The organism is Paenibacillus sp. FSL F4-0087 (assembly GCF_038020215.1).
In the GTDB taxonomy this organism is placed as follows: Bacteria; Bacillota; Bacilli; order Paenibacillales; family Paenibacillaceae; genus Paenibacillus; species Paenibacillus taichungensis.
Genome location: NZ_JBBODJ010000001.1, coordinates 5,536,466 through 5,594,136, shown reverse-complemented (window position 1 = coordinate 5,594,136; position 57,671 = coordinate 5,536,466). Strand labels below are relative to the sequence as shown.

The window sequence follows — 57,671 nt, the reverse complement described above, 5'->3', positions numbered from 1 at the left end:
CAATTTGTAGAGTAAATGTGCCTTGATTCCATGAAAGCAACGGATCTTGCAAAGTAAAGGTCCACTCTCTATCCATCGCTGCGGGTTTGAACGGATATTTCGAGATAAATTGCTCAATGTCCACGATCCGTGCCATAAAGTAAGGCGAAATGGTTTCCTTAATATCAGCATCTTCCAGCAAAAAGGCAAGCTGTTCATCGGTATGAATATTGCCTACCACTTTAGATATCATTGAAAAATGCGCACTAATGAAATTCCACAGCCCACTTCGTGCCTCTTCATGAATGAAGATCATATCTTTGACGTGGAACACTTCTTCTTCAATCCAATATAAAATATATCCATCCGGTTGACCGTCTTCTCCATAATAGACAGCTGCAGTTAAATCATCTGAATCCCACCGCCAATACTCACTCCACGCCAGTTCTTTCCGCAGCATCGCTCCATGGGTTTGCATCGAAAAGCGTTCATAAGCCACCTTCACATCTTCGCTGTCGGGTTCTACACGTGCCACATCGCCAGGAACAGGTTTGTTTTTGGGTAATTGGAAGTCTTGAACCTCAAACACGATTTTATCAGATATAATCTCCCATCCTTTACGGCGATAATACGGTATGGAGTAAGGATACAAGTAAGAAATGGATTGTTTCTGTTCACGCATATTGGTGAGAGCTTGCAGCAGGAGTTTATTCATTAAACCTTGACCCGAATATTCAGGGAAAGTTCCCACACCAGTAACGCCACCCATAGCATAAGTTTGGTTAAAAATCCGAACCTCAAATGGATATATGGATACCTGAGAAATCAGTTTTTCTCCATCGAACCATCCAAGTACATCTGCTTGTTGTAAGACAGGTGATTTTTCATGGAGAATTTCGCTTTCTTTCCAGCCATGTTTGTGAAGATCATTATGAGTAACCTGAAATACATAGCGTAACAGCTGACTATATTGTTCTAAATGTGACAAATCTACTTTTTTCATTTTTAAATTTTGCTTACGATGCATGCCAGTTATTCTCCCTTGGTTTTAAATTATATTATTTACCAATTGCTTCAGAATCATGCTGGCGCTGATCTAGGTTAGCAGATCGAAGTGCGACGGAAGGGATAGCGGCTGTCGGGCCAGCAACAGAACCAATTTGAATCCAAAACAATTTTCGAAGCCGATCTGATCGTTAGTGGTCGGTGTTGAGATTGAGCGCCAGATTGAGGCATTATTAGCAGGTCTTAGCGAGACGGAGCGGTCACAGCTTATAGCTATTTCATCTAAAATCTTGAGTACTCCAATCGTTAAATGACGGGACTTTCGCTTCCCTCTTTTATTTATCCTTTAACTTCAATTGAACAAAACAGGTACGAGGCGCAGTAAAAAAAGCCAGCCGAAAGCGGCTCGCTCCAATATTCTATATAGGTTTTTCCCTGAATTGAATGAATTGAAATGAATTGCATCCAACTCATCTATTGATTTCATATTCTTGTATCACTTCAGCCTCATTCGATAAAACAAAAAGCCGCTAAAATAGCGACTATTGATGGGTCCATCTTCTTGCCCTGCAGAAGGAAATTATTTAATTAACTCCAGTGTAAATCCTTCCATTTCTTCTTCCGCTTCATGCATCAGGTCCAGCAATTGATCTGCATACTCTCCAAGAGACTTTCGGCTTGCATCGAAATCAATCCACTGAATGGTAAGTGGCATAGGGAGAAATCCAGTCAGGCAATCCCATAACGCGTCCAAATTCCGCCCATAGGTTTGACCTAATCCAAGACTGGATTGAAGGACGTCATGTAATCCTTCTTTTCCATGAATGTCCTTTCCATTGATGACTACTGTATTCATATGATCACCTTTTCCCTATTCGATTTGCTCAAACGTACGGTAATGATCCGTTGTTTTATAGATTAATCCATCATTGGAGTATAAAATCCGATCACTCCCCCGCGTTCCTCCCGAATAGTTAATATCTGCTTCGTACCAAGTTCTTCCCTTTTTCTTGGGCAACAGCCCTTCTCGATTTTGAAAAACGTCCCCGCCGATGCTTTTGCCTGGAGCCACTTTTTCCAAATTACCTTTACTAGGCTCCCATCCTAATTCTCTAGCTTCTTTCTTGGTTATATAATTTTCCGGAAGTTCATTATGCTCCGAAATATACTTGGCTACTTCATCAAATTGCGTTAGAGCTGCATTCTCTTGAGATGAGCCATTTAATGAAACCGTTTCGAGTGAGCAGCCTGTAAACAGGATGGTCACCAGAATAAAAAGTAAAACACCTAACCATTTTTTTACAACCATTGATTTTGATCTCCTTCTGAAAAATTAGCATCATCCCTATCATAACATGTTCCTTTCGTATACTCCTCTTTATATTCGTTTCTCGCGGCAATCATCCATCCCAACAGAAAAAGGCTGGAACAGGGATATCCCCGCTCCAACCTTTATTATGATTGCATTCTTACGGCTCAATCCCCCACGCCAGTTGACCATTGATATACCCGGTAACCTGTTCATGGTTTGCGAACTGCGTACTGGACGCCTTAAACGAGTAATCGTTAGCCTGGTTGTAATTGGACCAGTTATTTTTGGAGAACCGTGCTTGAATTTCAGCGCTTTGTCCGGCATTAAGCGTTCCGGCAGAATTCGTAAAACCAACTTCCAAAACATAATCCGCTCCCGCAACCGGCGATGCCAATTTAACGAATTTGCTGGTTACATTTGCACTCCCGATACTGGCCCAGTCAGACCAGAAACTCTGCGCTTCTTCACCGTCAATTGTATAGTAATACCGGACCTTTACATCACTTAATTGAATCGCCGAATTACCGGTATTGACCACTTTGAATTTAGGTGAGATTCCGTTGGTGGACGCACTTGTATTACCGTTAAAAGCTTGGATTGTCAAAGCCCCAGAGGGTGCAGTAACACTGCTGTCCACCACGTTGATTGTAAGAACAGCGTTATCTCCTCCGTTAAAATGAAACGTTATCGTATTTTGGCTTAGCGGCAGCGTGGAAAGGTAAGATTTGCGCAGAACGATGGCAGCGCTTGATGCCGTATAATCCTGACCCGATACAAGTGTATAATTTCCATTCGTTATGCTTGTAAGCTGTTTTCCGTTTAAGGTAAGGGTCAAGGAAACATCCTGCGCTAGATTCGCTGCTTTATCAAAAGCTGTATTCACGGGCGAAATTACAGCACTTGTGCTAGGTGTTGAATCAACAATTTTAACTTTTAATACAGGATCTTGCCCTTGATTAAAATCAAAAACGATGGAATGTTCGCCAACTGACAGTCCGGCCAAAAATTCTTTTTTCAGCAGCAACGTACTTCCGCTTAACGTGTAATCCTGATTTGCAGTCAATGCAGAGGTACCTATCCGTAGACCGGTTAACCTATTACCGTTAAAGTTCACGGTAATGGCCTTGTCGCTTGGATTGGGCGTGTGTTTGTCAAACTCAACGGTTGTAGGTGTGAGAGACGCGTTTGATGTTGGATTGTTAACCTTCAAATTAGGCAGTTCATCCAGCGTAATGACATAATCACTTTGATAAAGCGTTTTCAGAGTTGCCGGATAATTAAAGGCTGAACTCATGAGATGCTCTCCATACCACGGGCAGAAGTAGAGCCATCCCGATTTTTCCTCTGTCAGATTCTGTACACTTGGGACGGTATCGTTCTCCGTCATGGCCACCATTTTCTTGCCGTCCGTTAGATCAACCAGTTGATAAAAGATCGAGGTAATGGCATCCTCATTTGGTACGCCGGACAAACCGTCATTCCGGTTGTAGATTGTATTGTATTTATCATAACCGACAATATCTACCTGATCGTCACCAGGGTACCATGCAGGAGAAGTGTTATACACGTAACTATTGTAAGTCCAAATCAAGTTGTGCAAACCGTATGTTTCTGTAAGTTCAGTGTAGAGCATATCCCACAGTTGTTTGTACACATCTGCACCTGCGGAAGCCCACCAGAACCAGGCGCCTTCCCCATTCAACCCACCATTGCCCTCCGCCTCATGATAAGGACGGAAAAGAATGGGCACATTGTTATCTTGCAGAATCAGCAGTTGTTCCGCCAGATCATCAATCGTACTCATTACGTATTGATATTCCTTCGTACCAGGAATTACGGCGTTGGCTGTATTAAAATTGGTTTCTGTTGGTTTGTAAGTAGCCTCTTTCCAATCCACCTGATCCCCAAGCTGGTAGGTCGTGAAATTTCGGGGCACATTGATATGCCAGGAAGCTGTCGCAATTCCTTCCCGGTTATTCACCCAATCGATCATACGATCGGTTGTACCGTCTTCCCATCCGTAGAGCGGATTATAGTTCATAAAATCAAATCCACGGATAGCCGGATACTTTCCGGTTAAATTATGAATCCAATCAAACTCCAACTCCGTATCGCCATCGTTTCCACCACCGTATATCTCCTGTTGACCTGAGATAATATGATTGCCATAAACCTCCGTTAAATAATTCATCAGAAGTTGTGTTTCCGGTGTGGCTTGAGAATCAGTAAGGACAGGCTGAACATCCAGGGGATCAAGATTGGCATAGTCCACAGTGAAGGTGTCGAAATAAGCGAAGCCCCAACCAGCCTTCAATTGAATCGTGTTGCTTCCCTGATTCAGCTTCTGATAACCAAAATTGAAATCAGACCATGTTGTTGTGTATGGCAGCATATATGAGCCCTTGGTAACACCATTAACGGATAGATATTGAAGTCGGCCGTCAGCACTTAGCTCCTGCATGTATCGAGTGGAAATTGCATACATGCCTGTTTCGGGGACAGTTACAGTGAAGGTTATCGTGCCGGAATTTTGCATCCAGACAAATCCACTTCCAGAAAATCCAGGCTTGGGTTGTCCGTAAATTTCTGTCGTCACTTGAAGATCGGAGGAAAGTAAAGCGTTTTCGCTTTCGATCGTGAAAAGTGGTGAATCTGCGTGAACGGGTACTGTCATCAATCCAAGAAGCAGAGTTAATGCCAGCATTAATACGCCTGTCTTTTTGAGCAAAATCTTCATCATCATCTTCCTTCCCATTTTAAAATATGATAAAGAATGATCCCTCTGTTTACTCATGATGGCGCTTTCATTGTAAACATAGCATATGTATCAATTTTTGCAAATATCTGGACGGAAAAAAGCCGCAATCTGCGGCTTTCAATATGTTCATCCATTCATTTTCTGAAAATTTAATCCTCTTATTGGGCGGTGTATCCTCCATCAACGATCAGGCTATTTCCTGTCATATAGGATGAATCGTCGCTAGCTAGGAACAGTACGGCTTTGGCCATTTCATCCGCTTGACCGAGCCGCTTCATTGGTGTTGCCGAAGAAAGAGCCTGTTTGCTCTCTTCTGGAATAATCGGTGTATCGATGAATCCTGGGCAAAGTGCGTTCACCCGAATATTTTTCTCAGCATACTCCAGCGCGAGCGAACGAGTCAGATTCACAACGCCACCTTTTGCTGCATTGTAGGCTGCAGAACCAGGTGAACCAACCCATCCGTACATGGAAGCCGTGTTGACGATAGTCCCACCGCCAATTTTGAGCATTTCTCGGATCGCTTCACGTGCGACCAAGAATACGCCATCCAGATCTACATTCACCGTATTGCGCCATTCAGCATATTCAAGCTCATGCGAAGGATGAACACGCCCGATTCCTGCATTGTTAAATACGATATCCACTTTACCGAAAACCTCTACGGTTTTTTTGAAAATCTCAGCAACCTCTTGTTCACTCGTGATGTTTGCTTTAAAAAACAGAGCATCAGCTTTAAGCGCTTTCAGTTCTTGCTCAAACGCCTGACCTTTTTCTTCATTCAGGTCCACCAAAACCACTTTGGCTCCTTCTGAAACGAATAAGCGTGCTGTCGCTGCGCCGATTCCGGATGCCCCTCCCGTAATAACTGCCACTTTGTCTTGAAGTTTGCCCATGATTAAATCCTCCAGTATACTATTTTGAATAGCACCTATTCGCATAAGTGCTATATGACGTTTACAAATATAATTGTATGCTTAAAATTGTAACAATCCAATCATTAAGATATGATGATATGTCTACTACATAGACACTTGGTGAAACAATGTCTATTTTTATAGGAGTTTTTATGTATGAATGATGAACAAATTTTGAAATCTCAACAGCGCAATCGAACAGAAGAACATCTTAAAAGCGCTCTGATCCAGCTCATTAAGAAAAAAGGTTATCATGCCATCTCTGTCAAAGACATCGTTGATCAGGCAGGTTATAATCGCAGTACTTTTTACTTACACTACCAAGATAAATTCGTGCTCGCCGAAGAATTGTTGAATACGAAGCTCGAAGGTCTGAGACTCGCCGTAGGCAAGCCATATTCGCATGGTCAAAAGGTCTACACCAACAAGCTTAATTTTGAATCCTTTCAAATCATCGATTATATCTATGAAAATCGAGACTTCTTCGAATTGATTCGATATGATGACACCTTACCAGGACTACATACAGGTTTTCCTCAGACAATCCTGAAAATCTATGAGGAGCAGTTTATCTTCGAGACGATCAACGATTCCCCTGTTAACATGGAGTATTTTAAGTACTATACGGCTTACGGCTTTTTTGGAATATTGAACAATTGGATATTAAGCAATTTTCGCGAATCACGTGATATGTTTATCAAGAACGTGATCGAACTATCCAAAACACATATTCATTCTTTTCATTATGTGGGGGACAATTTGGAATGATTATACCGATGAACTTTTAAATTTCAGGGGATCTGGAAAAAATAACACAAAAATAGCCGCTAAATTAGCGACTTTACAGGTTAATATTTGCGGCAGTTGTGGTGACGACTGCCCGCAAAATTCACAGGCAGTCATTCATTTAAATCGTAGTATGTTTCTCATCATATTCGCTTGATAATTGTTTAAGCGATTTGATTTTGCCATGAGGATGCTGTTCTTCCTTTCGTGACTTCCAAGCAGCTTCCTGCCTTTTCTTCTGGCGAGCCATAAAAGATCTCCTCCTCTGGAAAATTAGAGTTATACTACTTCTTTATGATGTCATTTATGGATTATTTTCATTCAAGATCAGCAAATGATTTATTGTTATTTATACCAACAGATTAGTTTAATTTCATTTAGAGACAAAGACGGGGAATCTTATCCTCCGTTCTTTGTCTTTTTTCTCTTTTTCTTATGGAATTTATTAGGTGGTTAATTTCTCAATCAACCCTATCAATAAATTTGCCTCTTGAGTAAATTTGCACAATGGGCAAATTAAAGTTATGATAATTTCGAGTAAATGCTAAGGAGTTGAGTGAATACCAAATGAAAACAATCTACTATCGAGAGAGTTATTTTCTCCAGAAGCATGCATGTGGAGGTGTACGCATCTGATGGCCAAGCAAACCCTGCGACATCTAAAAAAAGAAGCCACTGAAAAAGCGCTAGCGACTACAGCATTTGAACTAGCACTTGAACATGGGTTGGACGGTTTTGTTGTCGATGATATCGTGCAAAAAGCCGGTTATTCCAGAAGAACTTTCGCAAACTATTTCACTTGCAAGGAAGAAGCAGTAGCCATGGGAGCTACTTCAGTTAATAACACTAGTGAGTTTGAACAATTGCTCACCAGAATTCCATCAGATGCCTCCTTACTTGACGTTCTGTATCAACTTATCCAGATGCAACTTACAACAGATCTTATTGGAAGGTTGCGTGAACTTCTGTTGCTTTCCCAAAAATATCCTGTTCTCGAACCGCATTTCCTTGGAGTAGTACATCAAATGCAGACGACTGCTCAAGAGACATTATTAGACTTATCAAACGGGAAAAATGACGAGGTATATACTTATCTACTTATAAACGCAGTCTACGGAACCATTCTTCCATTAATTGACGGAAGACTTAATGTGCTGTTACCAGGACAAAACATAAGTGACCCCCAAAGAACAGGGGCTGTATTGTTCGATGAGTTTTTAGAAAACATGTTTGGTCATTTGCGCAAAGGATTCTAATACTGTAGCAATCCATATTCACCATAGAGGGAGTGTAAAAATAAAGATATGTCTACATTATTATATAGAGTGGGGAAAACCGCTTTTCGCAAACCGGGGTACTTTATACTCGGATGGATTTTAATTTTAGGAATTGTCGTCTCGATGATCAGTGTGAATGGTGTGCATATCAGTTCCGAAATGAAGATTGAAGGCACAGAATCTCAAAAAGTTCTGGACCAGTTAGCTAAAGAATTACCTGCGGCCTCAGGCGGTCAAGGAAGTGTTGTGTTTGAAGCACCTCCAAACGAGCGTCTAGATACGCCAGAACGATTGGCAGCGATCACAAAGGGTGTTAATGATGTTTACGGGATAAAAGATGTCATTAACCCAGCTGATTATGCTGCTGAAGCCAGCGGCGCAACTGCTGAGATGGCTCAGGCTGCCAGTACCGATCAGTCTGCAACAGTGGCTGCTCCCTCCTATGGTCCTCTGATGGTGGATGGTGTTCCAGTGCCTGGTGTCCTTCTCTCTCCCGACGGCAGAATTGCTTTATTCCAATTCCAGTTTACCATTGAGCAGTCTGCTATCACGCAGGATGTTTTTGACTCTGTTATAGATTCCGTCATGACTGTTGAGAAAGGAACCCATATTACGGTCCTCCCAGGCGAAACACTTAAAACCGTATCCATCGGTGTAGGATCCGCTGAAATCGTTGGACTTGTTATTGCCGCGATTGTTTTGCTGGCCACACTTGGATCCGTTGTAGCGGCAGGACTGCCTCTTGTAACTGCACTTCTTGGTGTCGGCATCGGAGTGGGCGGAGCATTCTCCATTTCGAAATTCATTGAAATGCCTAGTGTCACTTCGGTTTTGGCTCTTATGGTTGGACTAGCAGTTGGAATCGATTACGCTCTATTCATTGTAAATCGTCAACGCCGAATGATTATCGATCAACGTCTGAGTGCACAAGAAGCTGCTGCCAGAGCTATTGGTACATCGGGCAGTGCTGTATTTTTTGCAGGTTTGACGGTTATCGTAGCTCTATGCGGTATGCTAGTAATCGGTCTTACGTTTTTATCAACGATGGCATTGGTAGCTGCTGCAACCGTACTCATCAACGTATTTGTTGCCTTAACCCTTTTACCAGCGCTGCTCGGGTTGGTGGGTGAGCGTATCTGTTCGCCTAAAGCTCGTGAGAAAAGCGCTCAGTCTAACAAAGCGGGTGATCGTGGCGTAGCTGACAAATGGGTTAAATTCGTTATCAAATATCGTTGGGCCACAATTGTCACCATCATCGTACTTCTTGGTGTCGCAGCAATTCCGATTACGAAAATGGAGATGGGCATTCCTGGAGCTTCCTCAGCGAATCTGGACACGGCTGCAAGACAAAGTTATGATGCAATATCCGAAGGATTTGGAGAAGGCTTTAACGGACCACTTATTCTGGTCGCTGAGCCCAAGGATTCTTCAACGCCGGTCTCTCCAGAACTCTTAGGCAATCTTGTGAAAGAACTTCAAAGTCAAAAGAATGTTGCTCAGGTGTCACCTTTAGGCATGACTGAGGATATGGCTATTTTTAGTCTGATTCCTGAAACTGGCCCTAACGATAAAACAACCAAAAATCTGGTAAATGATTTACGTTCTTCTGAGTCGGGTATTGCACAGACGTATGACGTTAAACTTGGAGTTACCGGATTCACTGCCGTAAATATTGATATGTCGACTAAGCTGGCAGAGGTATTCCCTATATATGTAGGAATTATTATTCTGTTGTCCCTTATCATTCTACTCTTGGTATTCCGTTCAATTATCGTACCAATCAAAGCAACCATCGGCTTTCTTCTTAGTATTCTTGCTACGTTCGGGATCACGACAGCTGTGTTTCAGTGGGGCTGGCTCCACTCTCTCTTCGGCTTCGATACAGGTGGTCCGCTGCTAAGTTTTATGCCGATTATTGTCACGGGTATCCTTTATGGACTCGCAATGGATTATCAGGTTTTCCTTGTCAGCTCCATGCGGGAATCGTATGTTCATGGTCATCGTGGGACTGAATCCGTCGTTCACGGTTACAAACAGGTGAGTCGTGTCGTAGTAGGAGCCGCTGTAATTATGGTTTCTGTTTTTGCAGGGTTTATTTTCACGGATGATGTCATGATCAAACAAATTGGTTTTACATTAGCTGTAGGAATCTTGATCGATGCTTTCATTATTCGAATGGGATTGGTCCCAGCCATCATGGCTATTTTCGGTAATAAAGCGTGGGCGCTTCCGAAATGGCTCGACCGTATTCTGCCCAACCTTGATGTCGAAGGCGAGAAACTGATTGCTTCACTCAATGCAAAAGATAACGAACATCACAAGTCTTGATACAGCATAATATTTTGATTTGAATTCATTTGGATGGAAAATAAGAAACAGCGACCACGTCCGGCTGCTGTTTCTTATTTTTTGTCATATTGCTTTAGCTTAATGGACTTGGAGTCCCGCTCCCAACATGATGGAAGGTTAGTTCCTGAAGTGCTGCCTCTTGGTCACTTTCGGTGATTTCAACAATAACACCGCGGATTTTGATCGCCGGGATACGAATAATCGCCTTATGACCTATATGCTGCCCTTCATAAATGGTCACAGGTCGTCTTGACTTTTGAGTAATGATGACAATCTTGAAGCTTCGTATATTTTCACCAGCTGTAAGATCCTCTTGGATGATAACGTGGTCGAGCAACTGGGGCACCTCTGTCTCGTAAACCCACGATTTTTCAATTCTTCTGCATTGCTCGATTGTTGCAAATGGATGTTCGAAACGGCGAATTTCCGATCCGAATTCCAACAGTCTCTCTACGTCTTTCTGTGGAAGCAGACCGTTGCGATCCGGTCCAATATTCAGGAGCAAGTTTGCACCACGGCCAACGGAATGATAATAAATGCCCATAAGTTCTTCCGTACTTTTCAGGGTAAGTTCATTGCTATCGCTATAAAACCAATCTCCCCTAATTTGGACGTCACATTCCGCTGGCAGCCATAGGTGTTCAACCAATTGCTCTTTCTTTTCTGTCAAAATTGAAAACTCCGTTGAGTCCACTTCATTCCAGCATGGAATAGGTGCAATACCATCCTCGTTCCCAACCCACCGAAAGTCGGGGTCACCCATATTAAAAATTAAAATATGAGGCTGCAAGCGGCGAATTTCATCAATAATACGTTCCCAATCATATGAATGTCCCTCAGAGCCACAACCGTCAAACCATAGAATATCGATGTCACCATATTGCGTGAGCAACTCTGTGATTTGATTGACGAAATAATCGTCGTAGGCCTTCGCATCTTGGGTGTAATAATCAGCTGAACCATCATACGGTGAATAGTACAAGCCGGGTTTCATATCATATTTGCGGCAAGCATCAACAAATTCGCGTACGACATCCCCTTGCCCATACTTCCACTGAGAAGCCGCCACACTAAATCGACTATAGTCGGAAGGCCAATTGGAAAAGCCGTCATGGTGCTTCGCAGTTAACACAGCATAGTTCATTCCGGCTTCTTTGGCCGACCGGATCCACTGCTCACAGTCTAAGTCAACAGGATTGAAAGCAGCCGGATCCATCTGCCTTTCATCGAAATCGACATATCCTTCATAAAAAGTGCGAAGTCCGAAATGAAGAAACAATCCAAACTCCCATTTTTGAAAAGCAAGTTGTTTGGCTGATGGCGTTAATTTTTGAACAAGACTCATATGATCACACCTTTCTCATCCCATTGTTTAAAATACCGCTGTTCATTCTGTTTGTCCGTTCTCAATCTCATATAATCGATCGTAGTCCTCGATATTAAAACTGTATAACTGCATGGCCGTTTTGCCAGAGGAGGGTGCAAGGTCTCTCGGATGATCGAATCGAAATACTCGCTGGAGAATCTTTTCAACCTGCTCTTCCTGTCCATTCTGCTTTGCTATCTGCATATATTCGTAATCGCGGATGCCTCGCTGCAGCCACTTATAACGCAGTGAAAGCAGCGGTTTGCCCCTTTTTCCCGGGTAAACGAAATTCGTATCCCCAGCCTTCCATATCATAGGACGATAGGAAAGCCTCTCCAGTGGCTTGTCGGGCCACACGGTATAATTCCACCGTAGAAAGCCATCCAATTTCAGCTTTTCTGCGAGCCAAGGGATCACCCGAGACTCAATCGACGGCGAACTGAGGAACGTATTGGGTTTATCTGGCGAGCAGCAAACGTAAAACGTAAATGTCCCCTTCACGTCCTTTCTTAATTGCTCTAGCTGTTCAAATTCCTCTGCAGCACAGTCAAGGACAGGCACATAATCAACGATTCCTTCGATATGTTTACGAATAAACTCGGTATGATTGATTGCTGCTTTATAGCGGAATGATGGCGCCATCTCGCGTAAGCATGCTAAACTTTCCTCAAATAAGCTGATATCAGCCGGTTCATCCGCAACAACGCGAACGCGGTCCATCCACTTTTTCGAGATAAAGTGCTGCTCTAATGCCACAATATAAGCACTAAGATCTGATTTATTTCGGATAAACATATAGCTCCCGGTTTCTTCATCATAATAGCGGACGCGAATGGCATCGGGATAATCATCCACAACTCCCCCGAACCCTTCATCCTCATGCTTCCAAATATTGATCAAGCCGAATACTTCTATTTCTTTGCATATTCCGTGCTTCTCTCCTATCTCAACATACCGATCCAAGTTCGTAAAATCATAGTCAAATCGACCGTCGCTCCGTCTCACGATTTGAACGATACTATATTCATTCAAGTCGGATGGCTCAGCATCGATAAATGATCGTTGTCCGCTCCATGGCTCCTCTGAAACAACAAGCGTCAACGCCTTTTGTCCGAGCTGAGACAAGCTGTGAAGATACGAATCAAGAAGCAAGAAATGTTCATCGGACCAATAGGAAACATCATATTTTCTTGCAATATTACAGTTATGCTGCCACAAGTCCAAAACGAACGTATAATTTTGAGGCTCTGGCAGCACTTGTTCACTGATCGTTAAACGAAACGTCAGTTCTTTCTCCAAAACCTCATCCTCGAACATCGTATGCGTGTAGAATTTCAGCTTGCCTTCATATTGACCGCTTACAACGGAATCATCGGCATGAAGCTCCACCCACAAAGGTTGAATCTGACGCTTCCTAAGCCATTGATAGGGTTCATCCAGCAGAACATCTGAAGTCATAACGCGATTATCGTCCTCTATCAACCCGATAAGCTGAAGATCGATCTTGCAGGGAGCATCCGTTTCCACCTCGCAGCGCACGATTTTGATCGGCCCGCCCTTCCATAACAATGCATCCCGGTTAATCGTAACGAGCATATCCTCTTGATCTGAGCTGACCAATGCCTGAAAGGCGGCGCTGTCATTTTTACAGCAGCGAAGTTCCAAGTGTTTCACCTGCGTGTCTTCACGTCCCTGATTCCACCAATTGGACGACCACATATACTTATAGAACATGTTTTGCAAACCACAGTTCATTCCAATCTGCACCTCCGAGTCTAATCTGAAATCCTTCAGGTCCTCCTCCAGTTCAGACTTGAAGGTAGAATTATTTAGGGAAAATTTCGAATTATTTCGTATCAATTGCCTTCTGGTAAATTTCTATATACTGACCAAGCTGCAGACCATCCAGACCTTTTACATAAGAATCCCATTCTTTCTCGATGTCCTTGCTGCCCGTAATGAACTGAGCCATGTTCGACTTGACGTAATCTCGGATTGATGTTTTCAGTTGAGCCGCAACCTGAGTGTCTTCCAATGCTATGAATACGCTGGACGGATAATTCTCCTTCGATTGGAACGGCTCATATTTGGCTGATTCACGCTTCAGACGAACCTCGTACGCGCCTTCAGCAAGCGGATCCTGCAGAGCTGCCCATGAGTCACGATACTGGTATGTGCGGAGCGACGGTCCAAGCTGATCCCAGCGATCGTTATACGTAATTATGGTTTCACCATCAGAAATAATTGCATAAGTTGCCGGTTTGCCGTCCATACCCAGCTCGCCTTCCTCCGCTTTGCGCCATCCTTCGCCTTTCGGACCGCGCTCTTGATTCACAATGGCTTCTTCTGTATATAAGTAGTCGGCCAAACGGATTGCGGCGATTTTCTGTTCATCGGTCGCTTTGTTCGTAATAGCCATCTGCGACACACTTACTCCCGCAAAGTATCCTGCTTGCTGCACACCGTTCGGTCCTTTGAGGGGAGGCACAGTGACATACTCTTTATGACGTGGGTGTTTGTCATCTGGGCTGTGGGCGTAACTGATTAAAGCAGTTGTAATGCTGCCAATCACATTTGCGTCTTGACGGTTGCCCAACTGCTGGATGGCATCGGAGTTTTGTGTGAATGATGCTGGATCGATCAGGCCTTCCGTATAGAGCTTTTTCAGGTACAATAACCCCTGCTTCCATTCTTCCTTATTGGCAACGAAATCCACTTTGCCGTCCTTTACCTGGAGAAAAGTCCCGTTGTCTTTGTCCACCTGATCGTCGATGATGAACGAATTCATCAAAAAGGAAGCGACGTTCCCTGCCCACATGTCGTCAGCGCCGGTAAGCGGGATTTCGTCTTTTATCCCATTACCGTTCGGATCATTTTCTTTAAAAGCTTTTAGCACTTCATAAAACTCGTCCGTTGTTGACGGCATTTTCAACCCAAGCTTATCCAGCCAAGACTGATTGATCCATAGCTTCTGTGCATAGTTGCAGTGATAGCACTCGTTCACTTGCGGAAGTGCATAAATGTTGCCGTCCGGTGAAGTGATAGAACTTTCAAGGTACGGCAGTTCAGCCATTGCTTTTTTGAAGTTAGGCGCATATTTATCAATCAAGTCGTTCAGTGGAATAAACACACCCTCTTTGCCATACTTCATCTGCTCTTCTTTGGTTAAGCTCCCATGCAAAATGACTTCAGGATAATCACCGCTTGCCAGCATCAATTGTTTGCGGTCGTTTAGCGCTTTTTCGGGTACGAGATCCCATTTTATATGAATATTCGTCTTGTCCTGGAGGTATTTCGTGAATGTATTGGTTTCCATATTCTCTATGACGGCGTACTGCGGAGCAAACATTTTGATCGTCATGGGCGTTTTGACAATCGGATATTCTCCAACGGGCGTAAACACGTCGCTTGCTTCTGGTGCACTAGCAGAAGATGTATTCGTAGTTGTGCTCGAATCCCCGCTACAGGCGCTCAAGACGAATGATAAACAGAGTGCAGCCCCGAGGACGCAAGAGAATGACTTTTTCCATGTTTTCATAGTTATGACCCCTCCCATTTATCGAACATAAATTTCAATTACAGAAGCATTCTATCTGGTCTTCAACCCCTCACCTCCTTAAATGCAAATTGAGCTACCTGCCCGTCACTATCCTTTTAATGAACCAATCATGACACCTTTAACAAAGTGCTTCTGCACGAACGGATAAATGATCAGAACAGGTGCGCTTGCGACAACGATAAGCGAATATTTAAGCAAGTCCTTCAATCCTTGCTGCGCCAACATCTGATCAACATTGGTCACCATGGTCGGATCGATCGAGTTCAGAATAAGAATATTACGCAACACGATCTGTAACGGGAACAAATCTGGAGATTTCAGGAAAATCAATGCATCGAAGTAAGCGTTCCAGTGGCCCACAGCATACATCAGCGTCAGCACAGCCAAAATGGGTTTGGAGAGCGGAATTACCATACTGGTAATGAACCGGATGTCACTACAGCCATCGAGTTCGGCAGCTTCCGCAATTTCCTCGGAAATCGTGGTCTGAAAAAAGGTCCGAGCAACAATCACTTGAAACACCGCCATGGCTCCTGGCAAAATCATCGCCCAACGTGTATCGAGGATATGAAGGTTTTTTACTACGAGATATAAGGGGATAAGCCCTCCTTCGAACATCATCGTTATGACTAGAAGGACCATGATGAAATTACGGCCGTAGAACGTTTTTCTGGCGAGCGGATAAGCAAGCATAACAGTTAAAGCAACGTTAACTGCTGTACCTATGACAGTATAATAGAGCGAGTTCAAGTAACCGAAGATGATTTGTGGATTTCGAAACACCGCTTTATAACCTTCCAGCGTAAAGTCGACGGGCAACAGCCACACCTTGCCGGATACGACGGCTTGCGGTGAGCTAAACGATGATGAAATGATAAAGATGAGCGGAAAAAGGACGACAATCGTCACCACGATCAAAAAAGTATAGACACCGACTAGAAACAAACGGTCACCATACGATTCCCGAATCCTTGACGCTTTGAACATATTTGTTCCTCCTTTCTGCTGATTTGCTGTTACCATAAACTCGAATTGGATAACTTCTTGGCAATGTAGTTAACACTCACAAGAAGAATCAGATTGATGATCGAGTTGAAGAAACCGATTGCAGTCGAAAAGCTGAAGCTGGAGCTGAGCAGCCCTACCTTGTACACATAGGTAGAAATGACCTCTGAGGTGCTGATGTTTAGTGGATTTTGCATCAAATATACTTTTTCGAATCCAACCTTCATGAAATTCCCTAAATTCAATATGAGCAGAATGACGGATACTGGAATAAGGCTCGGTAAGTCAATATTGATTATTTTCTGCATCCGGGACGCACCATCCACTTTTGCCGATTCATACAGTTCAGGGTTGACTCCTGCCAAAGCTGCAATGTAGATAATGGCACCATAACCTGAAAATTGCCATACATCCGACCAGACATAAATCGATTTGAACAAGCTGGGAATTCCCATGAAATTTGTATTTTCAATCCCGAGTAGTTGTGTGAACTTGCTAATAATCCCTACACTTGGCGACAAAGTTACGATGAGAATGGAGACCATGATAACCGTTGAAATAAAGTAAGGCGCGTAGGTGATCATTTGTACACTGCTTTTGAAAAAACCGTTACGAATTTCATTTAATGCAAGTGCCAATAGAATCGGAGCAGGAAAACCAACAAGCAAACCGTACATATTAATGCCAAGCGTGTTCTTCAAATACAGCCAAAAGTTTGGTGATTCAAAAAATTGTTCGAAATATTTCAGTCCGACCCATGGGCTACCCCAAATACCTTGGATGACGTTGTACTCTTTGAAAGCAATGACAACGCCAGACATAGGTATATACTTGAAAATGACCAAATACAGCAACGGCAGAAATACGACCAAGTATAACTGCCAGTGACGCTTCATTTTTTTCCCAATGAAGTGTAATGACGATTTCCTGTCAGGCAATACTGGTCCATGTGGCTGGCCTTGCATTGAAGTTTCGGGTTTCCTGATTCTCTTTTGCATGCTTGACATATGCTCCTTCTCCTTTCGTTCGATCTAATTGTTTGCGCTTACATTCTACATAGTAAAGTAAGATAACGAGGTGCAGCAAGAAACAATAATCGTTAACTTAACCGTCTTCGCATGGCATGAAAATGCGCAGCAGCTCCGGTGTTTAGCCGGAGCTGCTGCATTGAAATACATTATGAAAATGCTGGGTAAGCAGGCGTAGCAAACCATTTTCAACCAGTTAACCAAATTCAACCGATCTGTCTGCGCGCTGCTTCTTCGCGGAATTCGCTTGGGGAGTAACCTACCACTTTCTTAAACACACGGCTGAATGAGATCGCGCTTGTATAACCTACCTTCTCAGCTACCTCCTGCATGGAAACTTGTGTTTCCGTGAGCAAGCGCTTTGCGGCCTGCAGGCGGATGTCAATCAAGAAGTCGACGAATTTCTGTCCGGTCTCTTCCCTGAACAGCTTGCTTACATATTTTCCATTAATGTTAAAGATTGAACTGAGATATTCAAGCGACATGTTCGGATTGGCATACTCCTCTTCGATCATTTTCCGCATATCTCGAATGGTAGCTGCATGCAGACGCCTGTTTTGCGCTCCCTTCAAATCTGTGTAAAAGCTGTTCAACACGGTCAAAGATTCTTCCCGCATTTGCTCGAGTGAATGGCACTCATCTATGATCTTACTGAGCCTCGGTAACCCGTCTCGCATCCATATTTCTTGGACCTCTTTTGTCATCCCGGAGATTTCCAGTCCCAAGTAGTAAATTAAATAATTCATCAGATTTGTAATTTCATCTTTCGTTAACAACCCTAGCTTCATTTCATTCATGAGCTTATCGTATTTCGTCTTCCATTCGTCCTCAAGTAGTCTGAACGACTGGATGATGGATCGAATTACATTTAATTGTGAGAACACCTCAACCTGACCGTGATTTGCGATGTGGTCGCTAGTAATGAGCCTGTTTTCTCCTAACACTATTTTATATTTAAGCGCCCTGAGTGCCTCTTTATAAGAATTTGCGACGCTTGAAAGCTCTGTAACCTGCTCACCGATACCTACCGTTACCGTAAACTTCAGATTTTCTTGCACCCACATACGAACGCTCTCGAAAAGTTTGTGTGTTATGGAAGTACCTGCTTCCTCTTCGCTGTCCACAAATACCATGACGCTTAGCTGAAATGGCGAAGTCCACTCGGACCAAAGCACGAGCCCATATTTTGGAGCAAGCTCCTGAATAACACTGCGTAGCGCGAATTTAAGAAGATTTTGGTCTCTGCGGGAGTATTGGCAGCAAAAATCACTGTATTTATCCATTTCGATCACAAGTACGACTTGTTTATTAAACGAGTATGGAAGCTGAAGACTGTTTGTTTCTCCTATCCATTCCTCATGGGTTAAACCCATGTCACCTTCAATGAGTTGGTGGAACAAGTACCTTTTTCGCAGATGCCGATCTTCATCGTGCTTTTGCTGATACTGATTTGATTGCTCAATAATATTGGACAAGGCCGATTCGATGAAGGAAAATTCATCTCCCAATTCCTTGGACAAAGGGAGACGGTAACCGCGGATTCGCGCCACAATCTGTTCTAGCGGTCTTGAATTGCGTCTGGTAACATAGAGCAGCCATACAAAACCACCCCCAATCGTCACAATCCCGATGATAAACCAGACATTATATAATGAAGAGATTACATGGAACAACTTGCCATTTATAAGTCCGCTTTGGTAGGACCATCCGGTATAGCTCGATACATAATTGGAGAAAATCTTTGATTGTTCTTTAGAATGCAAGTCACTAAACAAATCATTTCCCGCGGCGTCCCGAATACCGATAAAGCTTGTTTTTGAATCGTATAGGTCAGCAATACTGTTCTGCAACGAATCAGTTGCCACATTGACGACGATCATGCCTTTCTTGCCTGTAATAAATGGCGCTCCCCGTACCAAACTAACGACAGGCTTACTCCCTTTTGTAGAAAACTGCTCGAAGGTTCTTATGCCCGACCATTGCTTGGGTGCGAGCGGATCCATAGCCTTTTTAATAAATGGCTCGTCCCTGTAGTTGCTAAGTTGATCACTTGTCGCATTACTGAGCACGAAATTGTCTTCATAACGCACAAAATAGATCGAATCAATCATGGGGTAATAGGATATCATATCCTGCATTTTTTTAACTGCGCTTATGTTGATGAAAATGTTATTCTTCTCTTCATTATTGAAGAAATCAATCAACTGCTTATTATTTATTGTTTCGGACATTACCATATTGTCTATCGCCTTCAGGGAAGTATCGATCAGACGCATCGCCTGTAATGATAGCATTTTGTTGGCGTTAAGCGCCTCCTTACGGCTTTGTTCACTTAATATCTGAAAAAAAACAAAAAACGTAAACGTGACTACGACAATAAAAATCGGCATATAAGAAAACAGCAATCGATTAAATAACGTTTTCCTCATATCCAGCCCCCATTTTTTTAAACGGAATGATATTTATTTACACATTGTACACGCTTACATCTGAAGACGTCCATACAAACGGTAAGACCACCCCTCAACAATATGTAGACGAATTGCCTCTTTTTTAGACGTACAAAAAAACACCCCCTAGAATTTCATCGGCTAAACCCATGGGTTTTCCAATGTCCATTCTAAGGGGTGGTGCACTTCACTCAACAGTAGAGTCATTCTCTTAATTGTTTTATCAATATATTAATGCAATGCGCCTATGATTGGATAGATTGGGCTTCTCAGATTGAAATTGTAGTTCAGGTCTACAATCCCTACGACTTCGTTACTATTATATAGATCTAACATAAAGCCTGCCATTTCTTTGGCAGTGTGGTATTTAGACATGTTTGCTTTGTAATCAAAATTTTCTGTTTCTAATGATTTATTCACGAATTCCGTTTCCGTTATAGCTGGAGCTAGCACTTTTGCTTTTAGTTTTGCATCTTTTATTTCAAGTTCTTTGGCAAGCCCTTCTGTGAAGGCACTAACATAAAACTTCGTTGCCGAATACGCAACACTTCCAACAGCAATGGCATATCCAAGTGCGGATGCAACGTTAATTAACTGAGTTCCCTCTATGTCTGCATAATCTCGCACATACAGTGTGGAAAGGATCGTCAGGGACTCAATGTTCACACGCAGCATGGTTTCAACTTTCTCCAGATTCTGTTCTGCTACAAAAGAACCTTCACCAAGCCCCGCATTGTTAATCCAAGTCTCGATTTGGTATTCCTTCAGCGTGTTATAAAGTGTATATGCCTGAGCAGTATCCGATAGATCACTAGTTTGAACAATAACATGTACTGTAGCGTCAATATTCTGAATTGCTAATTTGAGTTCTTTTAATTTGTCCAATCTTCTTGCGACCAAAATTAAGTTTTTGCCTCGTGCAGCAAACGCCAATGCTGTCTCATATCCAATCCCTGAACTTGCACCTGTAATAACTGTATATTTCATCCTATTCTCTCCTTATCAACATATATTTTAGTATAAGTAAGCTATTAAAATAATTTTAGAACGATCGTTCTTAATATTGCAAAAAAAACAGTTAGATCTAACTTGCTATTTAGAATAGCATTTCTAGAACGAACAGTAAAGAATTATTTTCTGACTGCTATATAATGATGTTGGGACAGGGAACTATGAGTTATGCCAGACATGCGATACAAGTTCTTTATAACATTAACAGGACAAGAACCTGTATCACTAAAACAAATCAGCCTTCATGGAGACACCCCCCTCTTTGCCTGCCATGCCTTAACTCCATTTTCAATCTAAAACGGATAATGTCATATCCATAATATTTGTTAATTTTTGCGGATCCGTAGTGGTCTTAACCAACGTTCGTATCCCCACCCATGCATTCATCAAATAATGTGAAATAACTTCAGGGTCAACGTCAGCCTTGATTTCACCCTTTTGCTGGCCTTCCAGAACAAGGTTTCTCAAGAATTCCTCTGTTCGCAAGTAACTCTCATTAACCAAGGATGCAACTTCAGGATCCAATACGCCCAGTTCCACGCCTGAGTTTATAAGAAAACAGCCTATAGGTTGTCCTTCATTTCTTATAGTTGACTCAAACAATACCCTAATAATCTCTTTGATTGGTTTTTGGGTATCAATTAGAAAACTCATTTTGTTGGTCTGCTTCGTTTCATAACGTTCAAGAGCTTTCATAAACAGAGCATGCTTATCCCCAAAGGTATCATAGATACTTCTTCGATGAATGCCCATATATTCAACCAAATCCTGCATCGAAGTTTTCTCATATCCTTGGGCCCAGAACAGTTGTATTGCTTTATCTAATACTTCATTAACTTCAAATTCTTTGGATCTTGCCATCTTCATCACCTCGAATAATCATTATACATTGAAGCCCCCGATTGGGAAACTTACATGGTTCCAGAAGCTATAAGGTTAGTTCCACGAAAAAATCCTTACCAATTAGCTGATAACTCTTTGAAACTAGCTACATAAGATATAACAAAATAATAGATTGGAGGAATTGTTATGGTTCGTACGCTTGACGCTCGTACTTCACTTGGGTCTAACGGTGTTGCTCCGTTTAATGTTCCACTTACTCCAAATACGCCTACTTTGGTGGGTATCCTTGGTCTAAACATTGTCAATCCAGGAACAGTTATTCGCACTCAGTTTAACGGAACCTATCGGATTTCGGTAGCAAATTTGTCCTCACAACCATCTTCCGTTCGATTTGAAATTTTCAGAGGTTCGACCTATACAGGCACGCCGATTTATGTCGTTTCCCAGCCTATATTCCCTTCTGTGGGAAGCATACTGGCAAGCTTCGATGGTTCTGATTTCAATGTGCCTCCTCCTCCTACCGGGCAGCTTATCTATTCTTGTTTTGTGACATTTGTTCCGGCATCCCCATCAGAGCAAGCCAGCCGCGTTGGTCCAGAATGCTTCAATGCGGTTTCATACAGCGACGATTAACTCATGGCTAACAGGATTCTATGAAAATATGAAAGGAGGAAATTTCATGGTTAAAACGTTAGATGCACGGACTTCCCAAGGCTCCAATGGCCAGCAGATTTTAACTCCCAGCTTCACGAATGGTGTCCCGCTATTGTTTGCCCAGGTTGGATTGCAAATCAGTAACCCGGGTATGTCGATTCGGACTTTTTTTTCGGGGATCGTCGAAATTACAGCAAGTCAGTTGCCAGTTAACGGAAATCTTATTATCGAAGTATACCGAGGATTAGGCGGTTCGCAACAGCTTGTATATCGGGCCAATACAACTGTATTGTCCAACCCATTTTTCAGTCCTTGCATTTTAAGCTTTAGCGGTTCGGAGTACAATGTCCCAGCCCCAGGCAATGGGCAGCTTGTCTACTCAGCGTACGCTACATTCTCCTATAACCCCATTTATAATGTGAATAACGTACGTTTGGGTCCTGAAAGTTTCAATACAACTGTTTATTCTGATGATTGAGTCAATATGTTGAAACATATGAACAAAAATTAAACCATCTCAATAATTGAGATGGTTTTTTTTGGATCTTACTAAACCTTATTTACACGAACTATTGATGTTTCTTGAAGAAGTGCAAGTATGGCAAACACGATTTTTGTTCCAGCAATTTATTTTTCCACAACGTCATCCATGGCCTGAACAGCCAGTTCAAATGCTTTAATTCTTCTTCTTAAAAGCGTTTTTTGAGGGCTGCCCGTTTTTGACTTAGTATAACTGTTCTCAAGGGACGGGAATAAACCGATCAGAACATTGCGAGCTTCAGCTAACTCTTCCTTAGTGTAATGATGAGCTTTTTGATTCCAGGCCGTTTCAAGCATCGCCAAACCGATATATAAGGCGTTGAGTCGTTTATTTAATAAAGTAGTGTTATTCCCTTTCTGAGTCAAACTAGTCAATGCATTTTCGGATTTGCGTATGGTCGATTGGAAGGCTTGGATGGATTGCAATTTATCTTCCTCTGATACATTTTCCATGTAGTGTTAACCTCTCCTTTTCTCATGCATACAACTAATTTACATTCCCGGCGAGATGTGATCAATAATATAACAGGCAAAAACTACCGCAGGTTTCAATGTTAACTGTCTTTTTCACCGTAGCAGATGGATAAATTAAAAATCCCGCCCTGGACATTTTGTCCAGAACGGGAAGTACTTGTTGAATTAATCGTTTGCGTTTTCCTTGGTCACCAGCTTCAATTCAGCCGGAATTGATTTCTCTACCTGCTTGCCGCCCAGCACATCCAGAGCAGCTTGCACCGCCAGCTGGCCAATCAGTACTGGCTGCTGAGCGACTGTTGCTGTCAACTTTCCATCCTTAATGGATTTGATTGCATCATCGTTTCCGTCAAATCCAATCACGGGAATGTCTTTACCAGAACTTTGAATTGCTTCAATCGCGCCAAGCGCCATCTCGTCGTTATGGGCAAATACCGCCTGTACGTCAGGATTACCCTGCAGCAGATTCTCCATTACATTCAAACCTTTGGAGCGATCGAAATCCGCAGACTGCTTCGCAACCACATTCAGTTTTTGGTCGGCAATCTCGTGGAAACCTTTCCCCCGCTCTCTTGTTGCGGAAGCTCCGGGTACACCCTCAAGTTCAATCACTTTTGCTCCCTCGCCTAGCTGTTTCACGAAATATTCCGCCGCCATTTGTCCACCTTTGACGTTATCGGATGCGACCAATGCTGCCACGTCGCCTTTGTCTGCGGAACGGTCCAATGTAATCACTGGAATACCCACGCTATTGGCCGATTGAACAGCCGTAGAGATTGCAGCGGAATCCGCAGGATTAATCAGAAGGGCATCCACGCCCTGTTGAATCAGGTCGTCCACATCATTGGTTTGTTTGGCTGAATCATTTTGAGCATCCACAACAATGACCTGAATTCCTTGTTTTTTGGCTTCTGCAACAACCCCATCTTTGAGGGAAACAAAGAAGGGATTATTCAACGTGGAAACCGACAGTCCAATTTTTTTCTGTCCATTGCTACCGGCAGAGTCGGGCTTAGCCCAACCCGGAGGCTCCAGAGAGCATCCTGCCAGAACGATCATCATTACGCTTACAAGCAATATGGTTAGTTTTTTCATGTTCGCTTCTCTCCTTAAGCCGTTTTCTTGCGGTCCAACAGGACAGCGATGGCAATAACGACGCCTTTTACAACCATTTGATAAAACGAGTTCACTCCGAGCAGGTTCAAACCATTGTTCAGTACGCCGATAATCAGGACCCCAATCAGTGTGCCGACGATCCGTCCTCTACCACCTGATAGGCTTGTTCCACCCAGAACAACAGCTGCAATGGCGTCCAGTTCATATGAAGTACCTGCTGTTGGCTGCGCGGAATTCAGACGGGAGGTCAGAATCGCGCCTGCCAGCGCTGACAGCATACCTACCAGAGAGTAAATCATGATTTTCACGCGATGCACTTTAATACCTGAGATAATGGACGCTTTCTCATTGCCACCAAGCGCGTACGTTTTACGGCCAAAAGCCGTTTTATGCAAAATCGTCCACAGAATTACGAAAGTAATGAGCATTGTGATTGCTGGAACCGGTATTCCTAGCATATAACCACGACCGAACAGTTGGAACAGCAGGCTATCGCCCAATCCGGTAATCGGATTACCGTTTGTATATACCAGCGTCAATCCCCGGAACACCGTCATCGTTGCCAATGTAGCAATAAACGGAGCCATCTTACCCTTCGTAATCATCAACCCGTTCACCATACCCATGACACCACCGAGTGCAACCCCAATAATGATCGACAAAATCGGATCCAGGCCAGACAGCATCATATTGGCTACAAAGGCACTAGATAAAGCCAGAATGGAGCCAACCGACAAGTCGATACCACCTGTCAGAATGACAAATGTCATGCCAAAAGCAATCAGCGCGTTAATCGAAACCTGACGCAATAGATTCAAGATGTTAAGCGGTTCCAAAAAGCTTGGATTCAACACCGATACGATGATAATTAAGATGATCAGTCCGAGCAATGGACCTAATTTCTGTGTCACATTTGTCAAACGGAAACCGCTCTTGGCGGATTGGTTTTCCTGCAAAGTTGTCATATCATTGTCCCCCTGTAGCCAATGTCATAATGTTTTCCTGTGTTGCCTCTTCTTTTGCCAGTTCACCGCTAATACGTCCCTCATGTACAACCGCAATTCGATCGCTCATACCGAGTACTTCAGGCAGCTCAGAAGATACCATAATGATGGCAACTCCGCGATCAGTCAGCTCGTTCATCAACTGATAAATTTCCCGCTTCGCTCCAACGTCCACGCCACGTGTTGGCTCATCCAGGATGAGTACACTCGGACCGATACCGACCCATTTGGCGATAACCACCTTCTGTTGGTTACCCCCTGACAGGTTTCGTGCTGCCGTCTCAGAAGATTGTGTCTTGATTTGCAAACGTTTGATGAGCGTATCGACGAATTCCTGTTCTTTCTGAGTCGAGATGAATCCCTTACTTGAGAAGCTGAACAAATTGGGTAAGGCCATATTCTCACGAATAGAAAAATCGAGCACCAAGCCTTCATCCTTGCGGTCTTCCGTAATAAATCCGATTCCATGTTTAACCGCATCCGCTGGCTTCCGAATATGAGCCTTTTTGCCTCGAATCATGATTTCGCCACCGTCCAAAGGTTCCAAACCGAAGATCGCTCGCATGATCTCTGTCCGTCCAGAGCCCATCAGCCCGGAGAACCCGAGGATCTCACCTGCTCTCACCGTAAAGCTGATATTCTGGAACAATCCTTTGCTGCTTGCGTCCCGTACTTCAAGGACCACTTCTCCATACGAAGGATTTCGTGCCGGATATCGTTCCGTGAGTTCCCGTCCGACCATCTTCCGCACCACTTCATCAAAACTGGTCTCCGGGATCGTCTTGGTGTCTACCGTTTTGCCGTCACGCATGATCGTGATCCGGTCGCAAATGGTGAAAATCTCCTCCATCCGGTGCGAGATATATACGATGGAAACACCATTTTTCTTAAGCGAAGTGATCACGCCGAACAACTTCTGAATCTCCCGCTCCGTAAGCGCCGCCGTGGGCTCATCCATAATGATTACTTTGGCGTCGGTCATTAGTGCTTTGGCAATTTCAATCATTTGCTGCTGACCGACAGAACATTCCCCGGCAGGACGATCCAGCGGAATCTGTACGGAAAGCTTGGCAAATTGCTCAGTGGCAAGCGCTTTCATTTGTCTTGTGTTCAGCAATCCAAAAGACGAAGTTATTTCCTTACCTATGAAGAGATTATCAAGCACCGTCATTTCCGGCCAAACGTTCAACTCTTGGTGGATAAAAGCAAGCCCCATCTTCTCAGCTTCCTTCGGATTGGCAAAATAGGTTTCTTTCCCGTCAATGGAGATGGTTCCTTGATCCCGCCCATGAAGACCGATCAAAATGTTCATTAGCGTGGATTTGCCGGCCCCGTTCTCCCCCATCAGAGCATGAACCTCGCCTTCCTTTAGTTCAAAATCCACCCCGCTTAGCACTTGGTTGGTGCCAAAAGCTTTATATATGTCTTGCATCTGAATATGCATGATACCGTCCCCCTTTTAACCGAAAATGACGCCCGATTGTAAAATGCAATTAGCATACGGCGTAGCTTCGCCCGTACGAATGACCACTTTGGCATTCCGGGTCAACACCTTGAATTGTTCATGACTAATGGAAACGTCAATGGCTTCATCGCCAAATTTCTCGGTAATAAACTGCATAGCTTCTGGATTCCCTGCCTTGATCTCTGTTGCCAAAATCACTTTCTCAATGACCATATCGTCCGCTATAAGCTCCACGACATCTTGAAAACTTGGTGTCCCCAGTTTCAGGGACAAGTCGATTTTGGGTACCCCTTCTGGAACAGGGAGACCAGCATCCGCGATAACTATTGTGTCCGTATGACCCAGATCAGACAACACCTTGGAGATATGACTGTTCAATATACCCTGCTTCTTCATTTCAGGCTTTCCTCCACTTCATCCCGTGTCGGCATGCCTCCTTGTGCGCCGAATTTGGTCACGGATAGCGATGCAGCCCGGTTGGCAAATCTGATGCTCTCTTGTAGCGGTTTACCTTCCGCAAGGGCGACCGCAAATGCGGCGTTAAAGGTATCACCCGCTCCAGTCGTATCCACTGGTTCCACTTTGTAAGTAGGTACAACGATTTCCTGTTCGCCGTCAAAATATCGAACACCGTTACTGCCCTCCGTAATAAACAACTTGTTAGGATATTTGCGTAGCGCCTCAGCCGGAGTCATACCCTGAAACAATATCTCGGCCTCATGCTCGTTAGGCGTGATATAAGCAGCTTTGTCAATGACCTCATCCGGTACTTTTCTTGCTGGTGCAGGATTCAACAACAGGGGCGTTCCGCTTTGGGCGCAAATCTCGCTGACACGAACAACGGTTTCTTCTGGAATTTCTTGCTGAATCAATACAATATCGGCACATTGGATCACTTCTGTCGCTTCATCAACATAGGCTGGTGTAACTTCGCGATTTGCCGCTTCCACGACCACAATACTATTATCACCTTCAGCCAGCACGATATGAGCCGTACCGCTCTCTAGATGTGTAACCGGTTTCACATTCTGCGTATTTACACCATTTGCTTTAAAATTATTTAAAATGGCTGTACCAAAAGTGTCATCGCCCACCCGGCCGATCATGGAAACATCGGCCCCCAGCCTTGCGGCAGCGACTGCCTGATTTGCTCCTTTGCCGCCTGGAACTGTTTTGAAACTGTCGCCAAGGACGGTTTCACCCGCCCCCGGGCGCCTTGCAGAAGTAACAACCAAATCCATTGAGCTGCTGCCAATTACGCATATTTTAGCCATCTGAATTCACCTTTCTTGTTGTGCCCCGTTCAATGAAACTGACCGGAAGCTGTATGTGTTTGTTTTCGATTGGAGCTTGTTCCACCAGTTTGATAAGCAAGCCGGCAGCTTCTCTTCCCATCTCGTATGCCGGTTGGCGAATGGTCGACAATGCAGGAGATAGCAGGCTGCTCATCGGAATATCGTCGAAGCCGATAATTTGCATATCCTCCGGAACTTTTTTTCCGATGCGCAATGCCTCGTGCAATACCGCCATAGCTGCGATATCATTACTAGCAATGACTCCGTCGCTATCGCCATACTTGCTGAAAAGCTCATTCGCCCATAACCCAACATCGTTAAAGGAAAAGGATGTCGTTTGGATTACACGGTAGTCCAGGCCGGCCTGACGTATGCTCTCGATTGCGCCTTCAAAACGATCCTGCGCAGGTTTGATATGTGCTGGTCCCTGCATAACCGTAATTCGGCGGCTTCCACGCTTAATAATCTCCCGTGCAGCCAGACGTCCACCCTCTCTTCCATCCGCAAATACGGAGGGACTGTCCAGAGGTGTTCTGTCAAGAAACACCACGGGAATTTTCAAGTTCTCATATATTGAAGAATGAGGGTAATTCGTTGAAGAGATTACGCCGACAACATTATTCTGGACAAAAGTCTGGATGTAATCCTTTTCCTTCTGTTCATCCTCATCACTATTTCCGAAAATCAGTCTGAAGTCCTGCTCTTGCATCCGGTCCTCTACGCCGCGTGCAAGCTGCGGAAAGTAAGGGTTTGCAATATCGGGTAACAGCAGGCCAATCAATTTGGACTTACGCTTGTATAAAGAGCGGGCCACCTCATTGGGAGAGAAGTTAAGCTGCTTGACCGCTTCCTCCACTTTCTTACGAGTGTCCGCATGAACATAACCTCTTTCATTAATGACCCTTGATACGGTGGCTACTGAAACGTTAGCCAAATTAGCTACATCTTTTATTGTTGTCATGAACGTTCACTCCTATGTGTGTAACCGGTTACAGATATGAAATTATCATATTTTTTTAAGTTTGACAATCCTTTTGTTACTGGAAATTTATCCTAGTCATCTGATAAAGACCTAATAAACGCAGTAACATTATGCCATAGCGTCATCTTGACCAATCCATATATTGAAGCAAAATAGATGACTCTTATCGTTGCAAATCAGGCTATTAGCCAGATTATCCCCTATTTCGAGGGGGACTCCGATTGTCTTAAGGTACTCCGTTACCTCGGGGAGAAGTTGCTAAACTCGAATAAGCAAACGGATTGTAGGGGATTCTCTTTTTAGGGATCGTGGTTTTCGGAAAAAAAAGCCGCTAAATCAGCGACTTTTAAAGGGGGCATTGTTTTGTCAAATGCTAGTGCAAGCGATTGACCACTACTCTTTTGATGAAAAGGGAGAGCACAAACCCAACGAGGGAAATGATCATGCCAAATATGAACGCATCCTGTACACCGGCAGTCAAGGAAAGCGGGATAAGTGAAGGGTCATTTGGATTCGTGGCATGACTCATATATTTCGCTTGTCCATTACTCATCACGCTTACCGCAACAGCTGTACCAATCGCACCAAATACCTGCTGCATCGTATTAATGATTGCCGTTCCGTGCGGATATAGCTGCGGTGGAAGCTGGTTGAGGCCATTCGTTTGGGCAGGCATCATGATCATTGAAACGCCGATCATCATAATAACATGAACCGTGATAATAAAGGCCACCGAGGAAGCAAGTGTAATTCCAGAGAACAACCAGAGTGCCACTGCTATTAAGACAATCCCAGGAAGGACGATCCATTTGGGTCCATGTTTATCGAACAGCCTGCCCATAATTGGAGCCAAAAGTCCGTTCAATGCACTCGCGGGCAGCAGGATCAGACCTGCGCTAAGCGTGGAGAATGCAAGGCCTACTTGCAGGTACATGGGCAGTACGAGCATCGAAGACAATATAACCATCATGCAAAGTGCGACCATAAGGGCCCCGATTGCAAACATCGGGTACCTAAAAGCGCGCAGATCAAGCAATGGATTGGATATTTTCAACTGGCGAATCGTGAAAAGAATAAGAGCAACAAGACCGATTGCAAGAGATATTACGACAGTAGAACTGGTCCATCCCCCATCTCCTTCACCAGCGCTACTAAAACCATAAACGATACCTCCAAAGCCGAGGGTCGACAGTAGCATGGACAATAAATCAATACGTGGCTTGGTCGTTTCGGAAACGTTTTGCATCGTGAAAATCCCAATGATCAGAGCGATGACAAGAAAAACGAATGAAAGCCAAAAGATATAATGCCAGTTCAATGCTTCAATGAGCAGTCCGGCAATTGTCGGCCCAACCGCAGGGGCGAACATGATAACGAGTCCAACCAGTCCCATGGCTGCACCACGCTTTTCGACCGGGAAAATGAGCAGTATCGTATTAAACATAAGTGGTAGTAATAGCGAAGTACCTACTGCTTGAATAATGCGTGAAACCATTAACACACCGAAGCTTGAAGCAACGGCTCCAATCAAAGCACCGAGACATGAAAATAGAAGTGACGTTATGAACAGCTGTCTTGTTGTAAAACGCTGGATTAGCAGGCCTGATAGCGGAACGAGAATCCCCATGGTCAGCAAATAGCCTGTTGTCAGCCATTGAATGGTGGCCGACCCAATGTTGAAGATCTGCATCAAATCGGTAAGCGCTACGTTTAACGCCGTTTCGCCGAACAGACCGATGAACCCACTCATCAAAAAAGCGAGAACGATGGGAAATACTTTAATGTCTTTCTTGGCTGCTTTAAATTCAGCACCGGATGTGGCTGTAGAAGCTTGCATTATTTACACTCCTTTAGTTCTGTTATGTTGCGCTCAAACAACTAATAATGATTCTCATTATCAATATGCACAGTGTAGCAATTACTACAAAAAATGAAAATACACAAATTCCGAATACAATATGTATAATTATCTAATTCAATTTTGAAAAATGTTCTCATTAACGAAAAGTACGGGGGGATTTAGCACGGAGTATAAAAGTATATTCCCTTTACCTGCTATATCGATTTCTGACATAAATACTTAGAAATAAGCTTTGGGTTGTCCGTGGTAGTCCTGTTTTTTAGCAACGTGATATATGAATAATAATCAAATGTCTACCCAGTTGATCCATGTTAAAATACTTAATGTTCATTATCCACTAAAGAATTCATTAGTTTTGGTGCAACCCCTACATGGTTTTAATTGGACACTTTGAAGACTTATCCTTTAGAGTAGATATTGGAGGTGTACATCATTGAAATTTAACGAGTATGTTATAGGCGAGGCCTATAGAACAGAGTCTATTCAATTGTCAAAGAAGGATATTATTGATTTTGCAAAAATTTATGACCCTCAATATATGCATATAGATGAGGCAAAAGCCAAAAAAGGCCGCTTCGGCAGCCTCATTGCTTCGGGTATGCAGACGATGAGCACGTCTTTCAAGCTATGGGTGGAACTTGGTTTATATGGTGAAGAAGTTGTCGCAGGAACCGGTATGAATAACATAAAGTTTATCAAACCTGTGTTTCCAGATGATGAAATTAGTGTTCTATCAGAAGTGATTGAATTATCTCCAAGAAGGAGTAGTGGTGGAATAGTCACGGTGCGGCTCACTACGTTTAACCAAAATGATGAGAAGGTTTTTCAGGCAGAATTAAGTGCTTTGATTAGTAATTGATTTTTGTACAATTCGTTTCCGTTGTTGACTTTGAAAAAAAAACGATCGCACATCAGGTCTGATGCGCGATCATTGCTGTACACTCTCAATTCGTGTATCAATCATTTACAATATTTCGATATATCCTTCTGTCCCATGTACCCGAATTCGCTGCCCATCTTTTATTCGTTGAGTTGCCTTCTCCACTCCGACAATAGCCGGCAAACCATATTCACGCGCAATCACAGCTCCATGTGTCATCAGTCCACCTACTTCGGTAACTAGGCCTTTTATAGAAACAAATAATGGTGTCCAGCTCGGATCCGTATAGGGAGTCACCAGTATATCTCCATCTTCCAGATCAGCCTCTTCAATATTGAAGATGACACGTGCACGGCCCTCTATCACCCCGGAAGAGACAGGCAGACCAACAATAGCATCGGCTGGCAGATTTTCACGGTTATACTGACCTGTAATGATCTCACCATCAGACGTGAGCACGCGAGGTGGAGTTAGCTTTTCAAAGATTTTATAATCTTCTTTCCGTTGGGTAATGATCATCTCATCCAGTTTATTGGTGCGTACAACTTCACGAAGTTCTTCAAAAGTGAGGAGGTATATATCTTCTTTTTCGGCAATAATACCCGCTTGTGCAAGTCGCTCAGCTTCTTTCAATAAAGCCTGTTTATATACAAAGTAACGATTGATCATGCCGTATTTGGGATATTCCCGATAACCGATGAAGTTGCGAACCAGGTCAATCATTCGTTTCGTTTCCTTGGCTTTTTGATCACCATCCGGCAATAGCTTCAATCGATTCAATATTTCCTGTTCTTTCTTCAACGCTTCCTGTCGTCCCTGCTCAAATTTCCGTTTGCTTGCATTAGGCTCAAAGTTTTTGATGTTACCCAGAATCAATGGCACAAGTGTAATGGGTTTTTCAATCCAACGGGTTCTGGTCAGATCGATTTCTCCGGCACATCGCATGCCGTATTTGTCCAGATAATCATGGATAGCTTCCCTTGTTTCCTGTCCTCCCTCAACCTTAAGCAGTTCATCCATAAAGTCATCCTCTTTCACATGCTGTAAATATGCAATGACTTCCGGATACGGACGAATCACATCTGCAACATCCAGTAATGCCAGACCCATTTCCGAGGTGATATTGTTCAGTACAGATTGAGAGAGCGTATCTGCTGCATTTTTCTCACCCAACCACTCTTTCATGTTTTCATTGATCCATGCTGAAGCATTCATGGCAGTCATAAATACATTTGAACTTCGTGGGTCAGATAGAAATCTCTTCAATTCTTGCAGATCTTCAAGGATAAAATCAAACAAATCCAATCCAGACTTGTTTTGGATGTTACGTTTTAGCTCTTCTACTGAGGCTTGATTACTCTTAATCAACTCAGAGACGATAGTCGATTCATTTTCAATATGTGCTTGAAAACCATCCGACACGCTCTGTTTATGGTTATTACGTGGAGTTGGTGATGGCTGTTCAATAGGTAACGATTTAATGAAATTTTCGCGCTCGATTACAGTTGTAAGTGCGTCCTTAAGAAGCGGATCGGATTGTCCCATGGTATTTATGAAGTTTTCTCTCATGACAGGCGAAGCCAGCCTAGGCGTAATATCAACAAACAATCTTCCACCAGCTATACGCATGGGTGCCGGAGTCGTTAATAGAAAGAAAGATAAGCCCAGCGGTTTCATGGGATCAGTCATCATTTGTTGATGACCTACAGACAGGTACACATGATTTTCCTGGTCACTCGCTTCAGGGATCGGGTATAACGTTGTGATTGGCCGACTTTGGACTATATAAAACATATCATCCGCCAAACACCATTCGATATCTTGCGGGAAACCAAAATGAGCTTCGATCTGTCTTCCTATGCGTGCCAGTTCTAAAATTTGTTGATCGGTAAGTGTTTGCGTCTTTTGCAGCACGGGATCGATCTGATGTGTATACGTTCCACCATCTTCGCTTCCATAAATAGCCAACGTTTTGACGGCTATCCTCTTATCGACAATTTCACCTTCTCGTACTTTATAACAATCAGCAGATACCAAGCCGGACACCAGCGCCTCACCAAGTCCAAAACTTGCGTCGATGGAAAGCAGTTTCCGGTTGCATGTGATCGGATCAGCCGTAAATAAAATTCCTGAAACCTTTGGGAATATCATCTTTTGAATGATAACGGACAAATAAACCTGACCATGGTCAAATCCATTTTGCATACGGTAGATTACCGCGCGATCCGTAAACAGAGAAGCCCAACATTTGCTGATATGGTGCATGATTGATTCTTTCCCAATGATATTTAAGTAGGTGTCTTGTTGACCGGCAAATGAGGCATGTGGTAAATCTTCAGCGGTCGCACTGGAACGCACTGCATACGCATGACCCTCTCCAAATGTGGAGAGATAATGAGCGACTTCTTTTTCAACATCGGCTGGAATGTCTACGCCCATAATGAGTTCCCTGATCTTCCTACTGATTTCACCAATTTGCTCTCGTTCTTCTACTTTCAACAAGGTTAATTGATCCAGCAAAGCATGATATGTTTCATTTTGTTCAACGGCTTTTTGATATCCAACGGTTGTAACGCAAAATCCTTCGGGGACGTGAATTCCTTCCACCTTTGATAACTTCGCTAGATTTAATCCTTTTCCACCAACGAGCGCATGCTGCAATTTTTCCAATTCCTGAAATCCGATAACCAAAGAACTCATTCCGTATCTCCCCTAACCAATAAATTGAGAAAAAAACATTTGACAAAGAGTTTACCGCCATGATAAGATTTAAATATAAGATAAGATATTTATGCCTTCGTAAATCGAAGAAATGTAATCTGATTATATCATTGTGTTTGTTTATATACAATATCGAAGAACCTGGGATGATTGCCCAGGTTCTTTTTTGATTTCAAATACTATTAATTCTATAGAAGCATGGCTCTCCTCAACCAGATTTCTGTCGTGCAGCATGTTATGTATCACAGTTGTAGAAGCCAACAAAAAAAGCAACCTGCCCTCAAATGAGGTTGGGCTGCTTTTTTCAGTAATGCATTTTTCTAAAGATGGTTAACAGTTCAACAGGGTAAAAAAATCTCAATTTTCGTACCTTGCCGTACTTTGGATTGTACATGAATTTCTCCGCCGTGTGCTTCCACGATCGTTTTGGCAATGCTCATTCCGAGTCCAGAGCCAGCCGTCGATTCCTCAGTATTTGTTCCCCGATAATAACGATTGAACAAATGCTGCAGCGTTTCCTCGTCCATCCCTTTGCCATTATCGAATACGCGAATACATGCCTTATTGTTCATTCTGCCGATGGAGACGGTGACCTTCACGCCTGGCGGGTTATGCTTCACGGCATTGGACAGCAAGTTATCCATTAACCGCAGCAGCCAGGTTTCATCAGCCTGTACCCACAAGGCATGCTCCTTCCCGACATAGTGAAACTGGTATTCAGACAGCGTAGCGTCATTGACATATTTCAGCACGGAGCAGCGCACCAGCTCAACCAAATCGATTTTTCGAATCTCCATAATCGAATCGCCCTGCTTAAGCTGATGGATCATGGAAAAGTCAGAGATCAGCTCAAGCATATAATCCCCTTTTTCCCGGATTGTCGCCCCCATGGTACGCATCTCTTCTTGGCTCCATTGTTCCGGTGAACTCTCCAGCATATATCCATAACCTTGAATTGTGGACAGAGGCGTACGCAGATCATGTGAAATTCCTGACATCCACTCTCTTTGATCTTTCTCCAGCCGCTCGCGCTCCTTCTCGGTTCGGGCCAATTGATCAGCCATTTGATAGAAAGATTCAATGACTTCCTTATAGAGCCTGTAACGGTGTCGCATTGTGCCATTGGAGCGAAATATCTTGCGTTTGTCCTTGTTGGTAAGTACCTGATCGTACTGCCCACGCCCCATACGTTCGAACCAGCCTGCGAACAGAATCAGCGGCTGACCGTAACGGTAGCCATGCCAGACCGATAAGGGTACTGCCAAGAGAAGAGCTAGACCTGCAAACCACATAAGTCCGCGCGTTGCCGTATCCATCGCCGGATGTTTCAAAGGTCCTCCCGCTGGATTGGGTGTATACAGGATCCAGGTCATTCCACTGCGCTGGTCCCGATGGGCGACAATATTCGTATCATAGTTGCTGGGTGATTGCTGGATTGCCAGAATGTCCAGTGGACGGTACCCCTTCTGCAAATACGTTCCAGCACCGATGGCTTGTTCGGTATGACCCGTGGAATTGATTACCTGGAGATAACTGCCGGTTTCACGCAGTCGCTGATCCAGAAAAGTAAGCTTTTCGCTAGATATCATCCCTTGCTGCCCATATTCGTCGAACCAGGCCATGAGCTGATCAAGGTCAGAACTTTGGTAGCCAAGGATATACAGAATCGGCACATTAAAGGCAAAGTTCAGATGAGTTTGAACAGCATACGTCCCAAGTGTCCGTGTCTCCTGAATATCGAGCAGTTGGGCGATAGAGTACGATGGCGACAGCCCATCATACGAATTTGTATTTACTTCGTAAATGACCCCTCCTTCGGCATTTACAACCTGCATCCACATTCCTTTTTCCTCAATAAGCTTATCCCACTTGGGGGAGATTTGAATCGTTCCGTCTTTTGAAGAAGCTTCTTGAGCAATCAGTTGTAAGGCCCCCACCGGAAAGTTCCGGCGCAACTCACTATTGGTCGTGTTTTGAAAGAATATAATGCAAGCAATGAGAGTAATCGCCAGAATGATCAGGGCATAAAAGATTAATTGATACGTGAAGTGAAATGTCATGCGCTGTTGTATCTTCATTGCTCCTGAAACTCCTTTGACAGCTTGTAGCCGAGCCCGCGTACGGTCAGCAGTAGCTTTGGATTTCCTGGATCGATCTCGATCTTCTCTCGTATGCGCCGAATATGTACCATTACTGTCGAGTCATCTCCCTGTCCGTTGATCCCCCAAACCTGATCGTAGAGCTGTGTTTTGGAAAATACGACCCCCGGAAACTTGCAGAAATGCAGCAGCAGATGGAAAACCTGTGCAGGACAAGGGACATGCTGTCCCTCCACGATTAACTCCCCCTCCGCCTCATTCACGGTGAAGCGGCCGAATCGGTAAACCCCTGGTTCAGGGCGTTTCACCTGACTCACAGTTGGAGCTTCAGGCTCCAAACGGCGTATGCGCGCCTGAATTCTTGCAGCTACCTCCAAAGGATTGAAGGGCTTGGTGATATAATCGTCCCCGCCCATGGCGAATCCCCTCAGCACATCGAGATCGGATGCCTTAGCCGTCAGAAACAAAATATGCGGATTTCCATATTCACGGAGCTTGGAACAAAGCTCCAGACCACTCCCGTCCGGGAGCGTGATATCGAGCAGAACGATATCCGGGGAAACCCGCTGTACCAGATCGAGAGCTTCCGCACAGGTGGAAGCATCGTAAAGCTGATGGAACCCTGCCCTGCGAAGCACCATTTGCAGCATGGTGACAATCGAGGGTTCGTCGTCGACAATTGCGATTTTAATATCCGTTTGATTGGTCATCGTTTTCACCCATTTCATAGTAGCATACTGACATTAACAGAACCTAAACGGCTTGGGCAAACTTAAACGATTGTTCAGCAACTCGTTTAGGCTCTGTTTCAATAACGCTGTTAGCATAGGAAATGAGAAACCTGATTCGCGACAAATCTATTTTATTTTAGGAGGAAAACATTTGATTATTACAACAACAGCAATAGTTGAAGGTTCCCCGGTCAGGCAGTATATCGGCGTTGCAACAGGTGAAGTCATCATCGCTGCCAATGTCGGGAGAGACTTTCTCGCTTCATTTAGAGATCTTGTAGGGGGCCGTTCTCGTACCTATGAGAATAAGCTAAGGGAAGCAAGAGACGCTGCCTTTGAAGAAATGACCGAGCAAGCCGCACAGATGGGAGCCAATGCCGTAATCGGTGTGGATCTGAACTACGAAGTTGTTCGTCAAGGTATGCTCATGGTCGCTGTCAGCGGAACGGCAGTTATTATCTAAGCATTCAAATTTGACCAAAATATAAGTCTATTAATTTTTGGTCATCTATTCCATCAGATAAATCAATAAAATATTCTTGTTGCCACTTTTGTGTTTGCGCAGCTGATTTATTTAACTCTTTTTCCCAAGAGGGGTAAACTCTAATAGCCATCTTCCCTTTAGTGTCCTCGTTTTTCAAAATTCCTTTTTCGAGTAATTTAGATTTTGGAAAAACAAACTGTCCCTTCATATTTCCATTCATAATTGAGATTATTAGTTTGTCTGGACTTTCGAAAAAGGAGTACGGTTGATTTTGATTGTTTTCGTCTTTTTCCCAAAATACAACAAAAAATCCTTTTTTCTTAGGAGTTAATTTGGCGAGGCGACTTCGATATGTATAATTTCCAATATAGATAATCATTCCTTCATATTCTCTATTATGCTTTTCTTCAATGATGTTTGTAATCTCTATATTATCAAAGTTAGCAAGTAAGCTATCTATTAGCTCTTTAGATTTAAACATGCTCTCATCCCCTCAATCATTTTTTTCAACGTTAATTATAGCCTCTAAGTATGTTTATCAAACGGAACTTTCATTTTATTTGTTACAGCTACTCGCAGTTTGTGATATGGTCAATGAGGTGCGATCAGCCCGTACACATTTACATATCATGCGAGGAGAAGATTGAAATTGAATGAAATAAAAGCATTGGAGAACCCGAACAAGTTTAGTGATCCTTTATTTGTGACACTAGTTGCAAGTTTATGTTGCTTGTTATGGGGGAGTGCCTACCCGTTTATTAAGCTTGGATATAGTGCTTTTGATATCTTGGCAGAAGATATTCCATCCAAATTTGTATTTGCGGGTTATCGATTTATTTTAGCAGGATTACTGCTTCTATTCTTGTTTCGTGTCATTAGTAAACGGAAATTTGAACTGTCTGGACGACAATTTTCAAGCTTAATATTGCTTGGCATGTTCCAAACGGGTCTGCAGTATATGTTTTTTTATGTGGGTGTAGCCAATACGACAGGTGTCAAAGGTTCGATTATGAATGCGACAACGACCTTTTTCAGTGTGGTTCTAGCACATTTTTTATATAAAAATGATAAACTGAGCAAAAATAAAATAGTCGGCTGTTTGCTAGGATTTATTGGTGTAATTATTGTAAATTTCCACTCCAATCTGCTGGAATTCTCCTTCTCTCTCACAGGTGAAGGTTTCGTTATTATTGCGGCTCTTATTTTTTCCATTACGGCCATCTATGCAAAGCACTTAACAGGCTCCATCGACGTCCTGGTTATTACCGGAGTTAGCTTGTTTGTCGGCGGACTGGCACTCACCATATTGGGACTCCTGCTTGGCGGCCGGGTTACACATTTTACACTTGAATCAACGGGTATCTTGATTTACTTAGTTTTGCTTTCATCAGCCGCATTTTGCTTGTGGAATCTACTTCTGAAATACAACAAAGTGGGAAAAGTATCTGTGTATAACTTCCTTATCCCTGTCTTTGGTGCATTGCTATCGGCGTTGTTTTTGGGAGAAACGATTTTGGAATTCAAAAACCTAATTGCATTGCTCTTTGTATCCATCGGTATTTATATGGTCAATAGAGTAATCTCAACAAAATAATATTTTTCTTTCCAAACGAATGGGGACTCCCCACCTAAGATTTGGTATAAGACCGTACTCTCTAAATACAAGAAAAGGTCGCTAATGAGCGACCTTTTTTTGTATTTAAGTCTCAACTTTTCGCACTACAAACAGGAGTAAACAACATTACGCAAGCGGGGATGAACATAAGGCTCCTGATTGTTCAGCAGATGCTGCGCATACATAACCGTAAGTTCAGAGTCTGGATCAATAATGGCCATGCAGCCGGCAGCACCACTCCATCCGAATTCACCCAGTGGGCTTAACGAACCGCTGCCCGCTTTGGAGATATGCGTACGTACACCCAGCCCATAACCATACCCGCCCATATGATCCCAGGAATAATCATTACGGGTCAGATCGTTCAGATGGTCTGTGCGCATCAGCTCAATTGAAGCCTGTGACAGAATGCGAACGCCTTTTGGACTTGTTCCTTTTCCCGTCAGCGCACTAAGAAACAGTGCATAGTCGCTAACGGTGGACAATAGTCCGGCACCGCCGCTCTCCAAATCCGTGCCTACCCGGAATCCGTTTCCGTCCATTCGTACGGCTTTTTCAAGCTCATCATTGTAAGCATACTGCGGAATCAGGCGAGTCTGCTGTTCCTCGTTCAGGTCGAATGTCGTATCGTTCATACCTAGCGGTCCGATAATTTCTTCTTGCAGATATTTACCAAAACGTCTGCCACTCACAACCTCCACCAAAGCTCCGAGCACATCGTGACACATGCTATAGTTCCAATGCGTACCTGGCTCAAACAGAAGCGGTTCCTTGGCAAGCGCTTTCGCGAAGTCTCTTGTCGATAATATTCCGTTGGTGCTCTGCACAGCTTCCTGAATGCTTGGCGAGCCAACATCATAGGAGAACCCGGCAGTCATCGTAAACAAGTCGCGTACTGTAATCGCCTTTGTCGCTTTTTCCAATCTGACCTCGCCGCTCGATAAAGTTTTCTTCACCGTCATCTCGGCATATTCCGGCAGATAATCAGATACCGGATCGCTCAGCAGCATTTGCCCTCTCTCTACAAGTTGAAGTGCTGCCACACAGGTCATAATTTTCGTCATGGAGTAGAGATTAAAGATCGCCCCCTCGCCGATGGGCGTTTGCTCCTCCAGATTGGCGTAACCATTCCGGTAACGGAAAACGGTATCATTTTGATGCATCACAAGGACTTCTGCCCACGGAATTCTCCATGATGTGATGCGGTCAATAAATGACGCAAGCGGTTTAAAGTCCATATTTCCCCGTCCTTCTATGTAGAATCGTTTATCAATGCACATAGTGGATCTGTGTTCATACACATGACCCACATAGTATTAATATACGACCATTCACATGCATTGACCATATCTAATAGAAAGCAACTTTTCGACAATCTGTACCGATTTTAGAATCGGTACGATTACTAGAGTGTCTTGACCATGATAAAATCGATTTGTTCCTCGTCCCCCATATAAAAAGAGTGTGAGCCCGTTTGCACAAATCCCATCTTCTTGTAAAAAGCAATGGCATTGTCATTCTTTTCCCATACTCCGAGCCAGATTTCCTTCTTTTTGTGTTCCAGTGCGGTATCCATCGCTTTATTTAGCAGATATTTACCTAGTCCTTGCTTTTGGAATTTATTCCTGATATAAATCCTCTCAATTTCGAGTGAAACATCACTCATTTGTTCGGATTGGGCGCCATCTCTGTTCACTTTTAGATATCCGGCAAGTTCATCATTGTAGTAGACGAAAAAGATGTCTGAACAGCTATTAGATAACTCGGCTTCCAACTGTTTAGCGTTAAATGCTCTTTCGAGATAGGCCCTCATATTGTCAAGGGAATTCTGATCTTTGAATGTATCGTTGAATGTTTCTATACTTATTTCTTGTAGTTTTAGTAAATCCTCGTGACTGCATGCTCTTATTTCCACTGTCATTCTGATGTATCTCTCCTTCTATGAATCAATTACTTAATTTAAAAACAGTTCAGTTTTTTTGTTGCAAATACAACATTTATTATATTTTTAATCTACTCCAAATTTGTATAGTTTGCAACATAAAATAATGAGACCAGGCAGATTATAATACGTAGCAAACGTTTTCGGAATGTTTAATAAGTTTTCCTCGGTCAGTCTATTTAAGCAGTATTTCTTTATATTCTGTCGGACTAAGTCCTGTATATTCCTTAAACACCTTGGAGAAATAATGCTGATCACTGAACGATAACAGATCTGATAACTCCTTAAACTTCATATCCGGTTGACATTCCATTAGTCTGCATGCTTCCTTGATTCTAAGCTTTGTATAATACTGAACAAATGTGACTTGCGTTACTTTTTTAATGACTCTGCTAACGTAGGAGGGGCTGACGTGAAACTTCATTGCAATGTCATTGATGGATATTTGGGTGTACTTGTTCCGTTTGATGTACTCATCCATTTGCATAAACAGATCTTCTCTGCTTTTCCGACCATGGGATTGAAGCATATCAAAACATTGTCCAATCCATTCCGTTAATTCACGGCAGAAATCACCATATGTTTCTTCATCGAACAGTTTTTTTGCTCTAAGCTCCAAACCAAGCCTAATTCCCGCCCCTTGCTCTTCAACCAAATGTGCGAATGTATCCACTACTAAATTGATAAATCGTTCCAATTCTTTCACATGTACGTTATCCTCCGTCCATCGATTCATCAACTCGGACAGCTTAAGGGCAAACTGCTCCTTCTGACGAGCTTGTATCATGTGGACAAAAGCCAACTCCAGTGTGGAATCCAGACAACCTGCTTCAGTTCTTGTTATGGAAACCGGATTTCCGCTATCCAGCACCAATCCATTGTTCAATCGCTGGTGAATCGATAAGATGGACGATATTTGATGATAAAGCTCAGACAGATTTGCATCTTGAGACCATAGCAGCTGCCCCGCGATTGTAGTGTCCATACCTTGTACATCTAAATGACGCCGCAACGATTCGAGACACTCATGTACAGAAGAATACAAATCAAGAATCCCCCTGTTTACAAAAACGATGAATTGCTGCGGAGTTTGACTTAGAAACACTTTACATGGACGAGGAGCAAAAAAATCTTCTAAAGAAGCCTGTAACGTCTTTTGTCCCCATCGTTCCCGTTCCGAGGTGAAGGGCTGCCTGCGCAGAATGATCATCATTTGGGCCAAAAAAGCAGCATGGTCTCCTGGCTTAAGTTCAGCATAACTATGGGGATCAACGATCTCCTGCAGCTCATGGAAGTACCTAGACCTCGATTGTTCAAGCTGTTTAATAACTCTGCCCATGACTTCCTCCAGCGCCTCAGGCTCGACGGGCTTCAGCAAATAGTCGAACACCTGCAAATTCAATGCTTTTCGTGTATATTCAAAATCGCTATACCCGCTAATTAGAATGACCCTCAACTCAGGCTGGGCAAGCTTCGCCTGCTCAATTAGTGATAAGCCATCCATCTTGGGCATCCGTATGTCTGTCAACAGGAGATCGATAGGCTGCTTCTGAAGTGCTTCTAACGCCTCTTCCCCATTTGTGGCCGTAACTGCCACGTGAATGGGAAAATCCAGCTTATCCAACAGCATTTTAATATTGCGCAATATAGGTTTGCTATCCTCAACGATCATGATATTGTACATAGTCTATCCCTCCTGTGCTCAGTAAAAATCCCTCGTCATCGATCCGATGATTTGAATGGTTGCTCCTTTTTCCTTGTCTGAATGATTGTTGTAGATGTTAAATAAAAGCCGATTGCTATACATCAGTTTAAGTCGATTCACGCTATTGACGATCCCCATGTTGCCAAGAGCTGTCTGACGATCAGGGGTTTGATTCATTCCGGAGCCGGACTTCTGTATATTGGACAAAATCTCTTCTATTTTGTTTGGCTGGAAGCCCTCTCCGTTATCTTTAATCTCCAATGCCCATAATCCGTTATACTGCTTCACGGTAATTTGGATACGCCAGGGAGGTGTGGTATTAAAGAAAGCGTGCTCAATACAGTTTTCAACAAAAGGCTGAATGACCAGCCGCGGCAGCCGGATTTCACTCGTCAGTTCATCAGCATCGATGTTCCACTCCAAATCTTCTTCATACTTTTGTTGTACCAACGACAAGTAATGTCTTGTATGCTCAAGCTCATCCGTCATCGTCACATGTGCATAAGGAGATGAAACAATATAACGTAAACTGTCTGACAGATGTTTGCACATATCGGACACGACCTGGGTTCTCCCCTCTTGAGCAGCAATACTGATCAAATAAAGGACGTTATGAAGGAAATGGGGAGCGATCTGAGCTTGTAATGCGGAATTCCGCGCAGTGACTTCTTCATGTAACGCCTTCTTCTCACGATCAATGGACTGCTGTAAACGTTCCATCAAGTCCTGAAAAGCTTCATTCAACAGCAGCAGGTCGTTATTTTTAGGTCGTTCATCAACTTTCAGCTTCATATTGCTGTAGTTGATGCGCCAAATCTGGCTGCGAAGCTTACGAATGGGAAGCAACAGGTTGCGTGTGGAGAAGAAAATGTACACGAAAGAAATGAGCATTAAGGCTGTAATCAGCAAAATGGACATGCTTTGTACGGAACGGATCGAGCCTAATACCGAATCTTTCGGCGTTATTATAAAAGTAATCCAACCCGTCTGGTGAGATGTAGAATGCGTAACGTAATTATTTTGTTCATCAACTGCCAGTCCTTCGTCGGATAATGGTTCTTTCCACTCCAATTCGTTCTTTCTCATTTCCAAGCCAGTCATTTGCTCACCTTGCTTGTTCAAAATGAATACATCTCCTGCAGTAATTCCTTCCGTAAGGTTTTGAATGTAAGCTTGATCCATTTGAATACTAAGATATCCGTATAGCTTGCCATTCTGATCGTTGACCGTACGGACAAAGGAGATCGTGTCTGCATCTCGAAGCAGAATAAAACCGTTCCCTGTCCACTCTCGTCCACTTCTACTTTTTTCCGTTAAGGCACTTAAGATTGTTGGAGGATGCCCTGAACCCAGATACGATGTGAGCAGCACACCTTGTTTATCATAAATGGACATGTCCTTGATGTTCATGCTGGGGCCAATAGCCTGAAACATGATATCTTTTAGTTTCCGAATCTGCTTCAGTCTTTCATAATTGCTTGGTGCTGAAGAGCTCTTGTCCATCGTTGCGAAGATGTCCTTATTGGACAATATGCGCTGGGACATCTGGTTTTGCTGCTCTACGTATAGGTCAACCTGTTCTCGTACCTTTGTGGCAGTGACCAGTATATCCTCCTCTGTCTTTTGTGTAAGCGGGCGGATAACGACAAGGTTCACATAAACGATAAAGCAGCCCAGCACGAACAAAAGAAGGGCGAGAAATGTCAATAATACTTTTGTCTGCAAGCTGAATTGTGTGGCTCTATGTATAAATTTACCCATGCTTCGGGAAGCCTCCTGTCTTGTCATGCTGTGAAACTCGTCTGGATCATGTCTTAATGTAGCATGGGTTCGAATGAAATGATAGCGATTTCAAGTTCAGGATTTTACACATAAATATTCAAGCACAGACATGTACCGGAGAAGAAGTGGATTTTATAATTGAATTTGTAAACGGATTCATTACATGTTTCAGAGGGGGATTTACGTTGAACATGCATAAAAGAAAAAAAGCAGCATCCATTGTACTGGCGAGCTTGTTGTCCATCTCACTGACCGCTTGCGGATCAGGTGGCACTGATTCTGATACGTCTGCAAGCAGTGGAAATAAGAACAGCAAGGTCACACTGGAATTGGCCATTTCGAAGAGTTCACAGGATTCTGCCTTTATCCAGCAGGATATTCTCGATGAATTTGAAAAACAGACCCATATTTCTGTTAATCTGCAGCTCATTCCGGCTGAGCAAACAACGACCGTACTACAAACCAAGCTGGCTGTAGACGAAACGCCCGACATCATTCAATACAATTTGGCCAGTGCGGTTACGGATTTGAATCTTGAGCGCAATTTCGAAATACTGGATAACGAGTCCTGGGCCAGCAGAATTGTAAACAAAGATGTACTTTCCGCTGCCGGTCATATCTACAGCTTCCATGTCAGCCAAGATACGGGCATGCAAGGCGTCGTGTACAACAAACAGATTTTTGCTGACCTTGGTCTGTCCATCCCTACAAGTTACGAACAATTTTTGGCGATCTGTGAAAAAATTAAAGCTGGCGGCATTACCCCTGTATTCATGCCTTATAAAGATGCATGGGCTGCGAACATTTGGCCAGCGGCAGCATTTGCCGATTTTGTAGCCAAAAATGATCCGTCTTTTTTTGATGAACTCAACAGCAACAAAAGAAAGTGGTCCGATATTCCCGAGTTCAAAACATTTTTGCAGCAGCAATACGAAGTCTACACCAAGGGGTATACCAATACGGATGTGCTGAGCGACAGCTATGACATGGCGGTTGGCAAATTCCTGAACAAGGAAGTCGCCATGATGTTTATGGGAGATTGGTTAATCGAAGGCGTAGCAGAACAGGATCCAAGCATGGAACTCGGCGTATTCCCAATTCCGTCTTCCGATGATGCCAAACTGGGTGCAAGTCCGCTTGGAGGACAGCTGTTCATTCCGAAAAAGGCTAAGCATTTGGATGAAGCCAAACAGTTCCTGGACTTCATCGCCTCCAAGGAAATTGCGCAACAGATCGTCGATTCCAAGGGCTATGTATCCAATTTTAGCGACGTTACTACACCGGAGTTACCTGCTTACAAACAGGATATCGTCGACAATTACATTCTGCCCAAGAAAACTGTGTTGACCACGGATGCTTACATGCTGGTAGATCGAAGTGAGCTATACAGACTGTTACAGGATCAATTCGCTGGCGGTTTGACTCCGGAGGAAGTTCTGAAATCCTGGGATGAGAAGTTCAGTCAACTTATGCAGGATAAAGGCGTTTCCGGTTTCTAAGAAATGAAATACAGGGCAGCATGTCATTCCTGAATGAAGTGCTGCCTAGCCATAACGGAGTGTGAGACATGAAAAGGGCTAAAAATTTATATTCGTATTACATGGTATTTCCGGCACTACTCATCTACTCTATCTTTTTTGTCATTCCAGCAATTGCTGCTTTCTACTACTCCTTTACGGATTGGCGTCTGGATCGAATTGATCTGAAGTTTATCGGATGGGACAATTTCGAGAAAATTTTCTCAGACAAAACGCTTATTTTGGCGCTTAAAAATACGGCAATTTTTGCCGTTGTTACGGTTGCTGGCAAAAATATTATTGGTCTGCTATTAGCCGTGGCCCTAAATATGAGATTAAAAACGAAGAACCTGCTGCGCGCAATTTTCTACTCCCCTTCCATACTGAGCATTCTGGTCATCAGCATCTTGTTCACACCAATGCTGCGTACAGAAGGTACAATCAATCGTGTATTGGAAGCAGTCGGATTACATTCGTTGAGCCAGGCTTGGTTGACCAATCCTTCCCTTGTCATCTGGACGATTGCCATAGTATCCATCTGGCAAAGCGCCGGATTCCAAATGGCCATCTATCTGGCTGGTTTACAATCCATTTCTCAAGAATACTATGAAGCCGCTACGATTGATGGAGCAAGCTCCTGGAAAAGTTTTTTCAAAATTACACTGCCCCTTTTGCTGCCAGCCATCAATATTAATCTGATGTTGACGCTGATTGGTGGGCTTAAAGTATTCTCGGAAGTGTATGTCATGACTGGCGGAGGTCCAGGCAACGCTTCACAAGTTGTGGGAACAATTATTCTCCGCTCCTTCGGCGAAGGAAACTGGGGACTTGGTACCGCAGTCAACACACTTCTGTTTGTGGCGGTCACGATTATTGCTATACCGCTATTGATTTTCATGCGGCGCAAGGAGGTTACGGAATAACATGGGATATACACGCAAACTCGCTATTCGCAACTATGTTGTTGAAGGATTTCTGCTCCTCGCCTCTCTGCTCATTCTGTTGCCTCTGGTGATTCTAATATTAGGTTCGTTTAAAACGAGCGCTGAAGTACTCAGCTTCTCCTTGAGTTTGCCGGATAAATGGCAGTTTTCAAACTATGTCCGAGTATTTGAAGAAGGCGGTCTGTCCCGAGCATTCCTGAACAGCATCTGGATTACAGGGATCTCGTCCATTATCAACATTGTGGCTTCCTCAGCAGCATCCTTCATTCTGGCACGCCGGGACACAAAACTTTCAAACACAATATATATGTATTTTTTCATGGGACTGATTGCGCCGATGTCGATCATTACGACGATTCGGGTCGTACAGGGATTGGGGTTTTACGGCAGCATATCTAGTGTCATCCTGATTTATGCTGCGCTTAATACCGCTTTTAGCGTATTTTTGTACAGCGGATTTATCAAAACCATTCCAAAAGCGCTGGACGAGGTCGCGTTTCTGGAAGGTGCCAGCGTATTCGGCGTGTTTTTCCGTATTGTTACACCGCTCATTTTGCCCGTTAACGCAACGGTAGCGATCATGGTGTTTATGTCGGTATGGAATGATATTACGATTCCGGTGTACTTCCTTACGAATAGTTCAACGTGGACTATGCCGCTTTCGATCTATAATTTTTACGGCAAATACAGCCGCGATTGGAATTTGATTTTTGCAAATCTTGTACTGACTTCACTTCCTGTGTTTATCCTCTACTTGTTTGGACAGAAATATATCGTTAGCGGACTTACTGCAGGTGCAGTCAAAGGGTGACCATTGGTATTTAAATAGAAATAAACTTAGGACGCTTTTGGGAAATCAACTCCCAAGGCGTTTTTTGTCATACTATCTTGACGTTTATTTACAATACACACTTCTTTGTTTATTTCTGAACAAATTCAATGAATCTAACAATTGATTATACATTTCTCCCTTATATAATAATAGATAGATGTTCATTATTGTATAAATGTAAATTTAAATTACACATCAGTGTTACTACAGTAATGGATGCCATTCATTTTATCCCATGCAATCCATTCATGTTGAAAGGAGATGCTACGATGGACAGACCCTATACGATTTGTCATATGCTTAGTTCGTTGGATGGCAAAATTATCGGGGATTTTCTGGAAGATGATCGGTCAGCCTACTTCATTCATGAGTATGAACGTATCCATGACCGCTACGAGTGTAATGCTTGGATGTGCGGACGAATCACGATGCAAGAGCATTTTGCACATGAATATATTCCTCCATCCAATCAAGACAAGCAGTCCCCCATTCCTCGAACGGACTATATTGCGCAGAAAGACGTTGAAACTTATGCCGTCGCTATAGATCCACACGGCAAATTGGCTTGGAACCACAATTATATATCTCAAGAGAATGGCAACAGAACAACGGATCACATCATTGAAGTCCTGACTGAAGAAGTTCCCGATGCTTATCTCGCATATCTGCAAGAATTGGGCATCTCTTATATCTTTGGTGGAACGAAAGAGCTGAACGTTGTGACGGTTGTTAAAAAATTGAAAGCATTGTTCTCCATCGATCGATTACTGCTTGAAGGCGGCGGTGTCTTAAACGGTTCTTTCCTGAACGAAGGTTTGATCGATGAGCTGAGTCTCGTATTCGTTCCTTTTGCAGAGGCAAGCTCTCCAGCTTTGACCATGTTTGAGAATGGTTCGAGTTTCAAAGAAACCTTCCCCGTTCATTTTGAATTGATAAGAGTCGAACCAATGGAACATAACGGATTGTGGATGACTTATCGAGTAGAAGGAAATTCTAAATAATTCTTAAATGTACAACGAATGGAGGATCACATAGCTATGGAAAAAAAACAAACTGCTGGACGAGATATATTGGGTGACTTCGCCCCCAAATTTGCAGAGTTGAATGACGATATTCTGTTTGGCGAGGTATGGTCAAGAGTAGAAGAATTATCTAGTCATGATCGCAGTATGATAACAGTCTCTGCACTTATTGCCGGTGGAAATTTCGAACAATTAACCCCACACCTTCATAGAGCAAAGGAAAATGGAGTAACTCGAAATGAAGTGTCCGAAATGATTACTCACCTTTCCTTCTATGTGGGCTGGCCTAAGGCATGGTCTGCGTTCAATATTGCAAAAGATATTTTTAAATAAAATAGAAAGTAGGGAACCATTATGACAAACGAACATTTGAGTAATAGCACCATCTTCCCGCTGGGAAAAAAAGTAGAAGCCAATTTTATTGGAGACGCGTATCTGGAGATGGTCTTTACAGATGAAACTCCACTAAACACTAGCATTGGAAATGTCACTTTCGCGCCAGGAGCACGCAATAATTGGCATTCACACGCTGTAGGTCAAGTGTTACTTGTTACAGGTGGTGAAGGCTGGTACCAGGAAGAGGGTAAACCTGCACAATTACTTAAAACCGGAGATGTTGTAAATATTGCTCCGAACGTTAAGCACTGGCATGGGGCAACAGCCGAAAGCTGGTTTGTGCATCTGGCTATGACACCAGGACAAACGGAATGGTTAGAGCCTGTGAATGATGAGTGGTACAACGCGCTCTAAGGCGAAGGAATCTGTATCTAAATGAAAGGAATGAAATTGAATATGTCTAATATTGCGGGTAAAGTTGTAATTCTTACGGGAGCATCCAGTGGGATTGGAGAAGCTACCGCGAAAGTTCTTGCTTCGAAAGGAGCCAACCTGGTATTGGCAGCTCGCCGGGAAGAACGTTTAGAACAATTGCAAAGAGAAATTCAGAACAATGGCGGTCACGCTATTATCAAACCAACAGATGTGACTTCGCATACTCAAATGGAAGATTTGGCTGAATATGCACTAAGCGAATTTGAAAAAATTGATGTTCTAATCAACAATGCAGGAATCATGCCTCAAGCCTTTCTTTTCAAGAAAAAAGTTGATGAATGGGACAATATGATCGATGTAAACATTAAGGGTGTCCTCTATGCTATTGCAGCAGTTCTTCCGTCCATGAGAGAACAGAAATCAGGTCATATTTTGAACCTTTCCTCTGTTGCCGGACATAACATATATCCAGGTGGAACCGTATACTGTGGAACGAAACATGCCGTTACAGCCATCTCCGAAGGTTTGCGCCAGGAAGAAGCCATGAGCGGCACAAATATCAGAGTCACCAATATTTCTCCAGGCGCTGTCAGCAGCGAGTTACTGGAAACGACAAGTGATCCTGAGTCCAAAGCAGGTTTAGATGAGTTCTACAAATCCGCTATTGATGCAGATCACATCGCACGTGCAATCGCATTTGCAATTGAGCAACCATCGGATGTAGCGATTAATGAAATGATCATTCGCCCAACGGTTCAAGTGGGTTAATGGTATGATTCTCGATATTTTGATAAATTCGTCGTATCATTAATACAACAGAAAATCCAATCGCAATGTTATGAGCGATTGGATTTTCTGTTTTTATAGTTGCAGTTCAAATGGTAAAGGCCCATACAATCTATTATAAAACAATTTAAATTGTGCTAGTGTCAATTACGAATCTGTACTTCACATCTGAAGCTAATACACGTTGGTATGCCTCGTCAATTTGGTCAGCTGAAATGACTTCGATCATAGGAACGATACTATGTTCTGCACAGAAATCAAGCATTTCCTGAGTCTCACGGATGCCCCCGATCATTGAACCTGCAAATGAGCGACGGTGACCGATAAGGGACATCACGTTCACTGCCAACGGCTCTCCAGGAGCACCCACATTTACCAGCGTGCCATCCAGTGTGAGCAGTGAGAAATAAGCATTGATGTCGATATTTGCACTTACCGTGTTAATAATCAGATCAAAAGACCCGGCGAGTTTTGCGAACGTATCAGGTTCACTTGTGGCATAGTAATGATCTGCCCCGAATTGCAAACCATCCTCTTTTTTCTTCAATGATTGTGATAGAACAGTTACTTCTGCGCCCATGGCATGTGCAATTTTGACAGCCATATGACCCAGTCCACCCAGACCTACAACCGCTACTTTTTTACCTGGTCCCGCTCCCCAATGATTTAGCGGCGAGTATGTTGTAATACCTGCACATAGTAGAGGGGCAGCGACATCCAGCTCGATGTTGTCCGGAATACGAACGATGAACTCTTCGGTTACGACGATGTGAGTGGAGTACCCACCTTGTGTAGGTTCGCCGTACTTATCGACACCCGCGTAGGTAGGAACATTTCCTTTGAGACAGTACTGCTCTTCTCCTTGGCGGCAGTTCTCACATTCGCCACAGGAATCAACCATGCACCCCACCCCTACTCGGTCACCAACTTTGTACTTTGAAACTTCGGCTCCTACATCGGTGACTATTCCTGCAATCTCATGTCCAGGTACGAGCGGATAGTTTACGGGACCCCATTCGCCGTGAGCAGTATGGATGTCAGAGTGGCAAATACCGGCATATTTAATCTCGATCAGAACATCGTGCAAATCCAGATCGCGTCGTTTAATCTCAGCCGCCCGGAATGATTGGTCCGGACCGTCAACAGCTCGTGCTTTAGCAGTTATCATCATAAAACCTCCTAAGATTGTCATTCTTCCTTTTCTCTTGCAAAACTATCTTAATCCCTCTAGTTAACTCTAGGTCAAATGTCTTTTGAGATTTTGACATCCTACAACCTGCGTGGTAAAATCCCAAAAGAAATTAGAGTTAGCTCGAAGTCTATATTAGTACGAAAAGAGGAACATAAATGACATATTCAATTAGCGAAGTTGCTAAAGAATTGAATCTAACCGTATATACATTGCGTTACTACGACAAGGAAGGACTCATGCCCTTTGTAGAACGTACCCCTGGCGGAGCTCGAAACTTCAAAGAATCAGACATCGATTTTTTAAAGATCATTCAATGTCTGAAATCTACCGGGATGCCGATCAAGGATATCAAAGATTTTATTGCATGGTGTTCCGAGGGTGACTCCACCTTGCAGGAGCGATATGACATGTTTACCGAACGCAAGGCTAGTGTAGAAGCACAAATGGAAGAACTTAGAAAGACTATGGAAGTTATTGAACATAAACGTGCATATTACAGGACTGCTCTCGATGCTGGAACGGAAGAGATTCATAAAAGCAATCGAATGGGGAACTTCATTGCTAACTAAAATCGTTATGTTTAACTCACAAAAAAGAGCCCAAACGTCTATAGACGTTTAGGCTCTTTTTGTTCAATCCACTTTAGCTTGACGTTATATTGTTAATAACCCATATCCTTTAATATTTTGGATAATGTACGCAAACGCTCGCCGATCATTTCATCGTCATCACTCAAAGCTTGACTGAACAGTTTAATATCTTCATTAATTCTCTCATTATCTGTACAGATTTCCACGGACATTGCATCCCCTTGCAGGCCAACACGATCGATGACAGGCTGCTCTGGGTCATATAAATTCTCATATCTGTAGGCCTCACGAAAATGTTCCAAAGACCGACAGATCAGAATGGACAAATCCAGCACGCGATGGAGAGGCAGTTCCTCAGATTGTCTGGACCACTTTTCTCCGGTATATCTCCATACTTTGGCTGAAATATCAACCTTTCCTCTATCGTTCCACTGGGCCAATCCCAGGGAAAGACCTTTTGCGTCCGTGTTTCCGGCCATACGGCCGTCAACCTTTTCATAATTATCCGATACGACAACAGGTTTATGTTTTAACGTTGTAGGTATTTTCAATTTATTCCCTCATTCCGTTTACCTTTTTTACTAATTTACTAAACGACGGTTTCATCTTATCTTGATTTTAACCGTTAGTCAAATCAGTTTCCTGTTACATGATTTAATTCTTTGGCGGTCTATTATAGCCCTTGTCTCCGTATGGCTGTAACTTCTGAAGCCACGGCTTCAGGATTTGTTTTTGTTCCCAACGTATATCCGTCACCTTATCGATGTCCTTCTGTTCCAGTACCTCATAAGTGAATGCCGCTTCTCCGAATTCTCTCCATTCTTTTTGCAACTCGGCATTCGCAAATCTTCCTTGATCCAGTTGCATCTGCAGAGTAAACCATTTGTTTTTCAAGTTGGGATAGCTGTCGATATAGATTTTTCCGTTTACTTTGTTTTTAATTTGAGCTACGCCCATATACGTCTTGATCTGCTTATATTCCTCCAGTAGCTCCCTGCGCTTATTCATATCCATGTCTCTCTCTCCTTATCGTTTCAATTCTCTTTCCGTCATAGTGATGGAGTTCCCTCGGCAACTTTATTTCTTCTTTCAATGACAATAGGGAGCAATAGTAGCGCACCAATAATCACAAAAACACCACTCGCTATAAATACACTAAGCAGGGAAAACGTATCCTTGAGATACCCGGAGGTAAGCATGCCAACCACCATCATTCCCATAAAAATCGGCATGATCGCTCCGGACACCCGGCCAATAAATGCCCCTTCCGTATTCCGCACAAGAAGCGTCTGAATCCCACCTTGGATACACGGGAAGAACAATCCGCTGATTACGAGCAGAATAATGGTTAACCAAATTTGTGTTGATGCGCCCATTCCGACCGTACAGATCGCATTAACAAGTAAGCCGACTAAAAGCAGTAACTGTGGCTTCACTTTTTTAGCGATCCCGATAATTACAGCTCCTCCGACCAACATGGCCGCCCCATTTGCCATTACGAGCCATTGTAAGAATTCTTTATCCTGACCCAAATTTTCAATGACAAGAAAGAGCTGAAGCGGCTGAGTCAATCCTGATGCCAAACCAACTGCCGAAAAGGTTAATCCCAGTGTTCTCAAGGATTTATTCGCCCCGATATAACGCAGGCCATCCGTGAGCTCTTTAACGAAGCCGCCACGATTCCCTGATTTCTCCTCCTCTACATCTCGGGGAAGCGATAATAATACAACCGAAGAGCCCAGAAACATGACCGCTGTCAGGATGAGGGATACGCTAATGCCAAACTTAATGAAAATAAACGTGCCGATGACTGGCCCCAAAACCATAAAGACAGCAACAAGCGTTTGGGACATCGCCATAACACCCTGCAATTGTTCGGCTGGTACATGCCGTTTGTACAGTTTCATCGCGGAAGGCTGAGAAAACTGTGACAAGCTGGCAGAAACGAAAGACCCAATCAGAAGTGCAATCCATCCACCATTTATGACTGCAAGCAATACAACGGCAACGGACAAACCTGATAATAAATCGCTCCATACCATTGTTTTTTTCGGCCGCCATCGATCGGCAAAGGTACCGCCAATCAGACCAAATATAAAGATCGGTGAAAATTCCGCTACCGAAATCAATGAAATATCAACCGGATTATTATGCGTCAATTCGGAAACATAAAGAAGCACCGCATAATTACGGATCCAAATTCCGAGCTGCAAGAGCACCCGGGAAAAAATAATTGTTCGAACATATGGATTGGCAAACATGTTAATACCCCATATCCTTTAAGATTTTTGCTAACGTTCGCAGCCTTTCACTATTCATTCCATCATAAAGCAACTGCTTCTTTCATTTTTATTCCTCCTATCCCCCAACTTTCTATTTAGTAATTTAGTAATTTACTAATTTACTAAATCAAGGCTTCATTCTATACAGGATACCTTCCTTCGTCAACCGTTTTTTTGAATTCTTCCTTTTCAATTCTGCTTTTGAACAAAAAGTGATCCATGGGAAAAAGGTGCTGTTCAGCTTAATTTCACAATAATTTTTGTGCTAGAAATGTATCCAAAAAAACAAAAAAAGCCGCTAAATTAGTGGCTTTCCGTGCTCGAACATGTATGATTATGTCGTTTCAATTGCCTACTCAATGAATAGTCACGATTGTGGACCAAAGAAGCAGACTTCAGGATCCACTAATTGGTACTTGGAATCGAGTAGTCTACTTTTGGAGTAGTGGCTCCCTCCGGCTTTAATTGAATGGACCGCTGGCAGATCGCTGTGATCACAAAAGCCATCAGAGCTAGTAGCACAGCTACTGGTGGCACCCAGTTTACACCACCTAAATTGACAGCAAGCCCGCCAATTCCGGAACCGAGTGCTATCCCTACGTTTGCTGCCACGGGTAGCAATGTGGACGCAAACGGTCTGGAATTCGGCGCGATCGCTCCGGAGACGTCGAACAGATAGAGCTGGGACGCTGCGCTCATGGATGATGACAGGCAACCGATCAGGAACAGGAACGCCAAGCCCAACCACAGGTGAGACACGGTGAAGCTAAGTCCCAGAAAGATTGCAGCTTGAATGACGAAAAGCCATTTGAGCTTGGGCAAGAAATCACCTTTGGCTATTTTGGCACCGATCCAGTTGCTCAGTATGCTGCAGGCACCGTAGATGAGGAGTATAGCGCTAATCCAACGTGCAGATACACCCATGGAGTTCCCCAGCAAAGGAGTAATATAAGTAAAAATTACAAAAATACAACTGTTTCCAAGAACCGGTATCAAGCATGCCAGCAATATGCGCGGCTTCATAAATAGCGCCATCTGATCACTGAATGAACCCGCAATGGTCGTCGTTTGTCGCGGAAGAATCCGGAACATGAATATGAATGGCACAACCCCGATGCCTGCTGTAACAACAAACGTCATGGACCAGTTCAGATGCTGTCCGATGAAGGTTCCGAGCGGAACGCCAAGCACATTGGCAATGGAAAAGCCACCCAGTATCCAGGCAATCGCATCCCCTCTCCGTTCCCGGTTAACTGCATCGCTTGCAATCGAGATCGAAAGCGATATCGTAAGTCCGCATGCTACGGCTGAAACGATCCGAATAACCATCAAGGAATAGAACGTCGTTGAGAAAATGGTAAGTACGTTCAAGGCAAGCACGACTGCAAACCCGATTAAAATGGAGTTTCTTCGGGGAATTCTGGCCAAGAAAGCAACGGCAAACGGTGTTCCGATCGCATAGGCAATAGCAAAGCCGGATACGAGCGCGCCTGCGGCAGCCAGCGACACTTTCATATAAGTTTCGATTTCCTTCAATACGCCCACAATTACGTATTCGGTTGTTCCCAATACAAAACTAACCAATGTAAGTGTTAAAATAAGTAAATTTTCTCTTTTTCTAGTCAAAAATAAGCCCTCACATTTCTCTCTAATGTTGCAAACGTTTCATTTTCTTAAATGGATTCCTTTCTTAACAGATTTTGCTTTCACATCCCTTCAATTCGATATATAGTACATATTATTGAATAGTGAAATTGTACTGTCAGACATGCTAAGCGACAATCAAGGTTGTTGTGATCTTCATCCAAAACATTATGTATGTTGTCATTTCACCATAGAATCTTGAAGGGAAGATATTAATGAATACACGCCATGAGCCAGACCGACTGCATGAAGATCAAGATTGCATTATTATTTATGTAGGGAAGTTGGCAGATAATCCCCATTGGAGTTTTCCTACCCATAAGCATGACGATTTGCATGAGATTATTTATGTTAATGAGGGACAGGGCTCGTTCACGATTAATGGGACAAAGCACTCGGCTCAAAAGGGAGATGTTCTTGTATACAATAAGGGAACACTTCACGAAGAAAGATCGGACCCGGAATTCCCTTTATCCACCTTTTATTGCGGCTTTCGTTTCAAAGAGGGTACTCGTGTCAACAATGATTGGGTTGTTCCACCTGGTAGTGATCCAGTTGTTCGTGCCAATCGTTATTCCGAAGAGATCCGTTCGTTAATGCAGACCATGTTCAATGAATTTTCAATCCGGGAAGAAGGATACAACTCTATCTCTCATCATCTGCTGAATGCCGTTTTGCTGATTATCAATCGCATGTCTCACCATCAGCGCACAGCAAATGAGATCGTTCGAAGCAATACCCTCGCTGAAAGTATCAAAGATTATCTGGACACGAATTATCGTCAAAATATTAAGCTGAAAGACTTGGCTGATCAATTCCATATCGACTTCTATTACTTGATTCATATGTATAAAAATTGCTACGGTACCTCCCCTTATCATTACCTCATTCAGCGGAGAATGGGAGAAGCGACCCGATTGTTGGTTTCAACCAAGAAAAAAGTATGGGAAATTTCCAAATTGGTTGGGTACGAGAACCCAAACTACTTTACGATTCTATTTACCAAAACAGTCGGTGAATCTCCGAGAAGTTTCCGCAAAAGAAACCAAAAAGACATGTTCGGTGACCCTTCCAACTAAAAAACAGGTAACCGAAG

At 43.3% G+C, this 57,671-nt stretch carries 52 protein-coding genes (1 of these 52 cut by a window edge); 17 read left to right on the top strand and 35 right to left on the bottom strand.

Annotation, left to right across the window (positions count from 1 at the left end):
- The 5 genes from MHB84_RS25755 to MHB84_RS25735 all read right to left on the bottom strand — a co-directional run.
- A protein-coding gene (locus MHB84_RS25755) for a GNAT family N-acetyltransferase (protein ID WP_076289229.1) crosses the window boundary here: on the bottom strand, positions 1-1,006 show its 5' portion. It extends 209 nt beyond the left edge of the window; the window shows 1,006 of its 1,215 coding nt (coding positions 1-1,006); it begins with the start codon at positions 1,004-1,006; its stop codon lies beyond the left edge, outside the window.
- Positions 1,007-1,564: 558 nt separating this feature from the next.
- A complete protein-coding gene (locus tag MHB84_RS25750) occupies positions 1,565-1,840 on the bottom strand; it encodes a barstar family protein (RefSeq protein WP_076289228.1) in 276 nt (91 codons plus the stop codon).
- Positions 1,841-1,855: 15 nt separating this feature from the next.
- Complete coding sequence (locus tag MHB84_RS25745; RefSeq protein ID WP_076289227.1) at positions 1,856-2,293, bottom strand: ribonuclease; 438 nt, start codon at positions 2,291-2,293, stop codon at positions 1,856-1,858.
- Positions 2,294-2,453: 160 nt separating this feature from the next.
- Positions 2,454-5,033, bottom strand: a complete 2,580-nt coding sequence (locus MHB84_RS25740; protein WP_076289226.1) for a glycosyl hydrolase — start codon at positions 5,031-5,033, stop codon at positions 2,454-2,456.
- Between the two features lie 179 nt (positions 5,034-5,212).
- Positions 5,213-5,950, bottom strand: a complete 738-nt coding sequence (locus MHB84_RS25735; RefSeq protein ID WP_072733222.1) for an SDR family NAD(P)-dependent oxidoreductase — start codon at positions 5,948-5,950, stop codon at positions 5,213-5,215.
- 177 nt (positions 5,951-6,127) lie between these two features.
- Between MHB84_RS25735 and MHB84_RS25730 the strand changes: the two genes are divergently transcribed.
- A complete protein-coding gene (locus tag MHB84_RS25730) occupies positions 6,128-6,739 on the top strand; it encodes a TetR/AcrR family transcriptional regulator (RefSeq protein WP_076289225.1) in 612 nt (203 codons plus the stop codon).
- Between the two features lie 139 nt (positions 6,740-6,878).
- On the opposite strand, the gene MHB84_RS25725 is transcribed toward MHB84_RS25730, so the two are convergent.
- Positions 6,879-7,007, bottom strand: coding sequence for a DUF6254 family protein (locus tag MHB84_RS25725; RefSeq protein ID WP_246318097.1), 129 nt, complete (start codon positions 7,005-7,007; stop codon positions 6,879-6,881).
- A 385-nt stretch (positions 7,008-7,392) separates the two neighbouring features.
- Here MHB84_RS25725 and MHB84_RS25720 point away from each other — a divergent pair, with 385 nt between their 5' ends.
- Both MHB84_RS25720 and MHB84_RS25715 read left to right on the top strand, forming a co-directional pair.
- A complete protein-coding gene (locus MHB84_RS25720; protein ID WP_076289224.1) occupies positions 7,393-8,013 on the top strand; it encodes a TetR/AcrR family transcriptional regulator in 621 nt (206 codons plus the stop codon).
- 48 nt (positions 8,014-8,061) lie between these two features.
- Positions 8,062-10,362, top strand: a complete 2,301-nt coding sequence (locus MHB84_RS25715) for an MMPL family transporter (RefSeq protein WP_076289223.1) — start codon at positions 8,062-8,064, stop codon at positions 10,360-10,362.
- Positions 10,363-10,456: 94 nt separating this feature from the next.
- On the opposite strand, the gene MHB84_RS25710 is transcribed toward MHB84_RS25715, so the two are convergent.
- From MHB84_RS25710 to MHB84_RS25675, 8 genes are all read right to left on the bottom strand, one after another.
- Entirely contained in the window at positions 10,457-11,728 is a 1,272-nt protein-coding gene (locus MHB84_RS25710) for an alpha-L-fucosidase (protein WP_076289222.1), read from the bottom strand.
- A 42-nt stretch (positions 11,729-11,770) separates the two neighbouring features.
- Entirely contained in the window at positions 11,771-13,504 is a 1,734-nt protein-coding gene (locus MHB84_RS25705; protein WP_076289221.1) for a DUF4091 domain-containing protein, read from the bottom strand.
- Between the two features lie 91 nt (positions 13,505-13,595).
- Positions 13,596-15,287, bottom strand: coding sequence for an extracellular solute-binding protein (locus MHB84_RS25700; protein WP_143764683.1), 1,692 nt, complete (start codon positions 15,285-15,287; stop codon positions 13,596-13,598).
- A 108-nt stretch (positions 15,288-15,395) separates the two neighbouring features.
- Entirely contained in the window at positions 15,396-16,295 is a 900-nt protein-coding gene (locus MHB84_RS25695; RefSeq protein ID WP_076289219.1) for a carbohydrate ABC transporter permease, read from the bottom strand.
- A 29-nt stretch (positions 16,296-16,324) separates the two neighbouring features.
- Positions 16,325-17,209 (bottom strand): ABC transporter permease, encoded by an 885-nt coding sequence (locus tag MHB84_RS25690; RefSeq protein ID WP_240321288.1) that lies wholly within the window; start codon positions 17,207-17,209, stop codon positions 16,325-16,327.
- 338 nt (positions 17,210-17,547) lie between these two features.
- Positions 17,548-19,770, bottom strand: coding sequence for a helix-turn-helix domain-containing protein (locus tag MHB84_RS25685; RefSeq protein ID WP_076289218.1), 2,223 nt, complete (start codon positions 19,768-19,770; stop codon positions 17,548-17,550).
- 252 nt (positions 19,771-20,022) lie between these two features.
- Positions 20,023-20,778, bottom strand: coding sequence for an SDR family NAD(P)-dependent oxidoreductase (locus tag MHB84_RS25680; protein WP_076289217.1), 756 nt, complete (start codon positions 20,776-20,778; stop codon positions 20,023-20,025).
- Between the two features lie 312 nt (positions 20,779-21,090).
- Positions 21,091-21,663, bottom strand: a complete 573-nt coding sequence (locus tag MHB84_RS25675) for a TetR/AcrR family transcriptional regulator (protein WP_076289216.1) — start codon at positions 21,661-21,663, stop codon at positions 21,091-21,093.
- A gap of 168 nt (positions 21,664-21,831) precedes the next feature.
- On the opposite strand from MHB84_RS25675, the gene MHB84_RS25670 reads away from it, so the two are divergent.
- Both MHB84_RS25670 and MHB84_RS25665 read left to right on the top strand, forming a co-directional pair.
- Complete coding sequence (locus tag MHB84_RS25670) at positions 21,832-22,278, top strand: hypothetical protein (protein WP_076289215.1); 447 nt, start codon at positions 21,832-21,834, stop codon at positions 22,276-22,278.
- Between the two features lie 46 nt (positions 22,279-22,324).
- Positions 22,325-22,777 carry a hypothetical protein gene (locus MHB84_RS25665; RefSeq protein ID WP_076289214.1) on the top strand — a complete coding sequence of 151 codons (453 nt, stop codon included), beginning with the start codon at positions 22,325-22,327 and terminating at the stop codon, positions 22,775-22,777.
- 149 nt (positions 22,778-22,926) lie between these two features.
- Here the strand turns inward: MHB84_RS25665 and MHB84_RS25660 are convergent, their stop codons facing one another.
- The 8 genes from MHB84_RS25660 to MHB84_RS25625 form a co-directional block, all read right to left on the bottom strand.
- Positions 22,927-23,292, bottom strand: coding sequence for a hypothetical protein (locus MHB84_RS25660; RefSeq protein ID WP_076289213.1), 366 nt, complete (start codon positions 23,290-23,292; stop codon positions 22,927-22,929).
- 186 nt (positions 23,293-23,478) lie between these two features.
- Positions 23,479-24,408 (bottom strand): ribose ABC transporter substrate-binding protein RbsB, encoded by a 930-nt coding sequence (gene rbsB, locus MHB84_RS25655; RefSeq protein ID WP_076289212.1) that lies wholly within the window; start codon positions 24,406-24,408, stop codon positions 23,479-23,481.
- A 14-nt stretch (positions 24,409-24,422) separates the two neighbouring features.
- Entirely contained in the window at positions 24,423-25,394 is a 972-nt protein-coding gene (locus tag MHB84_RS25650) for an ABC transporter permease subunit (RefSeq protein ID WP_076289211.1), read from the bottom strand.
- A 1-nt stretch (position 25,395) separates the two neighbouring features.
- The gene (locus MHB84_RS25645; protein ID WP_076289210.1) at positions 25,396-26,877 is read right to left on the bottom strand and encodes a sugar ABC transporter ATP-binding protein; all 1,482 of its coding nucleotides are present in this window, start codon (positions 26,875-26,877) and stop codon (positions 25,396-25,398) included.
- Between the two features lie 15 nt (positions 26,878-26,892).
- The gene (gene rbsD, locus MHB84_RS25640; protein ID WP_076289209.1) at positions 26,893-27,294 is read right to left on the bottom strand and encodes a D-ribose pyranase; all 402 of its coding nucleotides are present in this window, start codon (positions 27,292-27,294) and stop codon (positions 26,893-26,895) included.
- Positions 27,291-28,172 (bottom strand): ribokinase, encoded by an 882-nt coding sequence (rbsK, locus tag MHB84_RS25635; RefSeq protein WP_076289208.1) that lies wholly within the window; start codon positions 28,170-28,172, stop codon positions 27,291-27,293. The genes rbsD and rbsK overlap by 4 nt, the downstream gene beginning before the upstream one ends.
- Entirely contained in the window at positions 28,165-29,154 is a 990-nt protein-coding gene (locus MHB84_RS25630) for a LacI family DNA-binding transcriptional regulator (protein WP_076289207.1), read from the bottom strand. Before MHB84_RS25630 ends, rbsK begins: the two co-directional genes overlap by 8 nt.
- Before the next feature lie 394 nt (positions 29,155-29,548).
- Positions 29,549-31,012 carry a DHA2 family efflux MFS transporter permease subunit gene (locus MHB84_RS25625; protein WP_076289206.1) on the bottom strand — a complete coding sequence of 488 codons (1,464 nt, stop codon included), beginning with the start codon at positions 31,010-31,012 and terminating at the stop codon, positions 29,549-29,551.
- A 457-nt stretch (positions 31,013-31,469) separates the two neighbouring features.
- Between MHB84_RS25625 and MHB84_RS25620 the strand changes: the two genes are divergently transcribed.
- A complete protein-coding gene (locus MHB84_RS25620) occupies positions 31,470-31,895 on the top strand; it encodes a MaoC family dehydratase (protein ID WP_076289205.1) in 426 nt (141 codons plus the stop codon).
- 105 nt (positions 31,896-32,000) lie between these two features.
- On the opposite strand, the gene ppsA is transcribed toward MHB84_RS25620, so the two are convergent.
- From ppsA to MHB84_RS25605, 3 genes are all read right to left on the bottom strand, one after another.
- Entirely contained in the window at positions 32,001-34,616 is a 2,616-nt protein-coding gene (gene ppsA / locus MHB84_RS25615) for a phosphoenolpyruvate synthase (protein WP_076289204.1), read from the bottom strand.
- 359 nt (positions 34,617-34,975) lie between these two features.
- On the bottom strand, positions 34,976-36,715 hold the full coding sequence (locus tag MHB84_RS25610) for a HAMP domain-containing sensor histidine kinase (protein WP_076289203.1): 1,740 nt from the start codon (positions 36,713-36,715) through the stop codon (positions 34,976-34,978).
- Entirely contained in the window at positions 36,712-37,464 is a 753-nt protein-coding gene (locus MHB84_RS25605; protein ID WP_246318098.1) for a response regulator transcription factor, read from the bottom strand. The genes MHB84_RS25610 and MHB84_RS25605 overlap by 4 nt, the downstream gene beginning before the upstream one ends.
- Positions 37,465-37,618: 154 nt before the next feature.
- On the opposite strand from MHB84_RS25605, the gene MHB84_RS25600 reads away from it, so the two are divergent.
- Positions 37,619-37,930, top strand: a complete 312-nt coding sequence (locus MHB84_RS25600; protein WP_076289201.1) for a YbjQ family protein — start codon at positions 37,619-37,621, stop codon at positions 37,928-37,930.
- Between the two features lie 4 nt (positions 37,931-37,934).
- Here the strand turns inward: MHB84_RS25600 and MHB84_RS25595 are convergent, their stop codons facing one another.
- A complete protein-coding gene (locus tag MHB84_RS25595; RefSeq protein WP_076289200.1) occupies positions 37,935-38,432 on the bottom strand; it encodes a MepB family protein in 498 nt (165 codons plus the stop codon).
- 168 nt (positions 38,433-38,600) lie between these two features.
- Between MHB84_RS25595 and MHB84_RS25590 the strand changes: the two genes are divergently transcribed.
- Entirely contained in the window at positions 38,601-39,545 is a 945-nt protein-coding gene (locus tag MHB84_RS25590) for a DMT family transporter (protein WP_218642255.1), read from the top strand.
- Between the two features lie 125 nt (positions 39,546-39,670).
- Here the strand turns inward: MHB84_RS25590 and MHB84_RS25585 are convergent, their stop codons facing one another.
- The 4 genes from MHB84_RS25585 to MHB84_RS25570 all read right to left on the bottom strand — a co-directional run bounded on the left by MHB84_RS25585 (position 39,671) and on the right by MHB84_RS25570 (position 44,974).
- The gene (locus MHB84_RS25585) at positions 39,671-40,804 is read right to left on the bottom strand and encodes a serine hydrolase domain-containing protein (protein ID WP_076289199.1); all 1,134 of its coding nucleotides are present in this window, start codon (positions 40,802-40,804) and stop codon (positions 39,671-39,673) included.
- 167 nt (positions 40,805-40,971) lie between these two features.
- The gene (locus MHB84_RS25580) at positions 40,972-41,487 is read right to left on the bottom strand and encodes a GNAT family N-acetyltransferase (protein ID WP_076289198.1); all 516 of its coding nucleotides are present in this window, start codon (positions 41,485-41,487) and stop codon (positions 40,972-40,974) included.
- Between the two features lie 196 nt (positions 41,488-41,683).
- Complete coding sequence (locus tag MHB84_RS25575; protein WP_076289197.1) at positions 41,684-43,192, bottom strand: response regulator transcription factor; 1,509 nt, start codon at positions 43,190-43,192, stop codon at positions 41,684-41,686.
- Between the two features lie 18 nt (positions 43,193-43,210).
- The gene (locus MHB84_RS25570; RefSeq protein ID WP_076289196.1) at positions 43,211-44,974 is read right to left on the bottom strand and encodes a cache domain-containing sensor histidine kinase; all 1,764 of its coding nucleotides are present in this window, start codon (positions 44,972-44,974) and stop codon (positions 43,211-43,213) included.
- Positions 44,975-45,186: 212 nt separating this feature from the next.
- Here MHB84_RS25570 and MHB84_RS25565 point away from each other — a divergent pair, with 212 nt between their 5' ends.
- From MHB84_RS25565 to MHB84_RS25535, 7 genes are all read left to right on the top strand, one after another.
- Positions 45,187-46,494 carry an ABC transporter substrate-binding protein gene (locus MHB84_RS25565; RefSeq protein WP_076289359.1) on the top strand — a complete coding sequence of 436 codons (1,308 nt, stop codon included), beginning with the start codon at positions 45,187-45,189 and terminating at the stop codon, positions 46,492-46,494.
- A 68-nt stretch (positions 46,495-46,562) separates the two neighbouring features.
- Positions 46,563-47,435, top strand: coding sequence for a carbohydrate ABC transporter permease (locus tag MHB84_RS25560; RefSeq protein WP_076289195.1), 873 nt, complete (start codon positions 46,563-46,565; stop codon positions 47,433-47,435).
- A gap of 1 nt (position 47,436) precedes the next feature.
- A complete protein-coding gene (locus MHB84_RS25555; RefSeq protein ID WP_076289194.1) occupies positions 47,437-48,267 on the top strand; it encodes a carbohydrate ABC transporter permease in 831 nt (276 codons plus the stop codon).
- Between the two features lie 290 nt (positions 48,268-48,557).
- On the top strand, positions 48,558-49,289 hold the full coding sequence (locus MHB84_RS25550; RefSeq protein WP_076289193.1) for a dihydrofolate reductase family protein: 732 nt from the start codon (positions 48,558-48,560) through the stop codon (positions 49,287-49,289).
- A 36-nt stretch (positions 49,290-49,325) separates the two neighbouring features.
- Positions 49,326-49,643 (top strand): carboxymuconolactone decarboxylase family protein, encoded by a 318-nt coding sequence (locus MHB84_RS25545; protein WP_076289192.1) that lies wholly within the window; start codon positions 49,326-49,328, stop codon positions 49,641-49,643.
- Between the two features lie 21 nt (positions 49,644-49,664).
- Positions 49,665-50,060, top strand: a complete 396-nt coding sequence (locus MHB84_RS25540; protein WP_076289191.1) for a cupin domain-containing protein — start codon at positions 49,665-49,667, stop codon at positions 50,058-50,060.
- Between the two features lie 42 nt (positions 50,061-50,102).
- Positions 50,103-50,849: an SDR family oxidoreductase gene (locus tag MHB84_RS25535; protein WP_076289358.1), complete on the top strand. Its 747-nt coding sequence runs from the start codon at positions 50,103-50,105 to the stop codon at positions 50,847-50,849.
- 145 nt (positions 50,850-50,994) lie between these two features.
- On the opposite strand, the gene MHB84_RS25530 is transcribed toward MHB84_RS25535, so the two are convergent.
- Positions 50,995-52,035, bottom strand: coding sequence for an NAD(P)-dependent alcohol dehydrogenase (locus tag MHB84_RS25530; protein WP_076289190.1), 1,041 nt, complete (start codon positions 52,033-52,035; stop codon positions 50,995-50,997).
- 179 nt (positions 52,036-52,214) lie between these two features.
- Here MHB84_RS25530 and MHB84_RS25525 point away from each other — a divergent pair, with 179 nt between their 5' ends.
- Complete coding sequence (locus MHB84_RS25525) at positions 52,215-52,628, top strand: MerR family transcriptional regulator (RefSeq protein WP_076289189.1); 414 nt, start codon at positions 52,215-52,217, stop codon at positions 52,626-52,628.
- A 92-nt stretch (positions 52,629-52,720) separates the two neighbouring features.
- On the opposite strand, the gene MHB84_RS25520 is transcribed toward MHB84_RS25525, so the two are convergent.
- From MHB84_RS25520 to MHB84_RS25505, 4 genes are all read right to left on the bottom strand, one after another.
- Positions 52,721-53,200 carry a DUF6530 family protein gene (locus tag MHB84_RS25520; protein WP_076289188.1) on the bottom strand — a complete coding sequence of 160 codons (480 nt, stop codon included), beginning with the start codon at positions 53,198-53,200 and terminating at the stop codon, positions 52,721-52,723.
- A 103-nt stretch (positions 53,201-53,303) separates the two neighbouring features.
- Complete coding sequence (locus MHB84_RS25515; RefSeq protein WP_076289187.1) at positions 53,304-53,663, bottom strand: GIY-YIG nuclease family protein; 360 nt, start codon at positions 53,661-53,663, stop codon at positions 53,304-53,306.
- 35 nt (positions 53,664-53,698) lie between these two features.
- Positions 53,699-54,910, bottom strand: coding sequence for an MFS transporter (locus MHB84_RS25510; RefSeq protein WP_076289186.1), 1,212 nt, complete (start codon positions 54,908-54,910; stop codon positions 53,699-53,701).
- Between the two features lie 426 nt (positions 54,911-55,336).
- The gene (locus tag MHB84_RS25505; RefSeq protein WP_076289185.1) at positions 55,337-56,557 is read right to left on the bottom strand and encodes an MFS transporter; all 1,221 of its coding nucleotides are present in this window, start codon (positions 56,555-56,557) and stop codon (positions 55,337-55,339) included.
- Positions 56,558-56,790: 233 nt separating this feature from the next.
- On the opposite strand from MHB84_RS25505, the gene MHB84_RS25500 reads away from it, so the two are divergent.
- A complete protein-coding gene (locus MHB84_RS25500) occupies positions 56,791-57,654 on the top strand; it encodes an AraC family transcriptional regulator (protein ID WP_076289184.1) in 864 nt (287 codons plus the stop codon).
- Positions 57,655-57,671 lie beyond the last annotated feature (17 nt).

Coding starts and splice junctions, on each gene's coding strand:
- MHB84_RS25510 (WP_076289186.1), bottom strand. CDS start 54,910: ATGTTTGCCAATCCATATGTTCGAACAATTATTTTTTCCCGGGTGCTC.
- MHB84_RS25735 (WP_072733222.1), bottom strand. CDS start 5,950: ATGGGCAAACTTCAAGACAAAGTGGCAGTTATTACGGGAGGGGCATCC.
- MHB84_RS25595 (WP_076289200.1), bottom strand. CDS start 38,432: ATGTTTAAATCTAAAGAGCTAATAGATAGCTTACTTGCTAACTTTGAT.
- ppsA (WP_076289204.1), bottom strand. CDS start 34,616: ATGAGTTCTTTGGTTATCGGATTTCAGGAATTGGAAAAATTGCAGCAT.
- MHB84_RS25740 (WP_076289226.1), bottom strand. CDS start 5,033: ATGAAGATTTTGCTCAAAAAGACAGGCGTATTAATGCTGGCATTAACT.
- MHB84_RS25525 (WP_076289189.1), top strand. CDS start 52,215: ATGACATATTCAATTAGCGAAGTTGCTAAAGAATTGAATCTAACCGTA.
- MHB84_RS25645 (WP_076289210.1), bottom strand. CDS start 26,877: ATGCATATTCAGATGCAAGACATATATAAAGCTTTTGGCACCAACCAA.
- MHB84_RS25565 (WP_076289359.1), top strand. CDS start 45,187: ATGCATAAAAGAAAAAAAGCAGCATCCATTGTACTGGCGAGCTTGTTG.
- MHB84_RS25745 (WP_076289227.1), bottom strand. CDS start 2,293: ATGGTTGTAAAAAAATGGTTAGGTGTTTTACTTTTTATTCTGGTGACC.
- MHB84_RS25575 (WP_076289197.1), bottom strand. CDS start 43,192: ATGTACAATATCATGATCGTTGAGGATAGCAAACCTATATTGCGCAAT.
- MHB84_RS25720 (WP_076289224.1), top strand. CDS start 7,393: ATGGCCAAGCAAACCCTGCGACATCTAAAAAAAGAAGCCACTGAAAAA.
- MHB84_RS25685 (WP_076289218.1), bottom strand. CDS start 19,770: ATGAGGAAAACGTTATTTAATCGATTGCTGTTTTCTTATATGCCGATT.
- MHB84_RS25630 (WP_076289207.1), bottom strand. CDS start 29,154: ATGACAACAATAAAAGATGTAGCTAATTTGGCTAACGTTTCAGTAGCC.
- MHB84_RS25560 (WP_076289195.1), top strand. CDS start 46,563: ATGAAAAGGGCTAAAAATTTATATTCGTATTACATGGTATTTCCGGCA.
- MHB84_RS25605 (WP_246318098.1), bottom strand. CDS start 37,464: ATGAAATGGGTGAAAACGATGACCAATCAAACGGATATTAAAATCGCA.
- MHB84_RS25530 (WP_076289190.1), bottom strand. CDS start 52,035: ATGATAACTGCTAAAGCACGAGCTGTTGACGGTCCGGACCAATCATTC.
- MHB84_RS25660 (WP_076289213.1), bottom strand. CDS start 23,292: ATGGAAAATGTATCAGAGGAAGATAAATTGCAATCCATCCAAGCCTTC.
- MHB84_RS25710 (WP_076289222.1), bottom strand. CDS start 11,728: ATGAGTCTTGTTCAAAAATTAACGCCATCAGCCAAACAACTTGCTTTT.
- MHB84_RS25675 (WP_076289216.1), bottom strand. CDS start 21,663: ATGGCAAGATCCAAAGAATTTGAAGTTAATGAAGTATTAGATAAAGCA.
- MHB84_RS25715 (WP_076289223.1), top strand. CDS start 8,062: ATGTCTACATTATTATATAGAGTGGGGAAAACCGCTTTTCGCAAACCG.
- MHB84_RS25625 (WP_076289206.1), bottom strand. CDS start 31,012: ATGCAAGCTTCTACAGCCACATCCGGTGCTGAATTTAAAGCAGCCAAG.
- MHB84_RS25585 (WP_076289199.1), bottom strand. CDS start 40,804: ATGGACTTTAAACCGCTTGCGTCATTTATTGACCGCATCACATCATGG.
- MHB84_RS25750 (WP_076289228.1), bottom strand. CDS start 1,840: ATGAATACAGTAGTCATCAATGGAAAGGACATTCATGGAAAAGAAGGA.
- rbsD (WP_076289209.1), bottom strand. CDS start 27,294: ATGAAGAAGCAGGGTATATTGAACAGTCATATCTCCAAGGTGTTGTCT.
- MHB84_RS25580 (WP_076289198.1), bottom strand. CDS start 41,487: ATGACAGTGGAAATAAGAGCATGCAGTCACGAGGATTTACTAAAACTA.
- MHB84_RS25545 (WP_076289192.1), top strand. CDS start 49,326: ATGGAAAAAAAACAAACTGCTGGACGAGATATATTGGGTGACTTCGCC.
- MHB84_RS25535 (WP_076289358.1), top strand. CDS start 50,103: ATGTCTAATATTGCGGGTAAAGTTGTAATTCTTACGGGAGCATCCAGT.
- MHB84_RS25695 (WP_076289219.1), bottom strand. CDS start 16,295: ATGTTCAAAGCGTCAAGGATTCGGGAATCGTATGGTGACCGTTTGTTT.
- MHB84_RS25670 (WP_076289215.1), top strand. CDS start 21,832: ATGGTTCGTACGCTTGACGCTCGTACTTCACTTGGGTCTAACGGTGTT.
- MHB84_RS25570 (WP_076289196.1), bottom strand. CDS start 44,974: ATGGGTAAATTTATACATAGAGCCACACAATTCAGCTTGCAGACAAAA.
- MHB84_RS25690 (WP_240321288.1), bottom strand. CDS start 17,209: ATGAAGCGTCACTGGCAGTTATACTTGGTCGTATTTCTGCCGTTGCTG.
- MHB84_RS25555 (WP_076289194.1), top strand. CDS start 47,437: ATGGGATATACACGCAAACTCGCTATTCGCAACTATGTTGTTGAAGGA.
- rbsB (WP_076289212.1), bottom strand. CDS start 24,408: ATGAAAAAACTAACCATATTGCTTGTAAGCGTAATGATGATCGTTCTG.
- MHB84_RS25550 (WP_076289193.1), top strand. CDS start 48,558: ATGGACAGACCCTATACGATTTGTCATATGCTTAGTTCGTTGGATGGC.
- MHB84_RS25680 (WP_076289217.1), bottom strand. CDS start 20,778: ATGAAATATACAGTTATTACAGGTGCAAGTTCAGGGATTGGATATGAG.
- MHB84_RS25705 (WP_076289221.1), bottom strand. CDS start 13,504: ATGAACTGTGGTTTGCAAAACATGTTCTATAAGTATATGTGGTCGTCC.
- MHB84_RS25725 (WP_246318097.1), bottom strand. CDS start 7,007: ATGGCTCGCCAGAAGAAAAGGCAGGAAGCTGCTTGGAAGTCACGAAAG.
- MHB84_RS25730 (WP_076289225.1), top strand. CDS start 6,128: ATGAATGATGAACAAATTTTGAAATCTCAACAGCGCAATCGAACAGAA.
- MHB84_RS25650 (WP_076289211.1), bottom strand. CDS start 25,394: ATGACAACTTTGCAGGAAAACCAATCCGCCAAGAGCGGTTTCCGTTTG.
- MHB84_RS25610 (WP_076289203.1), bottom strand. CDS start 36,715: ATGAAGATACAACAGCGCATGACATTTCACTTCACGTATCAATTAATC.
- MHB84_RS25515 (WP_076289187.1), bottom strand. CDS start 53,663: ATGGATATGAATAAGCGCAGGGAGCTACTGGAGGAATATAAGCAGATC.
- MHB84_RS25500 (WP_076289184.1), top strand. CDS start 56,791: ATGAATACACGCCATGAGCCAGACCGACTGCATGAAGATCAAGATTGC.
- rbsK (WP_076289208.1), bottom strand. CDS start 28,172: ATGGCTAAAATATGCGTAATTGGCAGCAGCTCAATGGATTTGGTTGTT.
- MHB84_RS25665 (WP_076289214.1), top strand. CDS start 22,325: ATGGTTAAAACGTTAGATGCACGGACTTCCCAAGGCTCCAATGGCCAG.
- MHB84_RS25540 (WP_076289191.1), top strand. CDS start 49,665: ATGACAAACGAACATTTGAGTAATAGCACCATCTTCCCGCTGGGAAAA.
- MHB84_RS25700 (WP_143764683.1), bottom strand. CDS start 15,287: ATGAAAACATGGAAAAAGTCATTCTCTTGCGTCCTCGGGGCTGCACTC.